The 57,671-nt window shown below is 43.3% G+C and carries 50 protein-coding genes, 7 tRNA genes and 1 rRNA gene (1 of these 58 running past the window's edge); 10 read left to right on the top strand and 48 right to left on the bottom strand.

Going from position 1 to position 57,671, the window contains the following annotated elements:
* Both NC238_13290 and NC238_13285 read left to right on the top strand, forming a co-directional pair.
* Positions 1-334, top strand: partial view of a GerAB/ArcD/ProY family transporter gene (locus NC238_13290; GenBank protein ID MCM1566882.1) — the final stretch only. 752 nt of this gene lie to the left of the window's left edge; the window shows 334 of its 1,086 coding nt (coding positions 753-1,086); its start codon lies off the left edge, out of view; its stop codon occupies positions 332-334.
* A gap of 398 nt (positions 335-732) precedes the next feature.
* Entirely contained in the window at positions 733-1,062 is a 330-nt protein-coding gene (locus NC238_13285; GenBank protein MCM1566881.1) for a metalloregulator ArsR/SmtB family transcription factor, read from the top strand.
* Positions 1,063-1,070: 8 nt separating this feature from the next.
* Here NC238_13285 and NC238_13280 read toward each other — a convergent pair whose 3' ends face one another.
* The 4 genes from NC238_13280 to NC238_13265 form a co-directional block, all read right to left on the bottom strand.
* A complete protein-coding gene (locus NC238_13280; protein MCM1566880.1) occupies positions 1,071-1,703 on the bottom strand; it encodes a cyclase family protein in 633 nt (210 codons plus the stop codon).
* A complete protein-coding gene (locus NC238_13275; GenBank protein MCM1566879.1) occupies positions 1,690-2,835 on the bottom strand; it encodes a diguanylate cyclase in 1,146 nt (381 codons plus the stop codon). The genes NC238_13280 and NC238_13275 overlap by 14 nt, the downstream gene beginning before the upstream one ends.
* Before the next feature lie 916 nt (positions 2,836-3,751).
* A complete protein-coding gene (gene speE, locus NC238_13270; GenBank protein ID MCM1566878.1) occupies positions 3,752-4,606 on the bottom strand; it encodes a polyamine aminopropyltransferase in 855 nt (284 codons plus the stop codon).
* 3 nt (positions 4,607-4,609) lie between these two features.
* Positions 4,610-6,061 carry an aminotransferase class I/II-fold pyridoxal phosphate-dependent enzyme gene (locus tag NC238_13265; protein ID MCM1566877.1) on the bottom strand — a complete coding sequence of 484 codons (1,452 nt, stop codon included), beginning with the start codon at positions 6,059-6,061 and terminating at the stop codon, positions 4,610-4,612.
* Positions 6,062-6,333: 272 nt separating this feature from the next.
* On the opposite strand from NC238_13265, the gene NC238_13260 reads away from it, so the two are divergent.
* A complete protein-coding gene (locus tag NC238_13260; GenBank protein MCM1566876.1) occupies positions 6,334-6,789 on the top strand; it encodes a GNAT family N-acetyltransferase in 456 nt (151 codons plus the stop codon).
* Positions 6,790-6,826: 37 nt separating this feature from the next.
* Here the strand turns inward: NC238_13260 and NC238_13255 are convergent, their stop codons facing one another.
* From NC238_13255 to NC238_13200, 12 genes are all read right to left on the bottom strand, one after another.
* Positions 6,827-7,975 carry a 2-isopropylmalate synthase gene (locus NC238_13255; GenBank protein MCM1566875.1) on the bottom strand — a complete coding sequence of 383 codons (1,149 nt, stop codon included), beginning with the start codon at positions 7,973-7,975 and terminating at the stop codon, positions 6,827-6,829.
* 14 nt (positions 7,976-7,989) lie between these two features.
* Positions 7,990-8,631: a hypothetical protein gene (locus tag NC238_13250; GenBank protein MCM1566874.1), complete on the bottom strand. Its 642-nt coding sequence runs from the start codon at positions 8,629-8,631 to the stop codon at positions 7,990-7,992.
* A 15-nt stretch (positions 8,632-8,646) separates the two neighbouring features.
* Positions 8,647-9,585: a radical SAM protein gene (locus NC238_13245; GenBank protein ID MCM1566873.1), complete on the bottom strand. Its 939-nt coding sequence runs from the start codon at positions 9,583-9,585 to the stop codon at positions 8,647-8,649.
* Positions 9,586-9,601: 16 nt separating this feature from the next.
* The gene (locus NC238_13240; protein MCM1566872.1) at positions 9,602-10,999 is read right to left on the bottom strand and encodes a nitrogenase; all 1,398 of its coding nucleotides are present in this window, start codon (positions 10,997-10,999) and stop codon (positions 9,602-9,604) included.
* Positions 10,996-12,375, bottom strand: a complete 1,380-nt coding sequence (gene nifE / locus NC238_13235) for a nitrogenase iron-molybdenum cofactor biosynthesis protein NifE (GenBank protein MCM1566871.1) — start codon at positions 12,373-12,375, stop codon at positions 10,996-10,998. Before nifE ends, NC238_13240 begins: the two co-directional genes overlap by 4 nt.
* Before the next feature lie 65 nt (positions 12,376-12,440).
* On the bottom strand, positions 12,441-12,713 hold the full coding sequence (locus NC238_13230; GenBank protein MCM1566870.1) for a 4Fe-4S binding protein: 273 nt from the start codon (positions 12,711-12,713) through the stop codon (positions 12,441-12,443).
* Entirely contained in the window at positions 12,686-13,090 is a 405-nt protein-coding gene (nifX, locus tag NC238_13225; protein MCM1566869.1) for a nitrogen fixation protein NifX, read from the bottom strand. The genes NC238_13230 and nifX overlap by 28 nt, the downstream gene beginning before the upstream one ends.
* Positions 13,091-13,176: 86 nt before the next feature.
* Positions 13,177-14,661 (bottom strand): nitrogenase molybdenum-iron protein subunit beta, encoded by a 1,485-nt coding sequence (gene nifK, locus NC238_13220; GenBank protein MCM1566868.1) that lies wholly within the window; start codon positions 14,659-14,661, stop codon positions 13,177-13,179.
* A 3-nt stretch (positions 14,662-14,664) separates the two neighbouring features.
* Positions 14,665-16,074, bottom strand: a complete 1,410-nt coding sequence (gene nifD / locus NC238_13215) for a nitrogenase molybdenum-iron protein alpha chain (GenBank protein ID MCM1566867.1) — start codon at positions 16,072-16,074, stop codon at positions 14,665-14,667.
* A gap of 156 nt (positions 16,075-16,230) precedes the next feature.
* A complete protein-coding gene (gene nifH / locus NC238_13210) occupies positions 16,231-17,085 on the bottom strand; it encodes a nitrogenase iron protein (GenBank protein ID MCM1566866.1) in 855 nt (284 codons plus the stop codon).
* Between the two features lie 109 nt (positions 17,086-17,194).
* Complete coding sequence (locus NC238_13205) at positions 17,195-17,581, bottom strand: P-II family nitrogen regulator (GenBank protein MCM1566865.1); 387 nt, start codon at positions 17,579-17,581, stop codon at positions 17,195-17,197.
* 14 nt (positions 17,582-17,595) lie between these two features.
* Positions 17,596-17,913, bottom strand: coding sequence for a P-II family nitrogen regulator (locus NC238_13200; protein MCM1566864.1), 318 nt, complete (start codon positions 17,911-17,913; stop codon positions 17,596-17,598).
* Between the two features lie 453 nt (positions 17,914-18,366).
* Between NC238_13200 and NC238_13195 the strand changes: the two genes are divergently transcribed.
* On the top strand, positions 18,367-20,196 hold the full coding sequence (locus tag NC238_13195; protein MCM1566863.1) for a DUF2334 domain-containing protein: 1,830 nt from the start codon (positions 18,367-18,369) through the stop codon (positions 20,194-20,196).
* Between the two features lie 183 nt (positions 20,197-20,379).
* Here NC238_13195 and NC238_13190 read toward each other — a convergent pair whose 3' ends face one another.
* The 18 genes from NC238_13190 to NC238_13105 all read right to left on the bottom strand — a co-directional run bounded on the left by NC238_13190 (position 20,380) and on the right by NC238_13105 (position 41,333).
* Positions 20,380-21,978, bottom strand: a complete 1,599-nt coding sequence (locus tag NC238_13190; GenBank protein ID MCM1566862.1) for a protein O-GlcNAcase — start codon at positions 21,976-21,978, stop codon at positions 20,380-20,382.
* 411 nt (positions 21,979-22,389) lie between these two features.
* A complete protein-coding gene (locus NC238_13185; protein ID MCM1566861.1) occupies positions 22,390-22,992 on the bottom strand; it encodes a histidine phosphatase family protein in 603 nt (200 codons plus the stop codon).
* Complete coding sequence (locus NC238_13180) at positions 22,985-24,091, bottom strand: NTP transferase domain-containing protein (GenBank protein MCM1566860.1); 1,107 nt, start codon at positions 24,089-24,091, stop codon at positions 22,985-22,987. Before NC238_13180 ends, NC238_13185 begins: the two co-directional genes overlap by 8 nt.
* Positions 24,088-25,284: an AMP-binding protein gene (locus tag NC238_13175; GenBank protein MCM1566859.1), complete on the bottom strand. Its 1,197-nt coding sequence runs from the start codon at positions 25,282-25,284 to the stop codon at positions 24,088-24,090. Before NC238_13175 ends, NC238_13180 begins: the two co-directional genes overlap by 4 nt.
* A gap of 192 nt (positions 25,285-25,476) precedes the next feature.
* Positions 25,477-26,499: a molybdopterin-binding protein gene (locus NC238_13170; protein MCM1566858.1), complete on the bottom strand. Its 1,023-nt coding sequence runs from the start codon at positions 26,497-26,499 to the stop codon at positions 25,477-25,479.
* 250 nt (positions 26,500-26,749) lie between these two features.
* Positions 26,750-28,135 (bottom strand): radical SAM protein, encoded by a 1,386-nt coding sequence (locus tag NC238_13165; GenBank protein ID MCM1566857.1) that lies wholly within the window; start codon positions 28,133-28,135, stop codon positions 26,750-26,752.
* 73 nt (positions 28,136-28,208) lie between these two features.
* Complete coding sequence (locus tag NC238_13160) at positions 28,209-29,033, bottom strand: methyl-accepting chemotaxis protein (protein ID MCM1566856.1); 825 nt, start codon at positions 29,031-29,033, stop codon at positions 28,209-28,211.
* A gap of 56 nt (positions 29,034-29,089) precedes the next feature.
* Positions 29,090-29,824, bottom strand: a complete 735-nt coding sequence (locus NC238_13155; GenBank protein MCM1566855.1) for a class I SAM-dependent methyltransferase — start codon at positions 29,822-29,824, stop codon at positions 29,090-29,092.
* Between the two features lie 16 nt (positions 29,825-29,840).
* Positions 29,841-30,905, bottom strand: a complete 1,065-nt coding sequence (locus NC238_13150; protein MCM1566854.1) for an XdhC family protein — start codon at positions 30,903-30,905, stop codon at positions 29,841-29,843.
* 50 nt (positions 30,906-30,955) lie between these two features.
* Positions 30,956-31,417: a C-GCAxxG-C-C family protein gene (locus tag NC238_13145; protein ID MCM1566853.1), complete on the bottom strand. Its 462-nt coding sequence runs from the start codon at positions 31,415-31,417 to the stop codon at positions 30,956-30,958.
* Between the two features lie 37 nt (positions 31,418-31,454).
* Positions 31,455-31,646 carry a hypothetical protein gene (locus NC238_13140; protein ID MCM1566852.1) on the bottom strand — a complete coding sequence of 64 codons (192 nt, stop codon included), beginning with the start codon at positions 31,644-31,646 and terminating at the stop codon, positions 31,455-31,457.
* On the bottom strand, positions 31,643-33,895 hold the full coding sequence (locus NC238_13135) for an FAD-dependent oxidoreductase (GenBank protein MCM1566851.1): 2,253 nt from the start codon (positions 33,893-33,895) through the stop codon (positions 31,643-31,645). Before NC238_13135 ends, NC238_13140 begins: the two co-directional genes overlap by 4 nt.
* Before the next feature lie 83 nt (positions 33,896-33,978).
* Positions 33,979-36,813: a molybdopterin-dependent oxidoreductase gene (locus NC238_13130; GenBank protein MCM1566850.1), complete on the bottom strand. Its 2,835-nt coding sequence runs from the start codon at positions 36,811-36,813 to the stop codon at positions 33,979-33,981.
* Between the two features lie 65 nt (positions 36,814-36,878).
* On the bottom strand, positions 36,879-37,271 hold the full coding sequence (locus NC238_13125; protein ID MCM1566849.1) for a hypothetical protein: 393 nt from the start codon (positions 37,269-37,271) through the stop codon (positions 36,879-36,881).
* A gap of 93 nt (positions 37,272-37,364) precedes the next feature.
* Positions 37,365-38,279, bottom strand: coding sequence for an amidohydrolase (locus NC238_13120; GenBank protein ID MCM1566848.1), 915 nt, complete (start codon positions 38,277-38,279; stop codon positions 37,365-37,367).
* A gap of 151 nt (positions 38,280-38,430) precedes the next feature.
* Complete coding sequence (locus NC238_13115) at positions 38,431-39,639, bottom strand: 4Fe-4S binding protein (GenBank protein MCM1566847.1); 1,209 nt, start codon at positions 39,637-39,639, stop codon at positions 38,431-38,433.
* Positions 39,640-39,662: 23 nt separating this feature from the next.
* The gene (locus NC238_13110; protein ID MCM1566846.1) at positions 39,663-39,974 is read right to left on the bottom strand and encodes a dehalogenase; all 312 of its coding nucleotides are present in this window, start codon (positions 39,972-39,974) and stop codon (positions 39,663-39,665) included.
* Positions 39,975-40,001: 27 nt separating this feature from the next.
* Positions 40,002-41,333: a reductive dehalogenase gene (locus NC238_13105; protein ID MCM1566845.1), complete on the bottom strand. Its 1,332-nt coding sequence runs from the start codon at positions 41,331-41,333 to the stop codon at positions 40,002-40,004.
* A 195-nt stretch (positions 41,334-41,528) separates the two neighbouring features.
* On the opposite strand from NC238_13105, the gene NC238_13100 reads away from it, so the two are divergent.
* Together NC238_13100 and NC238_13095 are read left to right on the top strand one after the other, a co-directional pair.
* Positions 41,529-42,209 carry a Crp/Fnr family transcriptional regulator gene (locus NC238_13100; protein ID MCM1566844.1) on the top strand — a complete coding sequence of 227 codons (681 nt, stop codon included), beginning with the start codon at positions 41,529-41,531 and terminating at the stop codon, positions 42,207-42,209.
* A 520-nt stretch (positions 42,210-42,729) separates the two neighbouring features.
* Positions 42,730-44,853, top strand: a complete 2,124-nt coding sequence (locus tag NC238_13095; protein ID MCM1566843.1) for a sigma 54-interacting transcriptional regulator — start codon at positions 42,730-42,732, stop codon at positions 44,851-44,853.
* Between the two features lie 961 nt (positions 44,854-45,814).
* Here the strand turns inward: NC238_13095 and NC238_13090 are convergent.
* From NC238_13090 to serC, 13 genes are all read right to left on the bottom strand, one after another.
* Positions 45,815-45,891 (bottom strand) — tRNA-Val (locus NC238_13090).
* A gap of 5 nt (positions 45,892-45,896) precedes the next feature.
* Positions 45,897-45,985 (bottom strand) — tRNA-Leu (locus NC238_13085).
* Between the two features lie 3 nt (positions 45,986-45,988).
* Positions 45,989-46,063 (bottom strand) — tRNA-Cys (locus tag NC238_13080).
* A 9-nt stretch (positions 46,064-46,072) separates the two neighbouring features.
* A tRNA-Gly gene (locus NC238_13075) sits at positions 46,073-46,147 on the bottom strand.
* Between the two features lie 7 nt (positions 46,148-46,154).
* Positions 46,155-46,230, bottom strand: a tRNA-Phe gene (locus NC238_13070).
* Between the two features lie 167 nt (positions 46,231-46,397).
* Positions 46,398-46,474, bottom strand: a tRNA-Asp gene (locus tag NC238_13065).
* Between the two features lie 150 nt (positions 46,475-46,624).
* A tRNA-Val gene (locus NC238_13060) sits at positions 46,625-46,700 on the bottom strand.
* Positions 46,701-46,851: 151 nt separating this feature from the next.
* On the bottom strand, positions 46,852-48,123 hold the full coding sequence (locus NC238_13055; protein MCM1566842.1) for a glycosyltransferase: 1,272 nt from the start codon (positions 48,121-48,123) through the stop codon (positions 46,852-46,854).
* Positions 48,124-48,290: 167 nt separating this feature from the next.
* Positions 48,291-48,611: a hypothetical protein gene (locus NC238_13050; GenBank protein MCM1566841.1), complete on the bottom strand. Its 321-nt coding sequence runs from the start codon at positions 48,609-48,611 to the stop codon at positions 48,291-48,293.
* Positions 48,612-48,632: 21 nt separating this feature from the next.
* Entirely contained in the window at positions 48,633-49,739 is a 1,107-nt protein-coding gene (locus NC238_13045) for a M20/M25/M40 family metallo-hydrolase (protein MCM1566840.1), read from the bottom strand.
* A 246-nt stretch (positions 49,740-49,985) separates the two neighbouring features.
* Complete coding sequence (locus NC238_13040) at positions 49,986-51,224, bottom strand: DUF1015 family protein (protein ID MCM1566839.1); 1,239 nt, start codon at positions 51,222-51,224, stop codon at positions 49,986-49,988.
* Between the two features lie 45 nt (positions 51,225-51,269).
* Positions 51,270-52,433, bottom strand: coding sequence for a phosphoglycerate dehydrogenase (locus NC238_13035; GenBank protein MCM1566838.1), 1,164 nt, complete (start codon positions 52,431-52,433; stop codon positions 51,270-51,272).
* 45 nt (positions 52,434-52,478) lie between these two features.
* Positions 52,479-53,561: a 3-phosphoserine/phosphohydroxythreonine transaminase gene (gene serC, locus NC238_13030; GenBank protein MCM1566837.1), complete on the bottom strand. Its 1,083-nt coding sequence runs from the start codon at positions 53,559-53,561 to the stop codon at positions 52,479-52,481.
* 862 nt (positions 53,562-54,423) lie between these two features.
* Between serC and NC238_13025 the strand changes: the two genes are divergently transcribed.
* The 4 genes from NC238_13025 to NC238_13010 all read left to right on the top strand — a co-directional run bounded on the left by NC238_13025 (position 54,424) and on the right by NC238_13010 (position 57,449).
* Complete coding sequence (locus NC238_13025) at positions 54,424-54,756, top strand: L,D-transpeptidase (protein MCM1566836.1); 333 nt, start codon at positions 54,424-54,426, stop codon at positions 54,754-54,756.
* 334 nt (positions 54,757-55,090) lie between these two features.
* Positions 55,091-55,459 (top strand): transposase, encoded by a 369-nt coding sequence (locus NC238_13020; GenBank protein ID MCM1566835.1) that lies wholly within the window; start codon positions 55,091-55,093, stop codon positions 55,457-55,459.
* A complete protein-coding gene (tnpB, locus tag NC238_13015) occupies positions 55,449-55,811 on the top strand; it encodes an IS66 family insertion sequence element accessory protein TnpB (GenBank protein MCM1566834.1) in 363 nt (120 codons plus the stop codon). The genes NC238_13020 and tnpB overlap by 11 nt, the downstream gene beginning before the upstream one ends.
* 102 nt (positions 55,812-55,913) lie before the next feature.
* A complete protein-coding gene (locus NC238_13010; protein MCM1566833.1) occupies positions 55,914-57,449 on the top strand; it encodes an IS66 family transposase in 1,536 nt (511 codons plus the stop codon).
* Between the two features lie 135 nt (positions 57,450-57,584).
* On the opposite strand, the gene rrf is transcribed toward NC238_13010, so the two are convergent.
* A 5S ribosomal RNA gene (gene rrf / locus NC238_13005) occupies positions 57,585-57,671 on the bottom strand; the annotation flags it as partial.

Below are 57,671 nucleotides of genomic sequence, written 5' to 3'. Positions count from 1 at the left end.
TTTTCAGGTTCCCATGGTATTTCTCGCTACCAGACTGAATCCCCTGGTAGGCTATGCTTACGGGCTCATTTTGCTTTTGGAGATCTATACCACTGCCGTAAGCATTCTCTACGGCTTTACAGCCAGGATCGCCTACGACAACAAGCAAAGGATTCTTGGCGCGAGCCTTGCTTCCATCGGTGCAATTATCGCTGCCCGGTACGGTTTTTCCGCGGCAGTCTCTGCCATATATCCTTTGATCGGATTTGCTGGGCTGATTTTCCTCGGAGGGCTGTTGTTTACGCAGTTCAGGGATAGCTTCAACAGTTTATTCAAACCAGGAAGATTCAAATGATTTTTTTGGGGTCTAGTACATTGATCTTTTAATAATTTGACAAATATATTCATTTGGGTCTGGTCTGCGCGCCACATTCCGCTCTCGGCAGATAGCGCCCTCCATGGCGAGTCGCTCTTTGCCATCCATGGCATCGCGACATTAAGCCCTCCGTGGCCGTCAAACAGCCGCGCTCCGCATCCATGCTCCGCTTACGCTGGAACTGTGGCACACATACCCTGCTATGAAGGTTTTAATGTCTAGTTATTTAGAGAACGGTATACTAGGCAAGGAACTGTAAGTATCCAGCCTGAATGTATTGACAGCCCCCAACAATACTTAGTATTATAAATACGTACATATGCATATATGCGCATATGTACAGTTTTGATTATATTTTGCTTTAGGAGGCCGTTAAAATGTCTGTATTTCACGCCCCTGCCCCGGAACAGCCCCAAAAACATATTCCAGGTATAGAACTATCCCTGGAACTGGCAGACTTTTATAAGGTATTTGCGGATTTCTCCAGAATACGTATCCTTTTTGCACTACTAGATAATGAGCTGTATGTGAATGAACTGGCAGAAATTTTAAGTATGAGCCAATCGGCCGTCTCCCACCAATTAAGAATTCTCCGGCAATATAAATTAGTCAAGGTACGCCGGGCCGGTAAGACAAGTGTTTATTCTTTGAGTGACGATCATGTTTATCGGATACTGACCCAGGGGCTCGAACATCTTTCTCCCTGATTGATTGTTTATGGATTCATTCCTTCAATTAAAACCGCTCTTACGGGACTGCCGTCGCAGTCTCTTATTTTTAGAGGCAGTGCAACAAGAAAGTAATCTCCCTCACTAACTTCCGATAAGTCTAGTCCTTCTAATACTGCACTGTTTCCGGAAAGCAGAATGGTATGACTTGAATAAGCGCTGCTCGTAGAATCATCAATGGACAAGTAATCGATCCCAACCAATTGTACCTTTTTTGCTGCAAGGTATTCAGCGGCTTCGGAAGAAAGATATGTATACTCCGGCTGAAACGCATTGTCCTTTAAAAGGTCTGAGTTCCGGGTTTTGAACAAGATCCTGTCCCCTTCACGGATTCCTTTGGGGATCAGATGGTCAGACAGGATACTCCCCGCAACCGCCACTTCAATTACCCTGGCAGCTCCGATAAGCAACTCCAGAGGAATCCTGTCAACAGATTCTCCTCCTGTCAGGCAATGAGACGGTGCATCAAGATGGGTTCCACAATGGGAGCCCATCGAAAGCATCGAAAGACGATATCCATCCTTGTCTAGGGAATACACCGGTTCTGATTGAAACGGCGGATCCCCGGGATAAGAAACCATTCCCGGAAAAAGCGGGATCGTTATATCATGAATTACCATAACAGACTCCCATATCTTCAACTAATTCGCTTCCTACGACAATCCTGTTTCGGCCTGTATTTTTAGCCTCGTAAAGTGCATCATCCGCTCTTTTAAAGATATCATCAACACTCAGGTCCAGTTCTTTCTTTTCAGCAATTCCGATGCTGACAGAAACCTGGATCTTTTCGTTATTTTCCATTTCTATGACGACATCAAGGACTTTCTGCTGGATTCTCTCGGCTACAGTTTGGGCCATCATAAGGTCAGATTCTACTGGAATTACCGCGAATTCCTCTCCCCCGATCCGCGCCAGGATATCCATCTCACGCAAAACCAGCTTAAAAGCCTTGACGACCTCTTTTAGCACCCGATCACCGACCAGATGTCCATACTGATCGTTCACACTTTTAAATTTATCAATGTCAATCAAAAGCATCGTAAAACTCCGCTTATATCTCTCCGAGCGCGAAAATTCCTCCTGCGCTTTTTGCATAAAGGCAAGCCTGTTATCAATGCCTGTCAGATAGTCTGTGGTTGCCTGGTGCAGCAATTCCTTTTCCAACTTTTTCCTGACAGTTATGTCCAGAACAATCATGATTAGATGAACGACATTGTCCCCGCTGTCACGAACTGTGGATAAATTGATTTCGGCCCATAAAGACTGTCCGTCTTTGCATTGGAATTGTTTCTCACATTTCTTCCACGCGTATTTGCCTTCCCATACTTCCCGGCAATGTATGATGCTCTCCTGCCGGTCCTCAGGCACAATCGAATCAAAAAAGGTTAACCTTATTAACTCTTCCTGTGAGAAACCAGTCATCCGGCACAGGGTCGCATTTACGTAATGATAATGCCCATCCTGGTTCAGCAAGGCAATTCCTGCGGCTGCATTATTTATTACCCCACGGTACAACGCTTCACTTTGCTTCAGGGCATTTTCAACCATTCGTTTTTTATGAATCTCCTTATGCATCCCCACATTTAAAGTAAAGGAGAATATAAACAAAATAATAATGATTGGCAGCCAAAAGAAAAGCTTATCATTATCCCCAATAAACAAATAGACAATAACAAAAGCTCCGATTATACAGGCATTAAACAGAAAAAGTTTTTGTCTCCAATTATCCTTATACCAATTGATCTTGTCCATGATTCCTTTTTATCCCATTTTTTATTTTTTGTGGAAATATTTTTGATTGATTAATTCTTGAAAATAATTTAATATCCTTTATTTTTTTTTTGATCGTTTCTGGAATATTTTAGGTAAAATTTGTCGTGATTGTGTTAAAAATACGAAAAATTTAATAACTGATTTGGCTCGATCCTGCAAACCATTCGGGCTAATAGGACTAATAGGCTATTTATCCGGGACTTTGGTCTTTTCTCTTAGGACCTTTATACTATTTGCATTTACATCATAACGCAAATTCCCGTTAATTAAAACCAGAAAATTTTCAAAGGATGGTTCTTGTACCTTACTTTTCCAGCCGATATTACATTATCTTGCTCAGGTCAGTCTCCGTAATGGATGGCCGCTTTCGGCAGGTTGCGCCCTCCTTGGCGAGTCGCTCCTTGCCATCCATGGCATCGCGACATTAGGCCATCCGTGGCCGTCAAACAGCCGCGCTACGCAATCCATGCTCCGCTTGACGCTGGCCATCCATTACGGAGACCTAATCTGGAGTTAGTGAAAACTTTTTTGAAGTAACGTTATTTTGGAATCGATGTACTAGTAAGACGTTCTTAAAATAGCTACATAACGAGCTGTATTCTGACATGCAGACCTGCTTGAATAACCCTCTGATCAGTCTGCGTGCCACAGTTCCGCGACGAGCGGAGCCTGGATGGCGAAGCGCGGCTCTTTTGTTCGGATTGTGCCATCCATGGCACGCGGATATTGTGGCACGCAGACAGGCCCAAATATATTTTAGTTAGTCTTTAGTCCACAGAATTACCCAAACGCAGTGTCAGAATTAAATCGCCCTGAAGTCTCTTGAGCTCCAGGGCGATTATTTATGCAATATGTCATTACTGAAAAGTGTGCACGTGCTGATATCACTCTGCTTTTACTCCACGGTATCTGTCAAGAGGTTCTTCACATACGTCGGAAGGGCAAAGCTTCCTTTGTGTATATCCGTATTATAATACCGGGTTTTTAACCCAAGCTGATTCCAGACCTCTTCTTTGACATCCATTACCGGGTCATACTTTTTTGAAGCAAAACCGAATAACCAGTGACCTGAAGGATAGGTCGGAATATGGGCCTGGTAGACCTTACAAATCGGGAAATATTCCCGGATGCGTTTATGGGCCCTTTGCATGGCTTGCGCATACGCATTATAATAAGGACTTTCATGCTGATTGACCAGGATGCCTTCTTCTTTCAAAGCTTTAAAGCAGTTGCCATAGAACTCTCTGGTAAAGAGCCCTTCCCCCGGACCGAATGGGTCGGTGGAATCAACAATGATAAGGTCATAGGTATTTTCCCTGGAGCGTACAAATCTCAGGCCGTCTTCATAATGAAGATGCACCCGCGGATCGTCAAGCTTGCAAGCTGTCTGAGGCAAATATTTCCGGCAAACATCGACCACCATTTTATCGATTTCCACCATATCGATGTTCTCAATGGTTTTATAACGGGCGAGCTCCCTAACGGTACCGCCGTCTCCGGCACCAATAACCATGACGTTCTTAATCCCGGGATTCGTTGCCATAGGGACATGCACAATCATATCATGATAAATAAACTCATCCTTTTCTGTCACCATCATCAGTCCGTCCAAAGTTAAGAACGTTCCGAACTCCTTGGACTTAAAGACGTCAATTCGTTGGTATTCACTCTGTCCAGTGTAGAGCTGCTCGTCGACTTTGATGGTAAAGCGAACATTTTGGGTATGCTGTTCCGTATACCATAGTTCCATACTTTATTCCCCCACAACCCTGATATTTTCAATAAACATATCTTCCGTCCCGGTGAGAAAACTTCCTTTGCTCTTGGCATAGACAATGTAATCAATAATTTCCTCAGTAATCCGTTCTCCCGGTGCGAGAATCGGAATCCCCGGCGGATAGGCCATCACAAACTCACCGCTGATTTGACCTGCACTTTGGCGGATAGGAAGAGAATGCTGGTTGGAATAAAAAGCCTGCTGCGGAGCCATCGCAACATCAGGCGTAATGTACTCGTGATCAAACATACCTGTTTTATCCCGCATATAAAGCCTCTTAATCTCCGACAAAGATGAAACCAAGCGTTCCAGAGCCAGCGCTCTGTCACCGACAGAGATAATCGCTAAAATATTTCCGATGTCACCAAATTCGATCTGAATATCATAATGATCGCGGAGTATATCATAAACCTCAACTCCGGCTAACCCGATATCGCGGGTATGTACAACAAGCTTCGTCGTATCAAAATCAAAAACCGAATCACCATTGATTAATTCTTTCGAGAAAGCATAATATCCGCTAATTTTATTGATTTCATCCCGTCCATAGTCCGCTAAGGAAACGACCTTGGCAAAGATATTTTTCCCGTCAAGCGCCAGATTACGCCTGGAGATATCCAAAGAAGATAAAAGCAGGTAAGAAGCGCTGGTCGTCTGAGTCAGGTTGATAATCTGCCGGACATGTCCAATATTCAAACGGCTGCCGATCAGCAAGAAAGAACTTTGACTTAAGCTTCCGCCGGTTTTATGCATACTGACCGCCGCCATATCCGCTCCGGCCGCCATCGCATTCAACGGCAGGTTTTCCCCAAAGTAAAAATGGGTCCCGTGTGCTTCATCAGCCAGTACAAACATGCCATTTTGATGGGCAAGCTCGGTGATGGTCTTCAGGTCTGAGCATATGCCATAATAGGTTGGGTTATTAACGAAAATCGCCTTGGCATCCGGGTGCTGCTCCATCGCTTTTTGTACATCACTGATGGACATCCCCAGAGGTATGCCGAGCGTGTTATTGACTCCGGGATTTACGTATACCGGGACCGCCCCGCTGATAATCAGCGCATTAATGGCACTTTTATGGACATTGCGCGGCATAATGATCTTATCGCCTCTTTTGCAGACACTCATGATCATCGCCTGGACTGCCGAAGTTGTTCCATTAACCATGAAAAACGCATGGCAGGCGCCAAAAGCATCCGCAGCAAGCTCCTCCGCTTCTTTAATGACCGAAACAGGATGTCCTAGATTATCCAGGGGTTTCATGGCATTAACATCAACGGAAAGACATTTTTCCCCGAGAAACTCCCTTAGCTCCGGATTACCTCTCCCTTGCTTATGTCCCGGTACATCAAATGGCACGATCCGCATCGCTTTATATTTCTGAAGGGCTTCATAAATAGGCGCTCTGTCCTGAGAAGCTAACTGCATAAAAATCTCCACCCTCTGCTATGGTCTGATTTCTGGATAAAATAGTTCAACGTTACTATAGTAGACAATCAGGACATTGTCAATAAAATCGCTGCATCCTTGGAACAAAAAGTCTGCGCTTCGCATCGTGCTTCGCCCGGCATTCTCCATCATTACAGTGACCGGTGTGAAGTCGGAGAAAGCTGCCGATCCCAGGACGTAATTGTTCTGGCGGATGTAAAATATATGTTATAATGAAATAAATATCACTACCTCTTAAGGAAGTTTACTTTATGATACATAACTACACAATCAGAAAAGCGGAATATAAGGATATCCCTGATCTTAGTGACTTATTGACCGTCCTGTTCTCTATAGAACAAGATTTTGAACCGAATGATGAAAGACAACAAAGCGGCTTAAAAATGATGCTGAATGACAGCATGAACCGCTGTGTTATGGTTGCCGAACTGGGCAAAAAAATCGTTGGCATGGTTACATGCCAACTGCTGATATCAACTGCCGAGGGCGGACAAGTTGCCGTAATTGAAGATTTAATTGTCAACCGGGAATACCAGGGGAATGGGATTGGGAAACAACTGCTTTCTTCAATTGAAGATTGGGCAGTCGAAAAGGGTGCCACTCGTTTGCAGTTACTGGCTGACAAAACCAATACACCAGCTTTGAACTTCTATAAAAAAATCGGTTGGGACCACACCCAATTGATATGTCTGCGCAGAAAGCATTAAAATTCATTATTCGTCACAGTATCGTCTTTTCTACTTGTCATGATAATGTAACCAAACGGATCAGATCATGCTCATTGAATGTTCTCTTTTTCTTATCCGCCATTCGGATAAAAATGCTATAAATTTGATCCAGCTCTGCTTGGCAGTATTCGTAGCCAAGCTCTTTTAATTTGTGTTTTAAGGCATTCCGGCCCGACCTGGCTGTAAGAACGATCTTTCCTGCAGGCGCGCCAATAATTTGAGGATCAAATGGTTCGTAGGTCAGCTTTTCTTTGATAATTCCGTCCTGATGAATGCCTGAAGCATGAGAAAACATATTCGTTCCGACAACTGCCTTGTAGCGGGGAAGTGGAATTCCGGTAATTCTGGATACCGTTTTACTGGTCTCGTAGATCTGTCTGATTTCAGCTCCCGTCGTTATCCCAGAATCGTTTTGTTCCAGATACAAGGCCATAATAATTTCCTCCAGCGAAGCGTTTCCTGCTCTTTCGCCAATACCGTTAATCGTACCTTCCACCTGGTCTGCCCCGGCCAGTAAAGCTGTTATAGCGTTTGCTGTCGCCAGGCCTAGATCATTATGACAGTGAACACTCAACTTGACTCTTTCGATATGCTGAACAGTTTCTTTAAGCTTTCTAATTAATTCTCCGTACTTCCAGGGCATGCCGACTCCCACGGTATCCGAAATTGTAACAACAGTAGCTCCAGCTTTGATCACACTTTCCATGATCCACACCAGAAAATCAAATTGACCGCGCAAAGCGTCTTCCAGGAAAAATTGCACCTCATGAAACGTTTTCCCCGCATATTTGACTGCCCAGACTGCTTTCTCCACAACCTGATCGGGTCTTAACCCAAGCTTTTTGTCCATATGAATGGGTGATATGGCCAATCCGATGTTAATTCGGGTATTTTTGCTCCCCAACATGGCGTCAGCACAAAGATCGATATCTCTTTGCACGCACCTTGCCAGGCCGCAGACAATAGCTCCCCGGATTTCCTGACTGATTCTTCGGACAGATTGAAAGTCATTCGGCGAAGAAGCCGGAAATCCTACTTCGATGACATCGACGCCAAGCCTGACCAGCTGTCTGGCAATCTCTAATTTCTGAGAGCTGTCCATCGTCGCTTCCAGTGATTGTTCCCCGTCTCTTAAAGTTGTATCGAATAAGTCGATCTTCCTCACCTTGTTTTCTCCTTTCAGGTCAAAGCAGGTGTAACGATGAGCTCTACGCGCCCCTCATCTTGCCTGCATATTTGCAGGCTGCATCTGCAGGCTATCAGTTCAGGCTCAAGCCACTGGGGAATATGATTGCAGATGACCTCTAATACCCGGAATTTTTTCTGCCGGAGAAACGGCAAAAGAACCTGCTTCGTCGTAACCTGCAAATGATTCTCCTGAATCTCTTCAAGTGAAACAACATAATGACCTGAGGATATTTCCCGGATGAAACGTTTATCTTCATTTTCAGCCGCCGTTTTTAACAACAAACCCTTCTCCTGTATAAGCTCTTCTTCCTCGTTCTGCAGAATCTTATCGAGAAACTCCGGCGGGCGCCCTTTAACTTCCCAGATTTTGATTTTTTTCTGTTTGAGAATATTTAAAACAATCCCCTCCATTTTTTCCGCCGCAAGAATTTTGCTATCCGCCATAAATGCGGTCAGATCCGCAATCTTATCTCGCAATTCTTCCATGGAGGTTATTCCGCTTAAAGTAAATTCCTTAGCGACTTCTTCGCTCCAAACGCCCGCATTTCTTACGAAAGTAACAGCTCTGCATAAATCCGTCAGAAGGGCAGTCTTACCCTCTTTATCCAGCATAACAGTCATTTTATGGGCCATAGCTCCCCCTCCTTTTTAACCGGCTTCAGTCTGAATCCTGCACTTATTCTTTCTTCTGAACAATTCGCCGGAACAGTCCTTACCAAGCATACCGACTGCATCGGCTCTGCATTGTTTACAATGAGACATCTGCCGCATAAACTTTCCGCATTGCAATCTCATTTTCAGGATGCTTTTCGTATCCGTTGCCGTCCGGTTTTCAAACGGACTTCCTTTAACCGGAATAAAGGGCATAATGTTGGTGGTGAAGACTCCTAGTTCTTTCATTTTCTTGACAACCTCAGGGACATGATCGTCATTAATTCCTTCGATCATCACAATATTTATTTTGACCAGGACGCCGTATTCCACAAGCTGTTTAATTCCTTCCAGCTGATTCCGGATAAGAAGCTCAGCACCTTCAGTTCCGTAATATGTTTTCCCGCGGTAGTTTACGCTGTGATAAATTAGGGCTCCGATAACCGGATCCAGACTGTTTACAGTAACCGTGACATGCCGGACATTTAAAGCCACGATTTCTTTAGCAAGTTCGGGTAGAAGCAGGCCGTTTGTAGACAAACAAAAATTCAACGCATTGCTCATCAGTGCCGGATTGCTATTAGAATTTTTGTCCACAGCGCTTATTTCATCTTGTTCATACCCATAAATAAGTTCCAGTGTCCTTCTGGTGTTTTCCCAGTTCGCCAAAGCATCTCCCGGCCCGGCAATGCCGACAACCGTCAAATTGTTTAATTTTTTTCGGGCAATCTGATATCTGTCCAGCGCATCTTCCGGTGCAAGCAGCTCACTGGTTACTCCCGGCCGGCTTTCATTGACACAGTCATATTCACGGCTGCAGTAATTGCAGCTGATATTGCAAGCGGGTGCAACAGGCAAGTGAATCCGAGCATATTTATGCTGTGCCTTTGAGGAGTAACACGGATGTGTAGTTGTTTTATCATAAAAGTTACGCATATTATTCACCTGACCTTCATTTATATATCTGATAATATTTTTGGTACATCTCGCTACGGTAATTTCGATACTTATTTTCTAAAAGTGTATTGGTAAGCCGGTCCAGAAAGCATAGGCTTCCCTGATAGCCTGCCGATAAAATTCTCTGGCCGCCAACCCTGTCAATGACCGGAAAACCGTATCTGACCAGCGGGATATCCGCCCTTTCTGTCAAGATCTTGCCTTCGGAATGCCCAACAGCAAGATTAACCTTCACTTCCCGGCTTTTTTCAAGAATATGGGCAAAGTCGGTATCACTCATCAATTCGTATTTTTCATGATGATTATCCGGACTCCCGTCAATTTTGGCAAATTCAGCATGCAGCAGCTGTTCAAGTTTTTTACTCCGGCTGCCCGTAGCTATAACGAGCGGATGAATTCCATTCTCCAGACAAAGCCTCGTTACGGCATAAACTTGTTCCGGTTCACCGAAAATAGCAGCCCTGCCTTCAAAGTTATACTTATGGGAATCAAACATGCCGTCGAGCAGTCTGCCTCTTTCTCTGGATATCTCGTCCGGGATTTCTTTCCCGCTGATAAGCTTCAGCGTATTAAAGAATCGGTCGGTGCTTTCAATCCCTACGGGCAGCGGAACCCTGAAAAGAGGTACCCCAAACTCATTCTCCAGATATTTTCCTGCCGATTGAGAATCCTCCACCGTCAGCCCGATTTCCAGGGTAGCTTTTGCTCCCGGCATTTTCCGGATATCTTCCAGGCGCGTTCCCCCGTCAGGTATTTTTTTGTAAGGTTTGGAATAAGGTGCATCCAACGTATCCGCATAGTCCGGCAGTAAAATAAAATCAATATTCATCAGTCGAAGCATTCGTTTGATCTCGCGCAGATCGGCAGTACTGATATGCGGGACAATTACATTAATTTTGGCGTGGGACATCCTGTCTTCAGCCAGAGAAGAAATAATCGTAAAAACAGTACGCCAATATCCCTCCGAATGGGAACCGCCATATCCCGGTGTTGGAACATTCACGATCGGCAGACCATCCGTCAATTGTCTTTCTTCTAAATACCGGCTTGTAATCCGTCCGATATCTTCACCGATGGTTTCAGCCAGACAGGTGGTTAGAACACCGATCATCTTAGGTTCATAGAGCAAGCGGACATTGTCCAGACCTTTCTTCAGGTTTTCTTCGCCTCCGAAAACAGTCCCCTTTTCATTCAGGGAAGAAGAGGCGACATCAATCGGTTCTTCATAATGCTCTGAGATTGTCCGGCGCATATACGTTGCACACCCCTGGGAACCGTGGAGAAGGGTCATGGATCCCTCAATCCCCCTGAAAGCTATAATACCGCCTAAAGGCATACACATATTGCAGGGGTTCTCACTGACATTGCGGTAACTTTCCTTCTGATTTTTCATGTCCTCTCCTCCTTTGCACCCGTGGACAAACAACGTTCCCGATATGCCCAGACGGGTGAGCATACAGTCGCGTAAACTTCCTCGGCAAAATTAGCAGCCCCGGCATAACCGCTCAAAGGATGTTTGCGGTCATGATTGTGATCGATAAACGCAATCCCCATTTTATAGGCCAGGGGACGTTCTTTGACACCGCCTACCAGTAGGTCCGCTTCTTTTTCGATGATGAATTTTTCAAGTTCAGAAGGATTGGTATCATCCATGATGACGGTCCCTTCCTTGACGAGATCATTGATGGTCTCATACTCTTCCTCCCGCCCTGTCTGCGTACCTACCATCACGACCTCAATTCCAAGTTCACGGAACTGCTTAATCAGGGAGATCGCCTTAAATCCGCCGCCGACATAAATTGCCGCTTTTTTCCCTTGCAGCTTGCTGCGGTAATAGGCGATTTTCGGAGCAATTGCCTCTGTTTCCGTTTGAATCAATTCCTCAGTTCTGCGCATCATCTCGGTATCCTGATAGGTCCGGGCAATCCGGCGCAGTGATTCGGAGGTGTCTTCGATGCCGATAAAAGAGATATTCATGTAGGGAATATGAAAGCGTTCTTTCATCTGATTGGCCGTATATATCATCGAACCGGCGCATTGAACGATATTCAGACACGCCTTGGTCGCCAATTTCAAAGTATCGTAACTCGAATCACCTGTAAGCGCCACATTGAGCTCAATGCCAATCCGTTTCAGGTAATTCTGAATGATCCAAAGTTCCCCTGCCAGATTGAATTCCCCAAGATAGTTAATGGTTTTGTCTTTCTCGAGTTCTTCTCCTGGCGGCGGTTCCATCAGCCTCATTAAAGCATCACACGCGGCTTTGTAGCCGGCCGATTTGCTGCCGATGAAGCCGCTGGACTGAACTGGGATCACTTGGATCCGATGCCGCTTGGATGCAGCTTTACAGACAGCCTCCAAATCATCCCCGATCACGCCGACAATACAGGTGGAATAAACAAACATTAATGGAGGATGATACTTTGCCACAAGATCATCAATTGCCCGGGTTAATTTTTTTTCCCCGCCGAAGATGATATCCATTTCCTGCAGATCCGTGGAGAAGCTGAAGCGGAATAGATCCGCTCCGCTTGTTAAACTACCCCGGATATCCCACGTATAGCTTGCACAACCAATGGGTCCATGCACCAGGTGAATTGCATCTGTGATGGGATTAAGGACAACCCTGGCCCCGCAATAGACACATGCCCGTTGGCTGACACAACCTGCCACACTGTCAGTATTGCATTTAAATGGTTGTGTTTGTTCTCCCTTTGTTTGAATAGAGTCTTTTCTCTCTTCAATCGCCAGATTTGACCTGCTCTCCATCTCTTTCGCCTCAGCTTTTTTATTTTTTATGACTTTTATATTTTTGTTATATTCAATTTACAGAACTAAATCGCTTTTGCCTCAAAGCTGATCGCTCTTTTGACGCAGGTCTTGCCGCAGGCCATACAGCCGATACAGTTTTCTTTCTGATCAATTTTGGACTGCATTCTGTCAGCATCCTCATCATCATTCAGGTTACCAAAACCCAATGCTGCCTGGGAACATACTTTGACACAACGCCCACAGCCGATACACAACTCCTGATCGATTTCCTTAATAAATTGAGGCGTCCATTCCGAACCGCCATAGTTTAATCCCTGGTAAAAGGGCATTGGCATGATTCCTCCTTATGATTCATTTCTTCCATCAGACGTTTGCGCAGCCAGGGCGGAGGGGTTTCTTTCAGCATTGTCTGCAAACGCTGCAGCTCCTGGGCAATCGGTGTTCCCTCCGGTGCTTTCAGCGGCTGAATACCGCTTTGAACCAGACGGGCTGCTGCCGGACCTCCAATATGCGTGCAATAGACAACGATACATTCTTTCAGCAGTTGTGCCCGGATTTCAACTTTATCATCTTCCTGCGCTTGTTCCGGGAGATGGAGCATTTTACTGAATTCACAGCTTTCCGAGCCTATATCATAAACAGCAAAATCTGTTGCCATCCCAAAATGGGCATTAATTTTCTCTTCTCCCGTCGTCGCAAAAGCAACAAACATTTCCCCGCCTCCTTCCAATTGAGGGGTAAAGGGCATTTCCCCAATGCGTTGTGCCCTACCCCTAACCCTCATTAAATTATCTGGCCTTATCTCAGCATTTCAAAGCGCTCACTTGGACAATTGCGGTCATATTCATCAATAAATATGTTAGCGAGCATGGTAATCAGATTAATGGCTCCCTGGTAGCCAACGATCGGCTGGCGGTGCAGGTGAACGCGGTCCGTCATGAAGTAGCCGATACGGGCCAACGGCACCTTGGCATCTTTGGCGATTTGTTTGCCATGCGTATCCCCGATCAGCATATCGACCGGATCGGTCAGCAATAAGGAACGCATATGCCAAAGGTCTTTGCCGCTGTATACTTTCCCTTCCGCGCCGTACTGGCTGGTTGCCAGCAGGGCCTCCATTTCTTTGGTAAACGCGTCATTGCCGTTGCTGCAAACAATATGAACCGGCATTCCGCCAATTTCCATCAAGAAGCCGACAAGTCCAAGCAACAGATCCGGGTCCCCATAAAGTGCAAATCTTTTGCCGTGAATATACTGATGCGCATCGACGGCCGCGTCAACCGCCCGTCCCCGTTCCGCCTCCAGTTCAGCCGGAATGGCTTTCCCGGTCATCTGCTGCAGCGTCATCAGGAAAGCATCGGTGTTCTGTACACCAATCGGCATGGTAACGGTCTCCGTCGCAATCTTCTGGACGTTTTTCACAAACTTTTGCGTCCCTGTCGTTGAATATTTTTGCAGGAATAAGAAACCTGAGGCATTCAGCGCATCAGCAAGTTCTGCCATGGTCGTGCCGGGCTGGTACATATTGTATTCTCCGGTATTGGGTGAATCCAATGTTTCAGTCGGATCCGGCAGCATGGTCATATAGATTCCCATGGCTTTAATCATCCGCTTGTATTCTCTTAAATTCCCGGCGTAAAGGTCAAAACCGGGGACCACGTAGAGCCGTCCATTGGTCCATTTACCATTGCGGGTATCCGCCAGGGAATTGAGCAAACCTTTCAGCATATTGTCATATCCGGTGATATGGGAACCGACAAAGCTGGGCGTATTGGCATAAGCGATCGGAAAATCTTCCGGGACCGCTCCCTGCGTTCTGGCATTGATGATAAAGGATTTCATATCATCCCCGATAACCTCCGCCATACAACTTGAAAACATGCCAATGATGGAGGGTTTATAAGTGGCGTAGGCATTTTTGAGTCCTTCAATTAGGTTTGCCTGACCCCCGAATACCGCGGCATCTTCCGTCATTGAATCCGAGACCATCGCAATCGGTTCTCTGACATGACGCGTCAAGGCAGAGCGGAAGTATGCCGCGCATCCCTGCGACCCGTGTAAAAAAGGCAGACACCCCTCAATTCCTAACGCGCAGAGCATCGCGCCGTATGGCTGGCAGGTCCGCGCCGGGTTAATGACCAAAGCCTCCCTGGCAAAGTTCTTTTCCTTGTATTCTTCAGTTGCCATCCAATCTAATACGGCCTGAGTATCTCCCGCGGGGGCACATGATGTCGTGCAAGTGGTTGCACAGTTACTTGTTGGGCATGATTCAGCTTTGCTCATTTTTTACACCTCCTTCGCTTTGTTCCACGGTGCTTTGGTTAAGGACCGGGTCGGACTGTTCACAGCCATATCCATATCACGTGCAAAGATCGGGAATCCATCATAACCATGGTAAGGTCCTGAATAGTCCCAGGAATGCATTTGACGGAACGGTACACCCATTTTTTCAAAAACATATTTTTCTTTAATACCGGAACCAACCAGATCCGGTCGTATTCTCCTGACGAACTCATCCAGTTCATGTTCTGTCGCATCATCGTAGATCACGGTTTCATTGGTCATCTCCGGGAAAGTGCGGTCATAGTCGTCCTTATGGGCAAATTCATAGCCTGTGCCGACGACTTCCATTCCCAGGTCTTCGTAGGCGCCGATGGTGTGGCGGGGGCGCAGCCCTCCGACATACAACATAACCTTTTTGCCTTCCAGGCGCGGCCGGTACGTATCAATGACCTTCTGCATCATCGGCTGATACTTGGCGATGACCTCTTCTCCTTTTTTCTGGATTGTCTCATCAAACATCGCCGCAATTTCCCGGATGGATTCGGCAATTTTGGTCGGTCCGAAGAAATTGAATTCTATCCAGGGTATCCCATACGTTTCTTCCATATGGCGGCAGATATAGTTCATACTGCGGTAACAGTGTATAAGATTCAACTTTACTTGATGCGCAGCCATCATGCCTTCCGTCGTACCGTCGCCCGTCCAGACATTCTTAACGGTAAGCCCCATTTCCTCGAGAATTTTCTTGGATGCCCAGGCATCACCGCCAATATTATAGTCGCCGATTAGGGAAACATCATAAGGGCCGACTTCCTCGGGACGTTCCCGCTTGCCGAGCAAGTAATCCCTGACGGCATCGTTGGCAATATGGTGGCCCAGAGACTGACTGATGCCGCGGAAACCCTCGCAGCGGACCGGAACAATCGGCAGATCCAACTCTTTGGCTGATTTCTTGGCAACGCTTTCAATATCGTCGCCGATGAGACCGACAGGACATTCAGAACAGATGGAAATACCCTGAACTGTCGGAAATAATTCTTTGGCCTCTTTCATGACTTGGGCCAACTTTTTGTCCCCGCCATAAACGATGTTGCTTTCAGAAAAGTCCGAGGAAAACATCATCGGCGAAAAAGTTTCCACCCCGACAACCCCTTGCGTCAGGTTGCGCCGCATCCCCCAGGAATAATAACCGCAGCCGATCGGGCCGTGGGAAATATGAATCATGTCTCTGATCGGTCCCCATACAACGCCTTTAGCCCCGGCATAAGCACAGCCGCGGGCTGTCATCAGCCCCGGAATGCATTTGACATTGGACTTGATAGCGCAGGAACATCCTTCTTCTTTGATAGCAATGTGTTTGGCTCTAAGCTTTTGCGCCTTTTCAGGATATACCGCTAAAACTTCTTCGAGCATAGCAGCGTTTGGTCTTTCTCCCACCGCGATCACCTCCGCTTTATCTTAATTAATTGATAACGTTTATTCATCTGCCTTCATCTTCCTGATGATTTCATCCTTATTCTCATCATTCTGTCGTTCAAATCAGATGCTTCTCCAACTCCGGCTACGGCCTTATCCCAGTTTTGCTGCCGCTGTTTCTTCGTCTTCGATAATTCCAAACTCCATGAGCAGCTCTTCCAATTCATCCATCGTCAAAGGCGTCGGGACTACCAGATTCTTGTTCTCGTCGATTTTTTTGGCTAAAGCCCTGTATTCATCTGCCTGCGGATGCTTATCGTTATATTGGATGACTGTTTGGCGGCGAAGCTCCGCCCTCTGAACCTCATTATCCCGCGGAACAAAATGAATCAGTTGCGTACCCAGGCGTTTTGCTAAGGCATCAATCAGTTCATATTCCTTGTCGGTGTTACGGCTGTTACAGATGAGTCCTCCCAAGCGGACGCCGCCGGAAGTGGCATATTTCAAAATCCCTTTGGAAATGTTATTGGCCGCGTACATCGCCATCATCTCGCCGGAACAAACAATGTAGATTTCCTGGGCCTTATTTTCCCTGATCGGCATCGCAAATCCGCCGCAAACAACGTCGCCCAAAACGTCATAAAAAACGTAATCCAACTCAGGTGTATAGGCTCCATTCTCTTCAAGAAAATTAATCGCCGTGATAACACCGCGTCCTGCACAGCCGACGCCAGGTTCAGGGCCGCCGGATTCAGCGCAGCGTACATCTCCGTATCCCCTATAGAGAATATCATCAAGTTCAATGTCTTCAACCGATCCCTTGTCTCTGGCCATATCCATAACGGTGGTCTGCGCTTTAATATTTAAGATGAGTCTTGTCGAGTCCGCTTTGGGATCGCAGCCGACAATCATAATTTTCTTTCCCATTTCGGCTAAGGCTGCCACCGTATTTTGCGTGGTAGTGGACTTGCCAATACCCCCTTTTCCGTAAATCGCTATCTGACGCATAATCATTTCTCCTCTCTTCTTTATAAAATCCTGGCCGGTGCCAGCCGTTTGAGTCAGACATTCTTGTACTGATATCATTTTTTCAGGGTACATCAATTTCAGGTGCTTCTTAGGAAACTGCTCTCGGGCCGTTCTCTCCGGTTCTTACTCTGATTACTTCTTCTAACGGACAAACAAATATTTTTCCGTCCCCGATATTTCCAGTCTGATTGGCTTTAATTAAGGCTTTTACTGCGCTTTCTGCTTCGTCATCCTGAACGACCAGGTGCAGCATCCGTTTTGGTATCCACTTCATTACCGCATCCGGCATCGGGGTTTCGTATTTAAGCAGCGGATTTAGCAACGGATCGACCTCTGCGGCCCAGCCTCCTACTCCTTTCTGTTTCCCGTGCCCTTCAACACTTTGAATCGTAAGCGCATTAAAGCCGGCTTCCTCCAAAGCTTTTTTGGAAGAAGGCACCTGATGTCTTCTTATGATGGCTATGATCTCTTTCATCTGCTATCACTCCTTTACAGTGCCTCTTCGCCGGTACGTACTGTGTATGCCGTTTCAACAGCGGATATAAATATTTTCCCGTCACCAATGTTACCTGTTTTGCCATTTTCCAGGATCACTTCAATTGTTTTCTCCAACTCCTCGTCGGATACAACAATCATCAGCATTACTTTGGGAAACTCATCGTAGATAATATCTCCTACCTGCAAACCTTTGGTTTTTCCACGGCCAAATACATGCATTTTTGTCATGGATACAATCCCAATTCCCGCTAATTTTTCAGCAATGCTTTCACTTTTCTCTGGTCTGACAATCGCTCTGACCATTTTCATTTGGAACCCCCTCCTTCTATGAATGTTTTTTTATAAAACAAAAGGCGCTTCTGCTCCGGGTAAGTCCCCGTCCAAAAGCGCCTTTGCTTTAACCAACATGAATAATAATTTAAAAACCCTAGCTGTACTCTAAAAGGCAAAAAAATACTTTCCCCCTTTTATTATTAAGAGGGAAAGCGCCGTTGCTTATAGTTCTTTAATAACCATGCCATTACTATAAAAAAACCGTTAGGTAAAGTCAATAAGAATGCAAATTGTATTACGTATAATTTACAGGATACATAATAATATATATTGACAATATGTTCAGATCGATTATGATTATCCTATCAATTCTACAAATTTCAAATATTATGAGGAAAATTATTTATGTTTAAACTAAAATTGATATTAAGAGACAAAATTTTTGTAATTGCATTAATATATGTCCTTTTTTTAACAATTCTAATATATATGAACCTATCTGTCGTTCCAAACGAAGCATCAGCAGATCAATTTTCAGGAAAACATCCGGCCTTATTACGATTAGAGGATGTAGGTCCCGGGGAAGAATATACAAGCCAGGAAAACCTTGATAAACTGATTGTATTAGCAGATTATCTTCAGCAAGAGGGGATACCGTTTGAAGTCTCCTTAATTCCCAGGATGGTTGTGCCCGGCAGGAACTATGATGTTGCCATTACCGATAATACAGAATATGCCCAAAAATTCGTCTCTACCATTAAAAGCCTGGAAGAAAGAGGCGGTATCATCGGGGTTCACGGCTATACCCATCAGAGCGGGAACAGCAATAGCGTGTCAGGGTATGAATTTTACAGCTCGGCAAAAAATCCCGACGTACCCAATACATACGCGTATGCCAAAGAGCGGGCTGAAAAAGCGATCGCGCTGTTTGATCAAGCAGGGATTTATCCGGCTTACTGGGAGACCCCGCATTACAGCGCTTCGCCCCAGCAACTGCTCGCTTTTCAAGAACAGATCGGTTTGATCTATGAAAACAATTATTACTATCCTGAGGCCTGGAAAAGCAATAACGTCGTAAATCAGCATAGAGAATATTATTGCGGCCTTGATGTTGTACCTGCTCCTTTAGGGCATTTAAATTCCCCGGAGCGGCTTGCCGCTATGCTGGCTGTCTTAGATGATCCGGCAAAAAGCGGGACACTGGCATCCTTATACATCCATCCTACCTATGAGTTTCAGTTTATAAAAAAAGTCCAACAAAAAAACGGAGAAGTTCAGTATATTTATGATAAGAATTCTCTATTGCACCAGCTTGTAAAGGAACTAAAAAAGAGAGACTACGCTTTTGTCTCGATCTACTCATTAGTAGGTTTTGTGCCTGCCCAAAGGGCTGAGAATATTCAGTTCGATCCGAGAGATGAAATCTTTGTGGGTCAGTTCGTACCGCATGCTTCGGGGAAAACTCTGCTGATATGGAACAAGCGGACAAATCAATGGCGCATGTCCCAATATACGGCTTCCTGGTATGCCCCCAGAGACACAAACGCATTTCAAGACTTAGGTGTCTGGCTAAAGGACTTAACACTGGAAAAAGGAACTATTCCACTAGCCGGGTATTTTAAGAACAAGGACAGAGAGGATCTCTTGTTGTTTAATGCTGCCTCCGGTAATTTAATTTTAGCAGTAAACAACGGGAATAAATTTGTTCCTTATCATTTGAAGTGGCAGGCTTTAAATCAATTGCAGACAGTCCGTCCTCTGGCCGGTGACCTTAATCATGATGGTCTCACAGACCTATTTCTCTATGACAAAGAACATGGCAGAATTGGTTCGGCAATTAATCAAGGCGGCTTTTTTACAGATATTACCTGGCAAGGCTTTAACCTGCTTAAAGCTAAGAACCTGAAACTTGCAGCAGGAGATTTTAATGGCGATGGAAACAGCGAACTTTTTGTAATGGATCATGATACCAAGCAGTCGAAGATGCTGGCCGGACGAAAAGCAAGCAGATTCTCTCTTGCCGCTGAAACCTGGAACAATCCATTTTACTTCAAACCGGATTCTCAGCTATTTGCAGCAGATATTAACGGTGACGGCAAGGACGATTTACTGGTACACGGCTCTGACGGTTTTTGGCAAAGCTATATCTCCGACGGTAGTAAATTCGTCGCTGACAGACCGTTTGGCCCATGGGGACCCAGGAACGAAGATGCTCTTGCTGCGGATATTAATGGTGACCATCGGTCTGACCTAATTATGATCGATCATAACACCGGGTATTCCAACCTTAATACCGCTATTTCAGTTTCAGGCAGATAAAGTGATTCCGGGTGATATTAAAAATAGTCTCCGGCATCTCCGGCAGAAAAAATCCGAATAGAAAAGCCTTGTAATCCGTATTCTGACAGCTTACAAGGCTTTATGACAAGGTTAAGCAAAAATTCTGTAATTTGTCATTTAAGATAAAAAGTTCATGCGGGTTTAGCTGTAATTCAGCAGCGCCTAATTAGATCCAGCCTTATTAATAAATGATAGAACTTCAGAACCAATTTGTAAGTTGTTGTTTCGTAACTGTTGCAAGCTTGTTTGAAGTTGCTGCTTAGCCGTGAGCTTTTGCGGATCATTGCTCGATAAATCTAAATATACTAAAGCCTGTAGTCCCGCTTGCCCTTCTTCACCCAGTTTTACTGCCCATGGGCTAATTTCTGCCAAAAGCTGTTGGTTGGTTATTGTCTTCTTAAGATTATCGGGCAAAGCACTCAGTAATTGTAATTCTTTACGAAGTTCTGATTCACTAGGTCCATGCTGCCCTGATTGGTATTCTTGCCAAAAAGCGCCGGCTAATTTGGAAAACCCGGTATTGTCACTCGTATCAAGCGTACTTTGGCTTGAATATTGACAGAATTTACGGAAGGCCAATGCATCACCTATGCCAGACATGCTCTGGAGCGCTTCGTCCCAGGCTTGAAGCGGCTGGTATGCGCTGGGATTGTACAGATATTGAGAAACAGTATAAAGTGCGATTTTTGACGCTTCGGGTTGAAGCATGGGATTTGCTAACATGCCACTCGTGTATGCCGACAAATCCTCCGAACGATTGATCAATGGTCCCATAAATAGTTGTGGCGCTTTCTTTACCACATAGGTATAGTCGTTGACCGGATAATTGTCCCAGATAAGAGGTTTTCTACCCAAAAGCCGCCGTACTTGGTCAGCTTCACTACTTGTAATGGATTTGTTTAAAACCCAAGACCCTGTCCAGATCACCTGTATAGAGGGATCCAGATGTGACCGTATTGTAGCCCAATAGGCGCTGTCCTTAAGACCGTAGTAGTCTGTGGGAGCAAGCCAAAGCCTGAAACTTGAATCTTTTACAGTCTCATCCTTAAGCAATTTATTTGCTAAATCGATATGAGCCTTAGGATAATCAGAACCATACACTTGTTGGTCAGAACTCTTCAAGTAGTGTTGAACATCGTCAAATGAAAGCATAAAGGTGTGAACTCCAATCGAACGCAACTGATCAATTTTGCTTTCAAGCAGTTGTACATCGGCTTTAGATGTAAAGGTAATGGAATTGGCAACCTTTGCTGAAGTCAATGTTTCACCGGGCAGCGGTGATGGGATACCAGGAGAAATGGAATAAACAAAGTTAACTCCATTTGCTTTTGCGCTTTGCACCAAACTCTTCATCTGCTGTAGTTGTCCAATTGGGTAGAGGTCTACCCAATTGGTCCGCTGGTAAGGGTCATCCTTGGGAGCATAGACATACGTGTTAAAATGGTGTTGGCCAATAAAGGTAAGCATGTTTATTCTTTGCGCCATAGTCCAGGGAGTTCCGTAGAACCCTTCGATAACTCCGCGGATAGCAAAACTGTCTGTAGGTGGAGTTTGTTCATTGTCCGCTCCTGGCTGTTGATAAGGTGCCGTGGTATCATTCCGGTGGTTTTGTGTTTGATCCTGGCCATTGGTTTGGGTTTGTGAGCGTGTTGTCCAACCAAATAGGTAATCTTTAATAGGCGTATTATGATAGGCGATGGCTGTAATGCCTAACCCAAATAGAAGCACTGTTAAAGAAAGCAAAACAATTTTCTTCTTCATGGCCAGTCTCCTTTAATATTACTTTATAGGTAAATTTTCTCACTGGTATTGTTTATTTTATATTTTATCCCAACTTTGGAATCTTATAAATGATGTACATACAATATTGAAAAGTCCCGCATTACTGGAATTTCTTTTTGATCATATTATTGTTCTTAATTATAGATGCTCCAATCAATCCTATTTTCTACTGTTTACGAGAAAATATGATTCCACTACCTCAAAATACAGATATGCCATTACTATTGTCCTCCTGATTGTCTGTCACTTTGTCAATCTACTTAACAATACCTAAAGATATTTATACGTATTTACAAGGTTTATCATGGTTATCCAACTCTTATAATAAAAAAACCTGTAAATCCGCCAATATTGAGGATTACAAGTTTCAAAGAAGTACTTTTTATTTCATTAACTCTTCGTATTTTTTTGATCCCACTGCCATCTGCGGGATGCTATATCCCAACTAAGCTCATTTATGCAGCCATAAGGCTGACTTATTTTGAATAGTTCCTTCAAAGGAAAATCGAAAAGTTTACTTAATATCACCCTATTTACTCCGGCATGGCTGATAATGAGGGTATTCCCTGTATTATTTTGGGCGATGAATTCAAAGGCAGGTATAACCCTTTTTTGCAACTGTTCAAAGCTTTCTCCTCCCGGTGGAATAAATTCATCAATACTTACTCCCCTTTTTTCGTACAATTCGCGAAAATGGTCCTTTATATAATCGATTGTCTGGTTTTCCCATTCCCCCATATTGATTTCCTTCAAGTCATCAAGTATGACTTTTTGAGTATTACTACCCTCAAGAAGGATCTCCGCCGTCTGCAGACATCTTTTTAACGGACTGGTATAAGCCTTTTCAATCTCTATCCTTGAGAAATACTCCTGAAGCCTTGTAGCTTGTCTAATGCCGGCATTACTTAGGGGCAAATCAGTTATCCCTATATACCGTTTTTCACTGCCATAATCAATTTGTCCATGTCTAACCAGGAATATTTTTTTATCCATAGTTAAAACCTCTGCCTGTCACTGCCTCAATTTTTTTTATTATTTTATAAGCGGCATCCCTTCTATTTTCTATCTTTCTCAATACTTCAGGGTTATCTTGATATTTATTTAGGGACTGCTTGAATCTTTCCTCAATAGATATTACTTTATCTTCTCTAACAAGTTTATCGGCGAGATATAGGATTTCACTTTCTGTGATTCTCCCTTGACCATCTACTTCAATATCGGTATGACTGCCTATGATAGAACCTACCTTCCCATACCCAATCTCTTGCAAAATCTTTCCTCCTACCCGGGCATGGTTTTCTTCCTTTTTGGCAATATCATGGAGCATCGCCGCGGCCTTCAAGGCACATTCATTAAGCTCGTATCCTGCGTTATTCAAACTGCGAGAAATTTCAACAGACACCTCTGAAACTTTCCTGCAATGTCTTATAATGTTTTCCGGTACTTTATATATATCCAAAATGCTGGAACACTCTTCCCCATCGGGTGCACCGGCATTAAAATATCCAAGCAGTTTTTCATAGTCTTCTTTTGTATCCATATCCATAAGTACTGTCTTGTCAAATACGTGTACATAAATTGAATCAGAAGAATATTCTTTTAAAATTTTCTTCAGCCCGCCTTCCCCGTTACTCCTTAAAATCACCTCTCGGTACTTACAGTGTATCAGCGGGGGATGTCCCACCCTGCCGCAAAAATCAGGGTAGATGATACCTTTACCGCCTTCCAGATACTTTTTTTTCAGTAGCTCGATCGTATGCTTCTTTACAAGAGGAATATCCACCGGCTGCATAAAAAAAGCTGAAACACGCGTATCCAAAGCTTTAACTCCCTTTATGACCGAAGTAAACATTCCTTCCGAATAGTTTTCGTTTTGCAGGCATGTCGCACCTGACTCCCTCAGCTTTTCTGCGACTTCACTTCCTTTGTAACCGGTTACAACGATGATATTATCTATGCCACAGCCTTTATATGTATCAATAAGCATTTCGATTGCTGATTTTTTCCCAAATTTCAGAAACGGCTTAAAACTCCCCATTCTTGAGGAGTAGCCGCCGGCAGCAATAATAGCTGCTATGCTGGTATTTTTCATATTCCAGCTCCCCTATAATCGATAATCTTTCTTTTTACCATACTGTTGATTATTTTTTCCGGTATGCTGTGAGGACTGACAATAAGAGTAAAATTCATTTTGCACCCAAGCTTTTCATCCAGTAAGGTTTGAATACTCTGCTCGATATCCTTTTTGATCGATTTACTTTCTGATCTTATTTCAATTTTGAGAAGGTTTTCATCCGTAATACAGGCTTTATAATCCAAAACTTCTTTAAATTTCAATATTGTTTCATCCAATTCTCTCAAAAATAAAAACTTATTCTCGCCGATGGTGACCTTATTATCCATTCTCCCCAAAACTTTTTTCATTGTTTTTAAAAAAGTTCCGCAGTCACAGGGGGGTGAAGAGAAGGAAGCCATATCACCTGTCCGGTATCTTATTAAAGGCATTGCATTCCTCGTAAGGGTTGTAAACACCACTTCTCCTAATTGTCCGTCCTGGACTGCTTCGCCTGTATCAGGGTTTACAATCTCAAAATACAAATCTGCCTCCCTCATATGATACCCATCCAGGGCTTCGCATTCCACACCTCCACCATAACCCATCTCTGTCATTCCATAATGGGTAAAGATCTTGCACCCATATTGATGTGTCAATTCGTGAATTAAAACATCCGGAACATAATCTGTGCTTAAAAGGACTTTCTTGATTCTGCTTTTAAATACATCACCTTTCAACTTGCTTAAGTGGGATACCTGCATCGGAATTCCAACAAGACAAGTGATATCATTTTCTATGATTTTTTTGGCCGTTTGTTCGGGATCAACCATAACGCCGTGGATAAAGCATGGCACTTTGGACATTTCCAGCGCTCTTTTCAGCAAGTCCCCTATACTGCCGTAGGTATTGCCTGGAAGAAGCACCATAACCCTGTCGTTTTGATCTATTAAACAACTCATTCCAACTTTAAAAAAATCAACGGTAAGGTTTAAATCCTGTTCTGAAAAGTAGATTCTTTTTTCTTCTCCGCTTGTTCCTGAACTCTTTATTGAAACTATTCTTACTATCTCTTTCTGAGGTAGGCACAAGAAGTCCAACGAATTTTGCCTTATGTGATAGGGATGTGTAAAGGGAATGTTTTTAATATCATCAAGAGTATTAATTTTATCTTCAGTAATATTGCTTAGTCTTTGGCCGTAAAACCGGCCATTTTTCTTAACATAATACAAGGTCTCTCTTACCTTGTTCAGCTGGTACTCCTCCAGCATCTTCGAATTCCTTTCCTTAATGTCGGATTTCCCAACAATCCAGTCTTCAAGCGGTGTCACCCTCATGATTAACTCCTTATCATTTTACCAGTATCCAGGTTTAATCCCTGCTTCCGAATTCAAAATCATGATCCCTCCGTATTTCTTGTGCCTTTACCCATTGCCAAATCCACAATTCGGGTATCTGCAATCTTTACAGCCTAAACATAATCCTCCGTGAGCAAACCTGATAACATCTCTTCTTTCAATTCTTTCTCCCGCCGCCAATCTCGGAATCACAAGGTCAAAAATTGTTCTTTTGTTATACATCACGCATGCCGGTAGCCCTAATACAGGAATATTCTTTATATATGAAAGCAGGAACATAGCTCCCGGCATCGTGGGGGCGCCATATGACAATATTTGCGCTCCGGCCTTTTTGACTCCGGTTGGGGTCACATCATCAGGGTCAACTGACATCCCTCCTGTAACCAGAACAATATCAGCTCCCGCTTTTATTAATGCCTTGATAGATTCTGCTATCATATTGGGATCATCTTTGGAAAAAATCTGTTTGATCACTTCAGATCCCAATTCTCTAAACTTCTCAACGAAGACCGGGCCGGATTTATCTGGAATTCTTTTATAATATAATTCGTTCCCGGTTGTCACAAGACCGGCTTTTAATTTAAGTAAAGGCATTACCTGAATAACCGGATTATTCTCCGAACAAATCTTTTCCATGGATATTATTTTTTTTTCTCCTATTGTTAAAGGTATTATTTTTGCACCGGCGACAACCGTATTGACATCAACTAACCTGTTAGAATGAAGTGTCGAAAGAACAATTCCTTCCATAGAATTAATCTCGAATAATGCCCCTTCATTTACTTTAAGAAGTCCCTTACATTTTGCCAAAAGGTTTACTTTCCCCTCGTTTGGTTCAGTAAGCCCTATTCCCTGGCCCGCCGCTGCTCTTGCTATCCTGCCGGCGGCTTCATCTTCATGAATTTCGCCGTCTCTATTCTCTAGAACAAATATGTGTTCTTTTCCCATGTCTAATAAATGGGGAATATCTTCTTTTTTTATGATATGCCCTTTTTTAAACGCAGCGCCTTTATATTTGCCCGGAATGATTTCCGTCATATCATGAACGAGTACCATACCAACAGCGTTTTCTACAGGTATCATCTTCATGTTTTATCCCCCTAATTTACTTTATAATTTTGTCTCCTGTTACACCCAAAATACATCCTTCATCATCGGTTAATATAAATAAGAATTCTTTCACAAATATGAAATTAGTTTATTAGAGCTCGACCCTAGCCAATAGTTCTCAAGAATTCCTTCATAAAAGATATTTAGAGTACTGAGCAGGAAGCGCCTGGTCTTACACAGCGGATGGATATTTATTACAATCGCCGAAGGTCTCCTTCAACATTGCATACTAACGTATTTGAGATAGCTGCCCCGGCTTGCGATAAAGCGCTTCTCCTTGAATATTTGTTAGATTATATGCGCAGAAGGGAATAATCCTCCCATCCGGACTGAACACATGCAGACTGCATTCCTGCAGTCGTTCGAGGTCCAAGGTCCAGCAGTCCTGAAAGGCCATTCCGGTAATCGTAAACCCGTGGGTGCGAATCCTGGAAAGAAAATGATCCATATCTTCCATACCGAGATTCGTAGCTGTTTGACGGCAGCTGTTTTCGTTTTCATTTCTCGTCCACCGTCGAGCCACAAAATTTCTATTTAATTCCACCGCTGAATGCCGGCCCGGTTTGCTGCAACAGGATGCCGGCTCACTTTTCTTGCTCAAAGGATGGATGCTGCCATCGGGAGACAAGACAAAATCTCCATGAAAGCCGCAGCGCGCGTGGTCACAACCCGATGGTCTGAAGTTTTCGGCTTTGAAGAGGCCATTTGTCTGTATCTCAATATTCCTTATAACCTCAGGCAATGTGATTCTCTGTTCGTCCAGCGGGGCTGCCGGGTATCTTCCGAAATAGCTCACCGGCTGAAAATGAATGCCTCTGACTGCGGGGATTCTCGCTAAGGCAAACTGAACGATCTCTCCGATATTGTCTGCATTTACCCCCGGCACTACCGTAGGTACGAGTACAATACCCAGATTATTTTTCCCGCAGTTATCAATGGCGCTTGCTTTAACCGCCATAAGATTGCGGCCTCTGAGCTGTCGGTAGATTTCATTCCTCGTCCCGTCAAATTGCATAAAAACAGCTGACAAGCCTGCTGCCTTAAGCTCTTTGACGTATTCCGGCTCCAGCCCTAAACGAAGTCCGTTGGTGTTTAACTGGATATAAGGAAAGCCCATCTCTCTGGCCAGGCTGATGATTTCCGGGAGATCTTTGCGTACCGTCGGTTCCCCCCCCGAAAGGTGTATAAACGGTTTGCCCAGAACGACAAGCCTTTCCAGCCACGCTTTGATCGTCTCAAAGGATGGATCCGTACAAGACACCCCACTGCCGGCGAAACAGAAATTACAATTCAAATTGCACCTCTCGGTCACTTCCAGCAAAACGCAACAGGTTTGCTGTTGATGCTGCGCACACAGACCGCAATCGTAAGGACAACCCTGATTTACTTCCGTCAGGCACACCTGGGGATGAGCACAGGCTCTCTCTTTAGTCCAGGCGCTATAACTCAGCTCACCGCTGCCGCGCCAAACAGCCGTTGAAAAATCCCCATGAAGACGACAGGTCTTTTTCAGATAAATTCCCCCGCCGTCTAGAATATACCTTGCAGGTATTTTTTCCAAACATACCGGACAAACACTTTCAGTCACTTGGAGTACGTTTTCTGGTTGATTCATTAAGATACCTCCATTATGTTCCCGGTGGTAATTGAATCTTTGGGAGACTCGAGGCCCTGTTTTTAGAGCACACCTATTTTATGGACTGTCTCGAAAGATTAACAAGTTTTTCCGATGCGGCAGTAATCTCACCAAGAGTAGAACTAACCTCACTAGTTGAAGCAACATGCCTAGTTGCTATGTCAGCAATGTTATCTATTTTGCTTACAATATTCTCAATGGATTGCTTTATCTCTTTGATAGTCTCAACAGCCTCTTTAGCAGATTTACTACTTATTAAAGACAGTTTCTTCACTTCTTCGGCAACGACTGAAAAACCTCTGCCTTTATCTCCTGCATGTGCCGCCTCAATCGCGGCATTAATCGCCAGTAGATTCGACTGAGATGCAATATCCTGTATAGAACTGATAAGAGAGTTCGTTTTCGTTATTTTAATCTCAGAAGACTTGGTATCTTTATTAACATTGTCAATTGTTTCAGATAATTCATTGAAAGCCTTCGCAATTTCCTGGATACTTGCGTTAACTTCCTGAATTGCAGAATATAAACTTTCTGCCGACTGATCAATTTGACTTTGTGATTCTAAGTCTCTTCCTATGTTAATAGCGCCGATAACCTTCCCGTTTTCATCATGTATTGGAGTAATGATTACCTTAAACAAACAGCCGGAGCTTTCCGGGAAAAAAACCAATTGTTTGTTTTCTGCAATAACCTTATGGATCGGATGATTTTGATCACCAGCATAACTGGCTCCTTCGGAGAACTTCAGATCAAATTTTTTACTAGGCACATATTTCAGAATTTCTTTCGTATCCCCCAGAACAACACTAAAATCTTCATCCATGATTTCTTGAAGAGAAGGAATAATTTTCAGATACATCTCAAGTATATTTTCCATATTAATGCTCCTTACAAATTTAAAAAAAATTTGTGGTTAAGCGGCCTATAGTGACCTTAGCGGTTTACCTTTTTAGCAATAGATAAAAAATATCCAAGCTTCCATTGCTTAATTTGTTCCCTTGTAATATTTTGATCTTTAGCAACTGGCAAGATACAATACCACAAGTTGTCAAGCGAGCCAAACTTAATAATACTGTCAACAACCATTTGATAAAGCCAGGCTGATTTATCCTGCCATAACTCAACCTCAAAATTATGGGCTTCCAGTTTTGCCAGTAAGGTCTCCTTAGTACTTGCACCCGTGTAGTAGGAATGAATCGAATCTATTCCTTCTGTGGAAACCGGCTTATTTTTAAAATAGAGATCGCTGATGATCAGCCTGCCTGAATCGCTTAAAACCCGATAACACTCCGACAGTACAAGGTCAATATCCTCCATTAAAGACAAACTGCACTCCATCAGTAACCCATCAATCTCGCCGTCACTGACAGGCAGATCTTCAGCTCTTCCCTGCAGGACAGGTAAACCCGGATACGCCTTTTGACCCTTTTCAATCATTACTTGAGAACAGTCGATACCCAGAACATTCATCCCGTAATTTTCAATCAAATACCTGACCGTAGCTCCCGAACCACAACCGACATCCAAAATATTGGCCCCTCTTGGAAATCCGCAAAATGAAACCGCTTCTTTGGTTATTTCAAACCCTCCCGGCCTCATGGTTTCGCCTGTAAGTTCCTTCAATGTTTCCTTTTCGTAACTATTTAAAGGGCCTGTCTCTTTGTCCATATCTCCATCTCCTTATTTAAGACAAAGATTCAATTAAGACCTGCATCTTGCCGCCGCAGACCATTCCTTCATCTTCCGCTATTGTTCCTGTCAGATCAATATTCTGGATTTTATATCCCCCGTTTAGCGCGATATCAATCGCAGTTTGTATAACTGCACCTTCACTGCATCCACCGCCTATACTTCCTAAGATTTTCCCATCAGGCCAGACCAGCATCTTTGCCCCGGCTTTCCTTGGTACGGAACCTTTAGCGGAGATTACTGTTACAATCGCTCTTCTCTCATTTTTTCCCCGGCTTATTTCTTCAAGGACATCACGGTCAAATTCTGTCCAACTGATTTTAGCTGATTCTCTTCCCATTCCCGGGTTCTCCAGTCTGCGGTAACTAACAACTTGCGCCAGAATAGAGAGGGCGATTTCTTGAGGCGTTATTGCGCCAATTTCCAGTCCAATCGGAGCGTTTACTTTTTCCAATACTTCCCGTGGGCAGCCTTCACTTAACAGCTGTTCTTTTAAGCTTTTTACCCGTCTCCGGGAACCTATCATTCCGGCATAGGCCCATTTTCTTTGCGCTACGGCTTTTAAACATTGCGCATCATGCCGGTGACCTCTGGTAACGATGACCACATAGGTATAAGCATTAAAACTAAGCAATTCAAAACACCTGTCAAAACTTTCACAAATTACCCTTGCTGCATCCGGAAATCGTTCCTTATTGGCAAAAGAAAGACGGTCATCAACCACGGTCACAGAAAATCCCAGCTTTGCAGCCATCTCTGTCAAAGGTTTCGCAATATGCCCCCCTCCGAAAACATACAAGCACGGCTGCGGGAAAAAAGGTTCAATAATCGCAATTTTTCCTTCAGGACTTTCAATGATTTGCAGCTCCCCGTTTAACAAAGACTGCTGCATAGAAGGATAAAGACCGCTTTGCTGCAAACAATCTTCGGTAAAATATTCTTTTTTGCAATAGCCTTGATTATTTCCAGAATATTCCGCCGGGACCTTTTCCAGCTCTGTAACCATTACAGCCTTTGCCCCTGCATTCAACTCATCTAATAATTTTTGATAGATGTTCATGGTGGTCCCCCTTATCACTCATGAAATTATTAGTTAAAATGGATTGAAATCTAATATCCCTCATTTTCTTGAGAATATTGTTCTTCGATAAAACCATTATCTTTAAGGATTTCCTGAACTTTCATATAAGTTTCGATAACCATGTTCGGACAGCGCAGCATGCGGTTCCAGGGATCGTCATTTACGATAATCCCACAATCAATCCCGCCATAAGCATTGCCATATTTCTCTTCAAACCAAGTAACAAGATCTGAGATCATGTCCTCTAGTTCGCTATTTTTCTGCTCCTCGAGTTCCCCTCTTCCGGCATATAACCCCAGCAAACAGGCTGATCCCGTTAATACGCCGCAGACTTTTCCGCAATTACCCAAACCATTGGCCAGACCTGCCATTGCTCTGACTAAATCCGGATTTTTTTTGCCCTGATGTTCAAGTCCTAAAATCAAAAGTATTTGACTGCACTGAAACCCCTGGGCGCGAAGCTGAGCGATGCGTTCTGCTACATTTGCCACGGCTTTCTCCCCCTTTTATCCGACGACGATATCATTGTTATTTGTCTTCCAGTTGGATCTCAACTTCCGCCATTTTGCCTTTGGCCAACTCTTCGGAAACATACAGTTGACCGCAAATCGGGCATCGGGGCAAATCAACTTGAAATTGGTGCTTTAAGTAGATGAACGAGGTTTTTAACGGTACAAGCATTACATTGCATTTTGCGCAGATTAATTCGTCATCCTTCATTTATTACTCTCCTCGATTTTCATGCGATGCGTGTAGACCTGCTTTAGTTTAAATCCTGATTCATTTTTTTCATAAGTTACCCAAAAAGTTATTACGCCCTGGAATAAATGGCCCGTAAACTCCCCTGTCTTTACATTTTGCACTTTAGTCCCTGTTCTTTCGCAATATTCAATTACTGAGTAAACGTCCTCTTCCAGAATTAATTCATTATTCATCTTATTTTTTAATTCAGATGGAATCTCAATGAAGAAACCCTTCTCAATAATATCTGTTTCCGCGATAATCTCTCTCCCTGTCAGCGTATTAACCAGTTTAGCCCTGTTTCGTCTGCGTTGAGACAGATCCGGTGCCGGTCGCGCGGGTGAACCGGTGTCAAAGAATATATCCAAGATGTGGCTGCATTCTTTACCTGCTGCGGCAAACGTGTCACGGCAGTTTGAGCAGTAGGTTGCATAAATATTATCATTATCCTGAATCCGATTATTGGCGATATTTCTGACATGTTCGGGATTTGCAATCTGAATATGCCCTCCAAAGCTGCAGCAACGTGCTTCTTTCCCATGATAGGATAATTCTTCGATCTTATAACCGGCATCATGAAGCAGCTTTCGGATACTCTCCTGCATAAGACTGTCATATCTGCTGGCGCAAGGATCATACACCGCTATAACCTTGTTTCCTCCCAGTTCCTTCCACTGGGGACGGGCATGTCGAACCATTACATCGTATAAAGAAATAATTTTGATTTGTGGTATGTAACGCTTAAATGTTTTCAGGCAAGTGGGGCAAGCCATGATAAAAGTAGGTTCTCCCTGACTTTTCCATTCCTGCAGGATGTTATTCTGAACTTTGTTCCTCAGTTCCCCATCCCCTGCCCAATCGGCGGGCACACCGCAGCAGCCGACCAGCAGTGAAGTGTCTGCGCATATTTCTTTAAGAAAATTATAGCCTGCAATGACACTGCCAGGATTAGATGCTCCAAGTTGACAACCAGGGAAGAAAAGATACCTGCAGTTTTCCTCCGCCTTAGGAAGAACCACGGCATAGGCTTGATCCGAATTGGCAAATTCCATATCCCGCAGCCAGAAATCATGGTAGGCTGCAGGCAAGGCGCCGTCTTCAAAAAGGTAATGCCTGGCTTGAAGCAAACATTCCGCCACATCAACATTCTCGGGACAAACAGTTTCACACAGCCCACATTGGTTGCAGGTATTAACCAATCTGTTGGCCACTTTTTCAGGCATTTTGTCGCCTGGATTTAATGTTGAAACCACATCAATCGTGATGCGTTTCGGATTTTTCTTAAACCTCTGCATTAATTCGCAGCTGTCTTTACACAAGGCGCAATCGCATTTGGTACATCGTTTGGCTTCGGCAACAGCTTGTTCCTTAAACTTTTCACCATGCGTCTTCTCCGGGGGGTTTACAGGCATTCCTGTCAATTTGCTAAAATTGGGATTGATTGATTTTTTCTCCCCGTTCTGAGCCACACCGTTCATAAGGCCGACTTTCAAATACTTTTCTATGGATTGGGAAGCCCGGATCCCGTGTTCTATCGCTTCAACAAGCGTGACGCCCATTATACTCCCGCCCATAAAAATGCCTTGTTTTTTCGTCCCTAACGAGTTGAGATCCAATCCCTCTTGAAGTCCGAAGGTACTTCCGTCCGAGCCGGTTGCAATATATACGGCATCCGCCTGAATTTCGGCAAGATCCTTTATTTCTTTAGACAATACCAGATTATAGGCAACATGCTTGAATTCTTGTTCAAATTCCTGCAGGTAGATACTCTTAGGCAACCGTTCAGCCAGTTCTCCGCCCGGAGCATCTTTTTTTTCGTAAACTGTTACATTATAACGCTTGCTGGCCAGCTTGAGGGCACACGCCAAACCGCTGAGTCCCGCACCGATGATGGCAACGCTCTTATTTTTTTCAGGAACATTATAGTCAACTGGTTCTCTGTCCTTCGTGAATTCCACGCAAGCCTGTTCGATATACTGCAAATCGACTGCCGTGTCGGCTGAATTGCGTATGCATACGTTCTTACATGGCTGATGGCATATCATGCTCACTATACGCGGAAACAAGGCTTGATTCCGGAACAAACGGTAAGCGGCAGTAAAATTCTCCTTTTGCACCCTGTCGATAACGGCGCCAACATCCACTTTGAGCGGACATTCACATACACAAGGCGGGCATTCTCCTTGAAAGCATTTCTCTGTATAATGTTCAAAAGCTTCAATATCCATAGAACATACCTCTTAAGTTTTTCGACTGTTGTGGAATACAGGCGCATACAATGAGCCTGTATTCCACAATGGATCGAGAGTTCCTAAAATGGGTTTGCCTTCAAATAATCCAATTGATCATAAAAATCAGAACCGAGGAAATATTTTTTCGGTTTCAACTCTTGTCCTTTGGCCTTTGCTTCCAAAGCAGCCTTGACTTTTTCCGGGGAGGCAGGAAGTTCATAAATCCTGACGCCCACAGCGTTATTGATCGCGTTTATCACCGCCATATGCTGGCTGCACTGGAAGACTTCCGATGCTCCTGTGGAGCCGAAAGGACCGCATGCTCTCGGATTATCGTCCATGAACATAATGTTTATATTATCGGGGATGTCCTTAATATAAGGAATTCCTGCGCCTGCCATCGTGGCATGTTTTTTAACGTCTTCGTATTGGGTCTGCAGAGCAAATGAAATACCGTGAGAAAGCCCGCCGTAGGCCTGCCCTTCGACTGACAGGATATTCCCTATCCTGCCAACATCGGCTACCCCGGTCATTCCCAGACATGTTGCTTTGCCTGTGGATACTTCGACAGCCACTTCGGCTATGAAAGCGCCATACATGAGCGATGCGAACGGATTGCCGTCCAGCGTATTAGGGTTAACACTGGGGCCGGCGAAACTTGTGCTGGACTTGCCAGCATATTTTGTCGGAATGCCTTCCGCCACCATCTCGTCATAGGTTCGGAAAGTCCCATCATCCTTGCGCATCGCTCTTATGAGTTTTTCGGCGGCGTCTATAACAGCGTTTCCTGTCATAAAATGAGAACGGCTGGCTGCGGCAACGCCGGAATCAGGGCAAAGATGACTATCGTTCATGTGCAGTCTGATTTGGTCTACGGAAAGCCCCAATGGTTTTAATGCCTCATGCGTAACCGTCAAAGTACCGATATCGCCGCCTTGTCCCTGGTCCTCCCAAGTATTAAAATGTGTTACCGTGTCGTCAGGATTTAATTCCAAATGAATTTCGGCCATATCCATATTGGCCATAGCCACGCCAAACATGGAGGTAACGACGCCGACACCGCGTTTAACTTCCGGTGTGCTTGCCGCTTTTGCTTCAGCAAGCGCCTTCTGGTAATAGGGACGAAGTTTATCCATTATATTTGGCATTACATAATCTCTAAAAGGATGGCCTGTATTGTTGGTCTGTCCCTCGCGGGGAAGATTGATATATCTGAATTCAAACGGATCCATCCTCATTTTTTCAGCCAACATATCCATCATTGCTTCAGAAGCGGTATATGCCTGTACAGCTCCAAAACCCCGATAAGCTGTGCCGAAAGTATGATTGGTTACAGCACATCTTCCTATCCCGGCTATATTTGGAATGACGTATTGCATACCCATTGAAGACATTGCTTTGTACTGCTCGGCAGTTACCTCGTCGGCGAAAGCGCCGCGGTCAAGGGCGATATCATATTCCATCGCAGTCAGTTTGCCTGCTTCATCACAGGCTAGCCTGCCGTTGGTATATCCCGGCGCCCGCTTGCCGCTAAAATGCTGATGTTCTTCATAGGACATAGTAAGTGTTAACGGTCTATCCTTTACAACCATCAGACATACTGCCATCAATGCATAGTTAAGTCCGCTGCATGCCCAACCGAAACTGCCTCCGGTCGGATTTTCAATCAATCTTAATTTTTCAATTGGAATGCCAACTCCGGCGGGTAATTCATGCCGGGCCCAACCAATCGCCATTGTTTTGCAGTGAATCGTCATGTTGCCTTGTTCATCCCAGTAGCCCTGCATAGTATTGCCTTCAATAGAGAGATGAGCTTCCCTGGGGGAATAAAAACTGCCTTCTACAGAACAAAAGGAATTATCAATGACCTCGCTTGCGTCTTCTCCTTTAATATGGGCTCCCACCATAAACATGTTAGGAGTTTGTCCGTGAATTGGTATGGCATCAGGAACAACTGCATCTAACAGGTTCATATATTCCGGCAACGATTCAATTTCAACGATGACTTTCTTGGCCGCCTCACGGGCAATTTCCTCGCTATCCGCAATAACTACCGCGACGACATCCCCATAGCGGCATATTTTTTGGTCGGCAATAATTGGAAATTCATTTCCTTTCAATAAGGAGCGCGGATTAAAAATTGGAGCCAGCATGCGGTTTGTACCTTGAACATCTTTGGCCGTTACGACTTTATAGACGCCCGGCACCGCCTCGGCGGGAGCTGTATCTATACTTAAGATCTTGGCATGAGAAGATACTTTTGGCTGGACAACAGCTAAATGCAAGGTGCCTTCAGGCATTTTATATTTAATGTCGTCACCGTAATCGCACAGTCCTGTTACCTTGGCCAAGGCGGAAGGTCTGGGCAAAGCCGTGCCATAAATTCCATTTTTCGTTTTTTCCATGTCAAACGTGATATCTTTCATGGAGGCTTCGCCGCGCATTACTTTGGCTGCGGCCATAACAGCGTCGACGATAGGCTTATATCCTGTACAACGACACAAATTACGGTGTTTTTGGAACCAATCGCGAACTTCTTCCCTTGTAGGATTGACATTTTCTCTCAATAACCCCAACGCCGACATAATGAACCCCGGGGAACAAAATCCGCACTGGACACCTCCATAAGTGATGAAGGCTTGCTGCAGCGGGTGAAGGTTAGTGGCTGTGCCAATCCCCTCAATCGTTTCTACTTTGGCGTATTCCGGGATATTTTTTATCTTACGGGCACAGGAACGTACAACTTTCCCATCCAGGATGATTGAACAAGACCCGCACTGTCCCACGCCGCAGCCGACCTTTGTACCTGTCAGCCCTAATCTCCTTAGGGCAGTCGCTAAAGTGTCTTTTTCCGGATCACAGATAAACATCCGGTCGACTCCGTTGATATTTAGAAACTTTTTACTTAAGGCCATTAGATTCACTCCAATCTTTTAATTCCGAATTGACATGTTTTTCAGCAAATGTTCGGACTGGCGGGTCATTCGTCATGCCCGCAGGAACAGGTTTCCGCATGATGCGAATGGGAATCGTGACCGGTACCGCCAATATGATCGGTAATAAGTTCTAACATATTCTCATGTTCAATAGCATCCGGTATCGTAAGCCCGGCACCCAATGATCGCGTTACTCCTGCCGCGGCGAGTATCTCAAACGGTATCCGCTCAATTTCACCGCAAATCACCGACTCGCAATTTCTCTGAACAATTATTTTTGCGAACTCTTCATTTTCCGTATCTTGACTTCCCCTGCGAACTTTTTCGCAAATACGCTGCCGATCCATTTCTACAATTAATAACCAGCAGGCATCAGCAAATTTAGCCGTAACCTTACTCTCCATATCACAACCATCGGCAGCTATTGCAATCTTCATTTTCCTCTCCTTCCTTATAAATAGTAGATCAGTAATATTCGTTATATTGATCCCAAATGTGTTCAAGCGATTGATCAACTTCCATGAATCACTTTAGTTTTTTACAAAACGCGGAAAAAGCTTTAATGCGGTTTCTGCTGCAATCATATGTTGTTCATCCTCTTCCAGGCCAAGGTTATCAGCAATATCCGTTACGCTTTGGGCTATACCTTTTTCAAGCCTCATAGGAAAATCCGTCCCGAAAAGGACATGGGATGCTCCAGCCAATTTTTTCAAGGCGGGGATTGAATAGGGAGAAGCTGAGAGCGCCAGCTCATAATAAAGCGTGCTTAGAGGCGCCAGCACCTCCGCGGGAGATTGGGTGATACCGTTCCATTCTTTAGCAATACTCAAACGATGAGCAAGATATGGGATTGTCCCTCCGGCATGGGCAATAATCCAGCGAATATTGGGGTATTTTTCGATCTTTCCCTTGTAAACGAGATCCATTATTGATCGGGTTGTATCAAACGGAAATTCGTAAACTGCAATATCCCGCCCAAATAAAGGCAGATTGTCGCCGGCAGGCTTGCCGGGATGAACAAAGACGACTGCCGCCCGCCTGTTTAGTTCCGCTAAAATTTCCTCCATACGCTCATCACCGAGATAAACGCCGTTGTAATTGCTTAAGAGGATAAAGCCATCAGCATTAAGGTCATCATAGGCATAAGCAATCTCATTTAAGGCGTCATCGACACTCAGGCAGGGAAGGCTCGCCAGGAGACCATAGTGGTTCGGATCCTTTGCGCATATTTCTCCCATGAAAATATTGATCTGGCGAACAATTTTAGCTGGAGAAGGCGCCGGGAGCGATAGCAAGGCCCCCGTAACTCCCAGGCGCTCCATAACCTCACGATCGTAATCAATATTCCACTCCGCTACTTGCATTCCGCTGCGCTTCGCTTCAGCAACCATTTCGGGAAGAAACGCATGATGGTGTACATCAATCAATGTTTTTGATTTAAGCATAACTTCTAATCCTTTCTGATTTTATTTACCCGTTATTTTTTCATTATCTTAATATAAAGGGATACTCTTTTGGCTGATTAGAATCATAATGACAACTGCAGAAATTAATACGATAAACAGTAAATCTTTGAGGCATATTTTACTTTTCATTTTAACCTCGATGTTTAATGTGCATTTTTATTTGGTTAGCAGGGTACAATACAATTTTGTCCGACATCTTTTTTATCCATTTTCTGAGATGCAATATTATCTCGTTGATTAACAGTCCTGGGCAAAAAAACCTGCACCAGAATCTTTGTATAAAAAAAGAGGCAAAAAAAACTACCGGTAAAATAAGCCACTGAATACCGAACCCCTGCCTGCCAAATAAGGTGGAAAAAGGTTCATACCCTGCAAAACTAGGCGTTTTGGTTAAAAAAGCCCCTATAAGGGCCATGTATACCAGTACATACCGTAATTTGGCTATTTTTGTTTCGATTGACTTATTGCAGCATTTGAATTTGCCGCCGCCGATTTTTGCAGTTAATTCCTGCAAGGCACCAAAAGGACAAAGCCAAAAACAGTATACATTCTTTCCTAGTGTTAAAGTGATCAACGGAATTCCAATCAAGAATACATACCAAACCAGATTTTCATGGAAGGGTGGAAAATGGCCCATTAAAAGTCCTGCAATATTCGCAAGAGAAACAGGTGTATTGTACCAAAAGCCAATCAAGACTAAACTGCTGATAAGTGTAACCCAGCGTAGTCTTCTCCGTTTGAGTGCAACTCCAATCAACATTAATGCGACCAATACAATAACAGCTATTTCTTTTGCGCCAAATTTAAACGGTTCCTCCTCATCATCCTGAACAACCAGTCCAAATTGCCTTCGGGCTACTTCATGGCTTCCCTTGGAGACAGCTTTGGCAATACCCTTTGAGGAATAAGTAGCACCCGAAATACGGTCAATGTCTTTATCAATAGACAAAGGGGCGACAATTATCTTACCAATAAACTGTTCAAGATATTTCTTCTCTGTGATCTTTTGAATGTAGGAAGGCGTATCCTTATGATCTGCAATAATTACCCCGACGATTTTTCCCTGCAGATCGATTCCGGTTACGATTACAATGGGTCCACCGTAAGCAACAGCTTCGTCTATTACCACGTAGCCAACTTTTTCTTCGTTACCGTTACGGTTTTTTATTCCTTGATATATCGACGGAGAAGAATTAACTTTTTTAAAAACTTGGGCTTCAGGAAGGGCTTTTATCAAAAATGGCTGCAAGTCTTTTTCTGTCTGAGTCCAACTGAAGCCCAAGGCTACAAGTAATACAAGTATTGCTGCTAAAGTGACAAATTTCCTAAATGCTTTCATTATTGCTTATACCTTATTTCTACTTATGAAATTGCACTATCTTTCGCATTATTTTTAAAAGTTAATTTGGATATTAAATCATTCCATTTAACCGTAAGAAGAATAAGACAGAGGAAAATTCCTCCAAATATCAGTAATCCCATACCGGCAGCTTGAATTTCTGCCTCTGCCAAACTGCTGACAATCCATGCTATGGTGAAAGCTCCCCATAAAACAGATATTAGAGCCAATACCCACTTCGTTTTGGACATTTTTCCCGCTACCTGGAACTTTAAATAAACAAACCAAAAGGCCGATGCCACAAGTGCACCCAGAATCAACCAAAAAATAATCATACTAATATCACTCCTTATTCAACCTTACTATTTATTCCAGAAATCCTTTGTTGCATCTTCAACGCTAATCTTGCCATAACCGAACAAATCATCAAAGAATCTTAGGACTGGCCTTGCAGGGGTCCTTGTCCCCAATCTGACAAGATCATGATGCCATTCATCACTTTTATTGTAAGGACAAACTTTAATACAAATACCGCAGTCAGTACCGACTTCTGCCCACTGGGATAAACATTTCTCGCAGTCCATAGCCCATTTCTTCACACCACCATTTGTCGAAACGGTTGAAACATCAAAGCTGGGTTCTTTCTCTTTGGATATCGCACCTGAAGGACAGGCATCCGCGCATTTTCTGCAGTTTTTGCAAAATTCCATTGCTCCAAAAGTAATCGGCTTGTCAATAGCTAACGGCAAATCTGTAAACACTTTGCATATCCTAACTCTTGGCCCGAATTCAGGAGTAAGAAGAATACCAATTCTGCTCAATTCTCCCAAACCGGCTTGGACAGCCAGCGGAACGCTCAAAGCCGTATCATTGCCGCAAGCAATGGCGTGATAACCTAACCGCCGAATGAAAGCACTTACTTTATGCGCCGTAACACTCATATTGGAATAAATATTGGCTGTTGACGCCATTTCGAGAAAATCCGGAGCCCCTTGAAATCCTTCATAGCTCATTTCCAGAGCCATAACGACCACATTCGTAGGCTTAAAAGGCAATACGTTCGGAACACCTTTCATTGTTTTCATATCGAAAACAGTTTCAAAGACCCAACGTTCGTCATATGGGGCTATCCCGACCAAGCTTGCTCCGCAAAATTCTGCCGCTTTTTTAACAGCCTTGCTCGCAAGCTCAGGGCTGTCAAATTTATATACATCGGGATTTACTGGATAGTCCCATTTATATAATAGTCCTTGTGAAGCAAACCCTGGAGAATGATAACCATTAATATCACCCTCAATAGATCCCGCGCCCGCCATCAAGGCGTCCTCAAGCCTGCCCCTGCCCGGTCCTTCTTTTGAAGGAAATTCCCCGGTATGTTGACCGAAATAACGGGCGAACAAGGGGGCTGTTACCGGATCTCCCGCATAAGAGCGCATAATAACATTTTTACACTGATCATACCGCTTGTAATCGGCTGAAATTTCAACGGGCATATCATTATGCTGTACAATATCCGCCGCTTCAGCTATCCTGTCCACTCCCGGAACCCCCGTCAACTGATTCCCCAGTAAGGCTGCACCCGCTACCCCAACCCCCATTCCCAGTGAGGTTTTCAAAAAAAACCTCCTGCTTAGTTTCTTCGGGATACTCTTTTTTTCTTCCAGGTTCTTTGTGTTCTCATTACTTAAGTCCATACATGCATATCCTCCTTTTAAACTTTGTCTAAAAATTAGCATAGTTCAAAGTAATAGGATAGGTGTTTTCACTACTAAGGTAGCTTAAGCTACATCTGTTTCTGGATTGAAAGTGTATAATGAATATTAGATAATGGGATATTAGATAATAATAAACATTGACTCTATTTCTACTATGGTGGAGGTTGGTCATTTATGGAGCGATTAAACAGAGAAGAGTTTTCAATTATTTGCAAACGTGATAATATCTCCAAAGCATTAATTAACAAAGGGAGAGAATCACTTATTGCTAAGAATACAATGATAGCCTCTCCCGGTGACCTTCCAAATGAATTATGTTATGTCAATAAGGGTAGCGTATTCGCTTACGAATACTCCCCGAAAGGGAATGAACGAATAGTGGGAATTTTTGATGAAGGCAGTATATTATGGGAAACTTGTTTCCTTTTTCAAATACCTCTCACTTATTACTTTAAGACAACAAAGGACTCTTCTTTAATCTCTATAAAGCATAGTGACCTCATGAATTTATTAGCAACAGATTTGGATGTAACATTGTCTATTCTACGGTCGCTGACTAAAAAAATGGTTTCCATGATGAACCTGGTAGATGAACTACTCTTTTATAATACGGAATGGAGAATCTGCAATCTTCTTATAGTAATGGCCGAAAATTACGGTTTAAAAGAAGAGGCAAAGATTAAATTGAATATTAATATTACTCAACAGTTTGTGAGCAACCTGCTTGGTATTAATCGAGTCACGACCGTAAGAGTTATTCAAAAATTAAAAAAAATGAAGCTAATTGATTTTACTAATGGGTACTACTATATAAGAGATATTCAAAAACTAAAAGACTATCAGACAAAAATATAGCATAGCTGTTAAAAGTATTCCGTCCTTTGATGTATTTTCCTAACTTTAAGGAGTCATATTATAGAATTACTTAAACCCATTGCATTGCAGTATTCTGGTTAGACTATGTCTGCCTCTTTTCTTCCTGCAAGATAAGGCAATGCTTGAAAGTAACCTGTGTGGCCGTAGGTTCTTAACGGAAAATCCTCTTCCCTTATCACCTGCAAGGGCTGCCTCTATTGCTACGATTTAAGCAAGCAAATTAGATTGTGTTGCAATATCTTGAATAGAGCTAATAATTGAGTTGGTTTCAGTTATCTCTGAGAAACCTTTGTGTCTTTATCCACATTATCAATGTGTAATAGATAAATCACTAAGGCCTTTACGATTTCATTAAAATAATTGTTTTTACAAAGTGAACTTATAGTTGCCTGCTTTAAGCAGGTATAGCTTTATACTTAATCAGAATAACTGAACTATAAAGGATTATCGTCATACCTGGTTGACTTTTTCTTAAGTAGACTAAGGAGTTGATTGCCCAATGAATATGTCGAACGGCAAGAAAACCATAAAAAACACTAAAAATCTATATGATCAGGATCATAATTGGCAAGACATATTGGATTGTTGGAAAAGATGCATTGAGCAAAATGCAGATCCAAGGCAGATGTCTGTTATAAGAAAAGAAATTGCCGAATCATGGCTACGATCAAGGGATATGAATGTTAACCCATATACGTTTCATTCTGCCAATCTGCTTGATAGTGCAAAATTCGAAATGATAAAAAAGACCAAAAAACTGCTTCTCGACACAGCACTTCCAATTATCCATGAAACAGAAAAAATGTTACATTCGATCACCCCTTCTTGTATTACCAGCTTGGCCGATGAAAACTGCATTTTACTATATACACACAAAGATGCCCAACTTGAACTTGAGACCAATAAAATTAACATCGGGCCTGGGTTCTGTTTTTCCGAAAATGTGATTGGTACTCACGCTGTAGGGACTTGTCTTGCCCTTCAAGCTCCCGTGCAAATCAATGGCCCCGAACACTATTTCTATGGTTTAAAGAATCTTATTGCTTCAGCAGCAGCACCAATATTTTACGATGGATATTTAGTCGGATTATTTGGAATAACGACTGTTGTTAAGAGCAGTCACGATAAAATTTTAGCCCCTACATTTTTTAACATCTCCTGCTTAACGGCACGCGCTATACAAGGCCAGTTAGAGTTGTCACGCATCAATCGTAGACTCGCTTTAAAGAACCGTTTCTTACATACTACTCTTAGTTTTGTTTCTGAGGGATGTTTATTGACAGACGATCAAGGAACTATTATTCTAGCAAATGATTCAGCAAGACGAATGATTAACTTAAATGATGATAATGTGGATCTTATTATTGGCCGCAATCTTAATACAATTATTGACAATCAATCAATTATCCAAAGTGTAATAAAGTATCCTCAAAAAGCAGCCAATTTTGTGACAAGTATCCATATCGAAACAAAAAATAAGTATACGTGCTCAATGAATCCAATCATTAATCCCGAGAATGGGTGCCTTGAAGGGATTACTGTTATCCTAGATCCGCTTCCAAATAATAAAGCGGTAATTAAGTCACACTCTCAGTCTGATGCAAAATTTACTTTTCAAAACATTATTAGTACCAGTACAAAATTAAAACAAATTATTAGCCAAGCTCAGGTCTTCGCAAAAACTCCTGCTAACATTCTGATTCTAGGGGAAAGCGGAACAGGTAAAGAATTATTCGCTCAGGCAATACATAACGAATCCCGCCCCACCGATCCTTTTATAGCTTTAAATTGTGCTTCACTCCCAAGAAACCTTATAGAAAGTGAGCTTTTCGGCTATGAAAAAGGCTCTTTTACCGGTGCACTTAAAGATGGTCAAAAAGGAAAGATTGAATTAGCTAATGGCGGAACATTATTTTTAGACGAAATTGGCGATATGCCTCTTGATTTCCAACCGACACTCCTAAGAGTACTGGAGGATAAAAAGGTTATGCGTATAGGAGGAAATCGCAATATACCAGTAGATTTCAGAGTTATTGCTGCGACCAATCAAGACCTGGAAAAACTGGTAAAAGAAAAAAAATTTCGTGAAGATCTTTATTTTAGATTGTGTGTATTGCCGATATCTTTACCTCCTTTAAGAGAACGAGATGGAGATATTGAAATACTGACAAGATATTTTTTAAATATTTTTTCTAATAAAGAAAATAGTATTATACCTAAGATTACAGAGGAGGCATGGGAGTTATTACGTAATTATTCATGGCCCGGCAATATCAGAGAATTGGAAAATTGCCTGTTTTATGCAATCAGTGCATCGCAAAAAGACTGCATACAGTTATCGGATTTTCCTGAAAGAATACGGCACAGACCCGATTCATATTTAAGCCAAGAAGCCAACCAAAAGAAAATTCCATTTTTCGCAAATACCTTAGTTAATCCAAATAGTGATATATATCAGAAATCTAATCAACTATTATCGATTAGCCAAATAGAAAAACAAGCTATTGAAACCACAATGCGATGCTTAAATAATGATACAAAAAAAGTTTCTGAAATCCTAGGAATATCCAGAACTACTCTTTACCGGAAACTAAGTGAATACCAAATAAGTATAACAAAGTAAATTAATCATTGAATTAATTGGAGTCCTATGTCTCCCAGCACACTATCAAGAGTTGATATGTTTATTGTTGGCCAGAAATAATCGTTCTTAAAAATTGTATCATTCCATACACTTGAAATTTATTTATCATAGATTCACATTTAGCACTAATTGAGGATTAGCAACTTTAATCCCATAAATCTTTTCCAACTCACTAATACACCTAGCAAATTTAATAGGATTAGTATTGCCGATACCTCTTTAGCGAAGATAGCATACTTAACATGGACATACAGTGTTTTAAATAACCTTTAAGCTGTTTGAATGTTTAGATTGAAGAATTATATGGAGAAATAATATAACCGCCTAAATTGGCGGATAATTTCAAAATTATATAGCAAAAGAGACCTCGAAACAGGTCTCTTAGTTTGTTCAAATTCATTATTTTTGCCTAGGCTCCTGACTAGGTTTTTGACTAGGAACTTACAGATACTTATAGTAATTTGCGGTATTTACTGCGATATAACTATTAACACAAAATATCATCAAACCGTTGGTACGCAAGTATTTGAAGGTCTATGCTTTAAAATGTTATCCGTTTAAATGAGCCTAGAATCAGTTAAAATTAGCTGGATAGGTGTGCCACTACCCAAACCTAAATTCGAACGGTTTAACGGCTTAAAGACGCTTTAAAAGCGAGATTTATTATTACTAATTGCTATTCTATTTCACTTGGCTTTATTCAATTTCTAGTCATTTTTATTATAAAAAAAGACCTTTTTTTACAGGTCTTTTCTATTGTTCTAATTCATTATTTTGTTGACCGAATTTTGACCCAATACTTACGGATTCTTAGAGATATTTACGAGTATTTATCCTTAATTATGGACAAGTTGTCCAACCCCCATATCTTTTCGAAAACAGCAAATCCTTTTGTATCAACGCTTCTAGCGTTTCATTTTGTTTTCACCATTTAGTAAAATGGTGGGTTTGAGAGGACTCGAACCTCCGACCCCTGCGATGTCAACGCAGTACTCTAACCAGCTGAGCTACAAACCCAAAATTGGTGCCGAAGACCGGAATCGAACCGGTACGAGGGGTAAACCTCGCGGGATTTTAAGTCCCGTGCGTCTGCCAGTTCCGCCACTTCGGCGTTTGGAGGCGGCACCCAGATTTGAACTGGGGGATAAAGGTTTTGCAGACCTCTGCCTTACCACTTGGCTATGCCGCCATAAGTTTTTGGAGCGGGTGACGAGATTCGAACTCGCGACTTTCACCTTGGCAAGGTGACACTCTACCACTGAGTTACACCCGCATGATCATGGTGCCTCAGGACGGAATCGAACCGCCGACACGAGGATTTTCAGTCCTCTGCTCTACCGACTGAGCTACCGAGGCATAATCGATGTTCGAGGCACGATGTTCGATGTTCGAACTTGTGTATGCCTCTGCGGTATCTAATCCGCAATAGTTGATCTATAATTCCAAGTACCGTGGTGACTATTCGCTATGGAATTTAACTTCCACCTTTCGAACTTCGAACCACGAACTTCGAATATCGCGTATGGCGACCCCGATCGGATTTGAACCGACGATCTCCTGCGTGACAGGCAGGCGCTTTAAACCACTAAGCTACGGGGCCAATTCGGTATTCAGGCACGACGTTCGATATTCGAACCTTCGTATTCCTCTACAGTAAGTTTCCCGATGTTCAGTTCGTACCTTCCGCTCTTCAAGCAATATCTTAATATGCTTTTTCGAACTTCGCGCGTCAAACTTCGAACTTCGAGTTTGGTGGGCGATGACAGGATCGAACTGCCGACATCCTGCTTGTAAGGCAGGCGCTCTCCCAGCTGAGCTAATCACCCAGGCTTGCTGTGACGAATTATAGTATACACAAATATCGATGGTGTGTCAAAGGATTTTTTGCGTAAAAACAAGACATCTTCTGATGGATTGTTATTTCACAGCAAGCGAAAAGACCCGGGTAAAACCGGGTCTTCGTTTACCTTGAGACTGTCAGCTGGTCGATACTTTTTCTTCCGCACGAATTTCCTCATAATTGATTGAGCGGGTATGCATTGTATGCGACCACTCTTTCTTGTTGCGGTGAATGAACCCGGCAATAATGATCGGTATCCAGCTGTACATAAAGATCGGATACAGAATCAAGCCAAAATAGGCCTTGGTAGGCTTTTTGTCCAAGTACAGGGACAATATGGCAAAAACAATAACACTTCCGGAAAGAACCTGCCAGACACCTGCAGGAATATAGTCAATAAACAAGTTGACATAATAAGGGCGCAGAAAGAATAACACCTGCATCACAATAAACGAAGCCGAAATAATCAAGAAGAACGGCTGAAAGAGATGCATCGCTGCATCAAAATACAGCCACTTTTTCTCGCGGAATCCTTTTACAAGAAGAATAGGCAAATATCTGCAGGCAACGTCAACCTGCCCCTGAGCCCAGCGTTTCCTCTGATGACAGGACTGTACAAAACTAAGCGGCTTCTCGTCATAAACGACCGCGTCATGCGCCCAGCTGGTTTTTATCCCATATACCAAGGCTTTCATCGTAAACTCGAGATCTTCAACCAAAGAGTGAGCTCCCCAGCCAAATTTCTTAAGTACATCGTAGGAAATACACATCCCCGTACCAGCCAGGGTATTGGAAACTCCGAAATTAAACCTGGCCAGCTGTACCAGCCTGTTCATCATCCAAAATGCAATTGAAAACGAAGTGGTGACCCAGGTATCATAAGGGTTCTTGGAATCCACATAGCCTTGAATGATTTGATCTCCCTGACAGAGCTTTTTATTCATCTCTCTGAGGAAATTATCCTTGACGAGATTATCGGCATCAAACAAAACAAAAGCATCATACGTATGGTCTAAAGCAAAAATCTTCGCAAATAAGTATTCCAAGGCATAGCCTTTCCCGCGTTTTATCTCATCAAAACGCTTGTACACATTGGCTCCAGCCTTTTTTGCCAGGTAAGCAGTGTTATCCGTGCAATTATCGGCAACAACAAAGACATCAAAAAGTTCTCTCGGATAATCCAGATTTTTAAGGTTGTTAATCAGCGGCGCGATTACCCTTTCCTCATTATGAGCTGCAACGACAATCGCAAATCTATTCTTGGGCTCGAATTCGTCATTTTCAGATTTCCGGTGCATCCCTAGAATTGATAAAATAAAATAATACAAAGTCACAAAAATAATGATGACTTGTAGAGAAATCATAATAATGTTAAAAATTTCTTGCATGATACTGGAAAAGCTATCCAAAAATCTTACCCCCCTCAATTTATCAATTTTAGCAGATATTACTGCTGCCTGCAATAAGACTTGTACAATATCTTAAGAATATATTTTATTATTCTTTTAAGGCAGCGAAGATACACAAATGTTTATATTTAAACATTTTTTTGAAAGTCAGTCATCGATAGAACCATTTATTTTTTACGTCTGAATAATTTATAGATGATGATGGAGGCAAAACCAATCATCATCACGATTAACAGCAGGCTGATCTTTAACGCCAAAAAGACGGAAGACCAGTAGGTACCGGCAACCTGTGTCCCGCTTACGAAAGGTATCATATTACGGAACAGCGCTCCAATACCCTGCCCTATGATCACCATCAGGATAATTCCGACGGTTATTAACAGTATTCCCAGAAGACCGATTGGACTATCCGAATGTCTTTTATTTAATTTCTGCCTTTTCCACCAATAGTATTCTACTAAAAGTTCACGACGAATACGCTCCCACATTTGTCGTCACCTCAGTATATCCTATGAAAAAGACAAAGCCTCAAGTACGAATTCGACGGATTTTTCCATCTGGTCAATTTCGACATATTCTTCGCGGGTATGCGGTTTATGATTACCGAGGCCCAGTGCCAGACATGGTATGCCGCGGGAATTTAAGATATTGGCATCAAGTCCTCCGCCAGTTGAAGTTAACTCCGTGTGAATGCCGAGCTTCTTCCCTGCCTTCAGTAAATTCTGAACAGCAGGATGTGCCGGATCTATGCAGAACGCTTCATAGGCAAGTTCCTTTGTATAGCTGAAATTTGCCTGGTTCTTAGCTGCAACAGTTTCAAATTTCTCAAGAATTTTATCAGCTTCAATTTCAAGTTTGGCTTGATGGTGACTTCGTACCTCTGCCGTAATTTGTACCTTTTCAGCAACCACATTACGCGCTGTTCCGCCGGTAATGATCCCGAAATTACTCGTTGTTTCCTGGTCTATCCTTCCTGATTTCAAGTCCGCAATGGCTTTGGACACAACAACAATTGCATTCACGCCCGTTTCCGGTGCCAAGCCCGCATGTGCAGCTTTACCCTGAACAACCAGATCAAGCGTGATATGAGAAGGTGCTGCGTGAACTACGGTACCCACAGGGCCGTCACCATCTAAAACATAGCCGAAGTCAGCTTTAAGGGCATAATCAAGATTTTTTATGCCATAGAGACCAATTTCTTCCTGCACGGTCAGAACAACTTCAACCGGGCTATGCAGGATATGCTTGTCTTCTTGAAGCCTGCTCAGTACTGCGAGTATCACGGCTATTCCAGCTTTATCATCCGCCCCTAGGATGGTCTGTCCATCGCTGCGAATGACCCCTTCCTCAATCCGGGGTGTCATTCCTTCGATCGATGCTACCGTATCCATATGAGCTGCAAGCATGATCACCGGTGCACCCTCACAGTTGCCCGGCAGTACTGCAATCAGGTTGCCTGTATCACTACCGGTCCTGACGGCGGAATGGTCCTCATAGACATCAGCACCGAGCTCCTTCAGCCTTCGTTTCAGATAGCCTGCGAGTTTCCCTTCTTTTTTGGACGGACTGTCAATGGAAACAAGCTTAAGAAATTCATCCGTAACATTGATTGACATAGTTACCTCCGATCACTCATGCTTTCACTCATAGAATAAACAACCGCCCTATTATTTAGACGGATTTTCTTGGGATAATTCGTCAACATATAAATAATATTTTCCAGTGCCTCATTAACTATTAAAATATCATCTGACTTTATCATGAAACAAACACTATCATCCTATGTGTATGGCTCAAAAATATTTTTCACGGCAAACCAGATGTTAACCCGGTATAGTACTATACCGGGTTGCAAGTCAGCCCTATTCCAGTTCGTGAATAAGCAGTCCGCTTCTCAGTTTGGGTTCAAACCAGGTAGATTTGGGTGGCATAAGCTTATCTGCATCAGATACGGCAAAAAGTTCATCAATCGATGTCGGATACATCGAAAAAGCAAGTTTCATATCACTGGCCACCCGCTTTTCCAGTTCCTTCAGGCCACGTATACCACCGACAAAATCGATTCGTTTATCCGTTCTGACATCTTTGATATCCAGGATCGGTGTTAAGAGATAATTTTGCAGCAGTGAAACATCCAAGCCTTCCACAGGATCATCGCAAAGAATCTCATCCCTAGCCTCCAGTTTATACCATGATTCTTCCAAATACATGCCAAAGACCGCTTTTTTCTGAGGTTTATAGGGTTCAGCCCCCATTTTGGTTACAATAAATGCTTTTTCTATTTCATTCAGCAGGGCATCTTTCTGATAACCATTAAGATCTTTGACCACTCTATTGTAATCCAGGATCATCAGTTGATCGTGCGGGAAAAGGACAGAAAGAAAATAGTTGAATTCTTCCTCTCCGTTAAAACCGGGATGGGCGTCTCTTCTGCGCAAGCCTACTTTTACCGCCGAAGCCGCTCTGTGGTGTCCATCCGCAATATAGATGCTCCGGGTATTTTGAAATCCGGAATAGATCGCAGCCAAATCATGATCCCCGTCTATTTTCCAAACGGTATGTCTGATTCCGTCCGGAGCAGTGAAATCATAGAGGGGGCTTTCTTGTTTAATTCGGCTGACAACCTCATTAATTCCCTGTTGAGACCGATAAGCCAAAAAGATCGGGCCGGTCTGGGCCTTGCAAATGTCGACATGATTGATTCTGTCAATTTCCTTATCTTCTCTGGTTTTTTCATGTTTTTTGATAACATTGTTCAGGTAATCATCAATCGCGGCACAACCGACCAGGCCCGTCTGGGAACGGCCATCCATCACCAGTTCATACACATAATAGCAGGGTCTATCCTCCCTGACAAAAACGCCGTTTTGGATCATTTCCTGCAGACTGTCTCTCGCTCTCTCATAGACCCGGGTATCATAAGGACTGACCTCAGGAGCGAACTGGGTCTCTGCCCGGTCAATCTGCAAAAACGACAACGGTTCTTTTCTTACTTCAGCTAATGCTTCTTCGCGGTTATAGACATCATAAGGAAGTGCCGCGACTTTCGCAGCAAGTTCTTCCCTCGGCCGCAGCGCTTTAAACGGTCTGATCGTAGCCAAATCCAACCCTCCCAATACCAACAATATCAACAATATCAACTTTCATTATTTTACGATTTTGACTCTGTAGACTCCTTCAATCGCTTCAATTTTCTGCTTTATTTCCGGTGTGGATGGTGCCTCAATATCAACCAAGGTATAGGCATACTGGCCTTTGCTTTTATTAATCATATCAGAGATATTAATATTCTCCTGAGCCAGGGCCGAAGTGAACTGACCAATCATATTCGGGATATTTTTGTGATGAATCGCGAGACGGCCGGCATTATCCGGATAACCGTTGTCACAGTCGGGATAGTTCACGGAGTTTCTGATCGTGCCGTTTTCAAGATAATCCATGAGCTGGCTGACAGCCATCACCGCACAATTATCCTCTGATTCACAGGTGGAAGCTCCCAGGTGCGGAATAGCAATGACTTCATTTAGGGGCGCCATTTTAGGAGTAGGAAAGTCGGTAACATATTTGAATACCTTGCCAACTTTTAGTGCTGCAATCATATCTTCTTCATTGACTAAAGAATCGCGCGAGAAATTTAGAATGCGGACGCCGTTCTTCATCATCTTGAAGGCTTCTTCATTCAGCATCCCTTGAGTTGCATCGGACAAAGGTACATGGATGCTGATGAAATCACATTCTTTATAAATCTCCGCCAAGGATTTGCTGGGCTTGATATATTTAGACAAATGCCAGGCTGAGCGGACAGAAATGAACGGATCATACCCATATACTTCCATGCCAAGTTTCATCGCCGCATTCGCTACGAGAACCCCAATCGCTCCAAGCCCGATTACACCAAGTTTCTTGCCGCTGATTTCAATACCTGCATACTTGGCCTTATTTTTCTCAACAAGTTTAGCAATAACCGGATCATCTTTAACAGTATTTACCCAGTTTACGCCGTCGATAATGTCACGGGATGCCAGAAACAGTCCGGCAAGTACCAATTCCTTAACACCATTGGCATTAGCCCCCGGTGTATTAAAAACAACAATCCCTTTTTCAGCGCATTTATCAAGCGGTATATTGTTCACTCCTGCTCCGGCCCGGGCAATTGCCTGCAGAGAATCCGGCAGGTTCAGTTCATGAACACTGGCACTTCTGACCAGAATGGCATCCGCCTCTTCATAGTTATCCGTAATAGCATATTCGTCCGAGAAATTGTCCAGCCCAATCCTAGCAATCGGATTTAAACAATTGATTTTAAACATACAGACACTCCTTTACTCCTGATTGTATAAAGATGATTTTCTTTCTCAGATGTTTTCTTCTTCAAATTTCTTCATGAATGCGACTAACGCCTTCACGCCTTCCATGGGCATCGCATTGTAAATGCTCGCTCTCATTCCTCCGACTGAGCGATGACCTTCTAAATTCACCAAGCCGGCCTCTTTGGCTTCTTTGGTAAATTTCTTGTCCAGTTCTTCTGATCCGGTTACAAACGGCACATTCATCAGTGAACGGTCTTTCTTAACCACTGTTCCTTTAAACATTCTGCTGGAATCAAGATAGTCATATAAGATTGCGGCTTTTTCCTCATTGATTCTTTTCATGACTTCGAGTCCGCCAAGTTTTTTCAGCCATTTAAATACTTTGCTGCAAATATAAATGCCATAGGCCGGCGGTGTGTTATAGAGCGACTTGTTGTCTGCCTGTGTTTTGTATTTCAACATGGTAGGCGTTCCCGGCAGCACATCATCAGTAATCAAGTCTTCCCGGATAATGACGACGACAACACCGGCCGGGCCGACATTTTTTTGAGCCCCGGCAAAGATCAAACCATATTTGCTTACATCTACAGGTTCAGACAAAAAATCCGAAGACATGTCCGCAACCAAAATTTTGTCACCGGTTTTGGGCAGTTCTGCAAACCTTGTTCCGTAGATGGTGTTATTATGGCAAATGTATACATAGTCGGCGTCCTCGGAGATCTTCAGATCTTTCAGATCAGGAATATACGTATATGTTTTGTCTTCTGAGGAAGCAAGGACATTAATTTTACCGTAGATCTTTCCTTCCTGAATTGCTTTTTTAGCCCACTGTCCGGTGTTAAGGTAATCGGCAACCCTGTTCTTCATTAAATTCATTGGGACCATGGCAAACTGTTGTGATGCACCGCCTTGCAGGAATAGTACCTTATAATTATCTGGGATATTTAGCAAATCTCTAAGATCCTGCTCCGCATCACCAATAATTTTTTCAAAAGCTTTGGAGCGATGGCTCATTTCCATCACGGACATCCCCGTGACATCATAATCCAGCATTTCCTCAGCAGCTTCTTTGAGAACTTCTTCAGGCAATACTGCCGGTCCTGCAGAAAAATTAAATACTCTTGTCATTGTAAATTCCTCCTCCATTATCATATTAGTATTCTTTCACTTTTGTATAGCGCTATGAAAAAAAGCAAAATCCACCCCAGTGTTGGGGCGGATATTCCGCGGTGCCACCCAAGTTTTAGCCATTTCTTCATAAAGTGACAACGTCTTTCATCTGCAGAAATACATAAATAAAACCTCTAATCCCAAAATCAGGGACGAGAGGTATTCCCGCGTTGCCACCCATGTTGCCAAATCGGCCAACTTATGTCCGCGATATCGGGCGGAACCCGCACAATTCATCATCGGCCACTCCAGGATGGAATCTCATTACATGTTGGCTGACTTGCACCGGCCATCAGCTCTCTGAACAACATTTAAATCAGACTTTCCTCTCATCGTGTTTGAGCATATAGGTTATTTTCAATATAGTAATGTATCCGGGATGATTTGTCAAGTGGATAGATAATCTTCATTTTTCTCCATCCAATTGTGCAGATAAACCCCCTCTATACATAAGAAACAGAGCACCCATTGATGCTCTGTCCTCATTTCTTAATTAACCTTTGCCACCAGTAAATCGCGTCTGTTGATATTGCTCTGTTTGTTGGTATTGTACTGTCTTTTGCTGATAAGGAACATTACAGCAGGGCATAGTCGGAAAGCAAATTACTGGATAATAACACGTACATGCATACGAATAAAAGCCTTTTCCAAAAAGGTGCATTTTTTGTTACCTCCTCGTATAAATTTTTTAAACAAAGTAGATTTAGATTTTATATTCCCATTATATTCCATACTACTTTTTTTGAAATTAGTCCATATATTTTATTAAATTTTTAACCAAACAAAGACCTGGCAAATAGTATAAACAGGGGTGATTAACATGTATTCGATTGTGCTTTCTTTAAATAAACGTCAGCTTTATGTGTCCGAAAACAGTCAAATCATCAGGACCTATCCGGTTGGTATCGGGAAAACAGCGACACCTACTCCAATCGGATCTTATGAAATCATTAGTAAAGTACCAAATCCCGGAGGCGTATTTGGTGTGATGTGGCTTGGACTCAGCATCCCTGGATATGGAATCCATGGTACAAATAATCCTCAGTCAATTGGCCGACAAGTTTCTAAAGGCTGTATCCGCATGCTTAATAAAGATGTCTTAGAGCTCGCTAGAATTATCCCCACTGGCACCTCAGTCACTATCCGTTCTTAATTAATAATACCCCTATTGTCCGCCAATCGGTCAGATTTGTATCTGCCTAGACCTATTTTCCGTATCGTCGCTCCAGGAGGTTCCTCAAACTTTCTAGGCGAACACCCTCACTCCATTAATGTAAAGAGACTACATCACTGGATGTAGTCTCTAATTACCTGGCAACGTCTTATCTTCCCTTACAGTATTTTCAGCCCAGGAGGATACTCAACCGTAACCGTCTAATAAGTCGGTGTATGGAAACATCACTAAAGCAGTGAGATAATATCCTCTAAACTAGAGTTATTGGAGTTTTTCAAGTTTACTTTAAAAACTCCAAAAGGAGGAGTTAGTGATGGATAGCAGAGAAGCCACTCGACAATATCGATTGAATCAGTGGGCCCAGCGCATCCGTGAATGCCGCAGCAGCGGGCAGAAAATTGCCGACTGGTGTGCGGAGCACGGTTTAAGCGAGACGACTTACTTCTACTGGCTGAAACGTGTCCGTGAAGCAGCCTGCGAAGCCCTTCCCGCGCTGAATGCCGAAAAGAATCCAATCGTGCCGGTAAATATTGCGTTTCCTGTAGCCGACGCTGACCATAAACGTCAGGACTCATCAGCAGATATTGTTGTGAGCTTGGGTGCCGTAAGCTTGGAAATCCACAACAGCGCAGCACCTGCCTTAATAGAAAATACCTTGAGGGCGCTCCAAAATGTTCGGTGATATCTCCAAAGCAGAGAAAATCTATATCGCCTGCGGGTATACCGACATGCGCAAATCCATTAACGGGCTGGCCGCTTTAGTCCAGCAGAACTTTCAGCTAAACCCATTCCAGAACAGTCTGTTTCTCTTCTGCGGCCACCGGCATGATCGACTGAAAGCACTCTACTGGGAAGGCGATGGCTTCGTATTATTATATAAGCGGCTGGAAGCCGGTAAATTCAGGTGGCCGAAGAATTCCGAAGCAGTCCGCAACGTCACTTCCCAGGAGTTTCGCTGGCTTATGGAAGGACTGTCCATTGATCAACCAAAAGCCGTAAAAAAACTGGGTAAAGAGAAGTGTTTTTCCCTGTAAAAACTTTGGGAAAAGTGCCGAAAGTCCGCATAAATGCTGGATTGTTTGGTATTTTTATGGTAAAATATAAGCAGCGAAAAACGCAAAGGATATCGTAATTTGATGAGTACGGCTGAACAGATCAAAACGCTGGAAAATCGCATATCCGAACTGGAGAAGGAAAATAGACTCCTTCTGGAAACCGTACACCATCTAACGCGTAAACTCTATGGCCGAAGCACAGAGAAGACATCCGTTCTATCCTTAGGACAGATGTCTCTTTTTAATGAAGCGGAAACCGAGACCGATCCGAAGTCCAAGGAACCTGACTTGAAAAAGGTCGAGGGTTACCGGAGAAAGAAAGTAAATGGCCGGCGGGAAGAACTTTTAGAAAATCTGCCGCATGAAAAAAAGCTCTGTACCCTTGTTGAAGATGAACGTTTTTGCGAAACGTGCAATACCCCGCTTAAATCCGTCGGTGAAAAATTTGTGCGTACAGAAGTTGAATATATTCCGGCTAAGCTTAGGGTAATTGACCTTTACCGTGAGACCTTCGAATGCCGCAGCTGCCGCAAAAATGGTCTGCCTTACATGGAGAAATCCCCGATACCTGATTCGGTTATTCAGCACTCCTTAGCGACTCCTTCCACAGTGGCTTGGGTCATGCACCAGAAGTTTGTAAACGCGCTTCCCCTTTACCGTCAGGAAAAAGAGTGGAAGACGCTCGGTTTGTCTTTAAGCCGCGCTACCATGGCTAACTGGATCATAGCTGCGTCCCGCGATTGGCTGACCCCCATCCTAAAAGTTATGCATCAAGAGCTCCTTAAAGAAAAATATATTCATGCTGATGAGACTCCTGTTCAGGTGATGAATGAGGAAGGTCGCAAGAATACAAGTGATTCTTACATGTGGGTATACACTACCGGAAAGCATACTGAGCATCCTATCCGGATCTTTGAGTATGAGCCCGGAAGAAATGGAATTTACCCACAAAAATTTCTGGAGGGATTTAAGGGATACCTTCACTCGGATGCTTACGCCGGTTACAAAAAGGTCGAGAACATCATACGCTGTCTTTGCTGGTCACATCTTCGCAGAAATTTTGTCGATGCTTTGCCTAAAGACATCCGTGGTCCCGATGATACGCTATCTGGTCAGGGGATTACTTATTGCAACAAACTTTTTGAAATTGAAAGTACTCTTGAAAATCTGACAAGTGAAAAACGCAAATTCGAACGTCTGAAACAGGAAAAACCAGTATTGGATGCTTTTTGGGCATGGATTGATTCTGTCGAAAACAAAGTTCTTCCCAAATCCAAACTGAGTAAGGCCTTAAATTATGCTTTAAACCAAAAGCAAGAACTGATGAATTATCTGGAAGACGGTAACTGCTGTATTTCCAATAACCTGGCAGAAAACTGTATTCGGCCCTTCACTATTGGACGCAAAAACTGGCTGTTCAGCGGAAGTCCCAGAGGAGCCGCGGCAAGCGCAGCCGTTTACAGTATGATTGAAAGCGCTGAAGCCAATGGCCTAAGTCCTTACAAATATCTTTACTATATTCTTAACCGGCTACCGGGTGAACAGTTCGGTCAGTATCCTGAAATCCTTGAGGATTATCTGCCGTGGAGTCCGGAAGTTCAGGAAATCTGTAAATAGAGCAAAACCTCAGTTTACACTGGGTTTTGCTTTTTTTCTATACACTTTATTGTTTGACGCTTACAACCTTCCTACTGGAACACGCGTACTCCATTAATGTTAAGAGACTACATCATTCGATGTAGTCTCTCGTTTACCTGGCAACGTCTTATCTTCCCCAAAGAGTATTTTCAGCCCAGGAGGTCTTAACTTCCGTGTTCGGGATGGGAACGGGTGGTACCC

Source organism: Dehalobacter sp. (genome assembly GCA_023667845.1).
Taxonomy (GTDB): domain Bacteria; phylum Bacillota; class Desulfitobacteriia; order Desulfitobacteriales; family Syntrophobotulaceae; genus Dehalobacter.
This window is presented reverse-complemented; position numbering and strand designations above follow the sequence as displayed.

What these genes read in the sequence shown, in the direction of transcription:
- NC238_13285 (MCM1566881.1), top strand. Translation starts at nt 733, where the DNA reads ATGTCTGTATTTCACGCCCCTGCCCCGGAACAGCCCCAAAAACATATT.
- NC238_13280 (MCM1566880.1), bottom strand. Translation starts at nt 1,703, where the DNA reads ATGGTAATTCATGATATAACGATCCCGCTTTTTCCGGGAATGGTTTCT.
- NC238_13275 (MCM1566879.1), bottom strand. Translation starts at nt 2,835, where the DNA reads ATGGACAAGATCAATTGGTATAAGGATAATTGGAGACAAAAACTTTTT.
- speE (MCM1566878.1), bottom strand. Translation starts at nt 4,606, where the DNA reads ATGGAACTATGGTATACGGAACAGCATACCCAAAATGTTCGCTTTACC.
- NC238_13265 (MCM1566877.1), bottom strand. Translation starts at nt 6,061, where the DNA reads ATGCAGTTAGCTTCTCAGGACAGAGCGCCTATTTATGAAGCCCTTCAG.
- NC238_13260 (MCM1566876.1), top strand. Translation starts at nt 6,334, where the DNA reads ATGATACATAACTACACAATCAGAAAAGCGGAATATAAGGATATCCCT.
- NC238_13250 (MCM1566874.1), bottom strand. Translation starts at nt 8,631, where the DNA reads ATGGCCCATAAAATGACTGTTATGCTGGATAAAGAGGGTAAGACTGCC.
- NC238_13245 (MCM1566873.1), bottom strand. Translation starts at nt 9,585, where the DNA reads ATGCGTAACTTTTATGATAAAACAACTACACATCCGTGTTACTCCTCA.
- NC238_13240 (MCM1566872.1), bottom strand. Translation starts at nt 10,999, where the DNA reads ATGAAAAATCAGAAGGAAAGTTACCGCAATGTCAGTGAGAACCCCTGC.
- nifE (MCM1566871.1), bottom strand. Translation starts at nt 12,375, where the DNA reads ATGGAGAGCAGGTCAAATCTGGCGATTGAAGAGAGAAAAGACTCTATT.
- NC238_13230 (MCM1566870.1), bottom strand. Translation starts at nt 12,713, where the DNA reads ATGCCAATGCCCTTTTACCAGGGATTAAACTATGGCGGTTCGGAATGG.
- nifX (MCM1566869.1), bottom strand. Translation starts at nt 13,090, where the DNA reads ATGTTTGTTGCTTTTGCGACGACGGGAGAAGAGAAAATTAATGCCCAT.
- nifK (MCM1566868.1), bottom strand. Translation starts at nt 14,661, where the DNA reads ATGAGCAAAGCTGAATCATGCCCAACAAGTAACTGTGCAACCACTTGC.
- nifD (MCM1566867.1), bottom strand. Translation starts at nt 16,074, where the DNA reads ATGCTCGAAGAAGTTTTAGCGGTATATCCTGAAAAGGCGCAAAAGCTT.
- nifH (MCM1566866.1), bottom strand. Translation starts at nt 17,085, where the DNA reads ATGCGTCAGATAGCGATTTACGGAAAAGGGGGTATTGGCAAGTCCACT.
- NC238_13205 (MCM1566865.1), bottom strand. Translation starts at nt 17,581, where the DNA reads ATGAAAGAGATCATAGCCATCATAAGAAGACATCAGGTGCCTTCTTCC.
- NC238_13200 (MCM1566864.1), bottom strand. Translation starts at nt 17,913, where the DNA reads ATGAAAATGGTCAGAGCGATTGTCAGACCAGAGAAAAGTGAAAGCATT.
- NC238_13195 (MCM1566863.1), top strand. Translation starts at nt 18,367, where the DNA reads ATGAACCTATCTGTCGTTCCAAACGAAGCATCAGCAGATCAATTTTCA.
- NC238_13190 (MCM1566862.1), bottom strand. Translation starts at nt 21,978, where the DNA reads ATGAAGAAGAAAATTGTTTTGCTTTCTTTAACAGTGCTTCTATTTGGG.
- NC238_13185 (MCM1566861.1), bottom strand. Translation starts at nt 22,992, where the DNA reads ATGGATAAAAAAATATTCCTGGTTAGACATGGACAAATTGATTATGGC.
- NC238_13180 (MCM1566860.1), bottom strand. Translation starts at nt 24,091, where the DNA reads ATGAAAAATACCAGCATAGCAGCTATTATTGCTGCCGGCGGCTACTCC.
- NC238_13170 (MCM1566858.1), bottom strand. Translation starts at nt 26,499, where the DNA reads ATGAAGATGATACCTGTAGAAAACGCTGTTGGTATGGTACTCGTTCAT.
- NC238_13165 (MCM1566857.1), bottom strand. Translation starts at nt 28,135, where the DNA reads ATGAATCAACCAGAAAACGTACTCCAAGTGACTGAAAGTGTTTGTCCG.
- NC238_13160 (MCM1566856.1), bottom strand. Translation starts at nt 29,033, where the DNA reads ATGGAAAATATACTTGAGATGTATCTGAAAATTATTCCTTCTCTTCAA.
- NC238_13155 (MCM1566855.1), bottom strand. Translation starts at nt 29,824, where the DNA reads ATGGACAAAGAGACAGGCCCTTTAAATAGTTACGAAAAGGAAACATTG.
- NC238_13150 (MCM1566854.1), bottom strand. Translation starts at nt 30,905, where the DNA reads ATGAACATCTATCAAAAATTATTAGATGAGTTGAATGCAGGGGCAAAG.
- NC238_13140 (MCM1566852.1), bottom strand. Translation starts at nt 31,646, where the DNA reads ATGAAGGATGACGAATTAATCTGCGCAAAATGCAATGTAATGCTTGTA.
- NC238_13135 (MCM1566851.1), bottom strand. Translation starts at nt 33,895, where the DNA reads ATGGATATTGAAGCTTTTGAACATTATACAGAGAAATGCTTTCAAGGA.
- NC238_13130 (MCM1566850.1), bottom strand. Translation starts at nt 36,813, where the DNA reads ATGGCCTTAAGTAAAAAGTTTCTAAATATCAACGGAGTCGACCGGATG.
- NC238_13125 (MCM1566849.1), bottom strand. Translation starts at nt 37,271, where the DNA reads ATGAAGATTGCAATAGCTGCCGATGGTTGTGATATGGAGAGTAAGGTT.
- NC238_13120 (MCM1566848.1), bottom strand. Translation starts at nt 38,279, where the DNA reads ATGCTTAAATCAAAAACATTGATTGATGTACACCATCATGCGTTTCTT.
- NC238_13115 (MCM1566847.1), bottom strand. Translation starts at nt 39,639, where the DNA reads ATGAAAGCATTTAGGAAATTTGTCACTTTAGCAGCAATACTTGTATTA.
- NC238_13110 (MCM1566846.1), bottom strand. Translation starts at nt 39,974, where the DNA reads ATGATTATTTTTTGGTTGATTCTGGGTGCACTTGTGGCATCGGCCTTT.
- NC238_13105 (MCM1566845.1), bottom strand. Translation starts at nt 41,333, where the DNA reads ATGGACTTAAGTAATGAGAACACAAAGAACCTGGAAGAAAAAAAGAGT.
- NC238_13100 (MCM1566844.1), top strand. Translation starts at nt 41,529, where the DNA reads ATGGAGCGATTAAACAGAGAAGAGTTTTCAATTATTTGCAAACGTGAT.
- NC238_13095 (MCM1566843.1), top strand. Translation starts at nt 42,730, where the DNA reads ATGAATATGTCGAACGGCAAGAAAACCATAAAAAACACTAAAAATCTA.
- NC238_13050 (MCM1566841.1), bottom strand. Translation starts at nt 48,611, where the DNA reads ATGTGGGAGCGTATTCGTCGTGAACTTTTAGTAGAATACTATTGGTGG.
- NC238_13045 (MCM1566840.1), bottom strand. Translation starts at nt 49,739, where the DNA reads ATGTCAATCAATGTTACGGATGAATTTCTTAAGCTTGTTTCCATTGAC.
- NC238_13035 (MCM1566838.1), bottom strand. Translation starts at nt 52,433, where the DNA reads ATGTTTAAAATCAATTGTTTAAATCCGATTGCTAGGATTGGGCTGGAC.
- serC (MCM1566837.1), bottom strand. Translation starts at nt 53,561, where the DNA reads ATGACAAGAGTATTTAATTTTTCTGCAGGACCGGCAGTATTGCCTGAA.
- NC238_13025 (MCM1566836.1), top strand. Translation starts at nt 54,424, where the DNA reads ATGTATTCGATTGTGCTTTCTTTAAATAAACGTCAGCTTTATGTGTCC.
- NC238_13020 (MCM1566835.1), top strand. Translation starts at nt 55,091, where the DNA reads ATGGATAGCAGAGAAGCCACTCGACAATATCGATTGAATCAGTGGGCC.
- tnpB (MCM1566834.1), top strand. Translation starts at nt 55,449, where the DNA reads ATGTTCGGTGATATCTCCAAAGCAGAGAAAATCTATATCGCCTGCGGG.
- NC238_13010 (MCM1566833.1), top strand. Translation starts at nt 55,914, where the DNA reads ATGAGTACGGCTGAACAGATCAAAACGCTGGAAAATCGCATATCCGAA.